Consider the following 57,095-nt stretch of genomic DNA (forward strand, 5'->3'; position numbering starts at 1 on the left):
CTTCAACCAGGCGCGCGTGCTGCAGCATGCCGAGCTGGCATGGATCTTCAATTGCGTGGCGCGCATCGGCTGGATGAACCGGATGACGCAGTTCAAGGACAAGGCCGGCAAGGACCGCGAGAACGCCTCGCTGGGCCTGCTTGCCTATCCGAGCCTGATGGCTGCCGACATCCTGCTCTACCGCGCCACCCACGTGCCCGTCGGCGAGGACCAGAAACAGCATCTGGAGCTGACCCGCGACATCGCCCAGAAGTTCAACAACGATTTCTCGACCCGCATCGCCGATCTCGGCATCGGCGTCGAGATGCAGGTGGGCGAAGAGACGGTCAACGGCTACTTCCCGATCACCGAGCCGATCATCGGCGGGCCGGCGGCGCGTATCATGAGCCTGCGCGACGGCTCGAAGAAGATGTCGAAGTCGGACCCGTCGGATCTTTCGCGCATCAACCTGACCGACGATGCCGACACCATCTCGAAGAAGATCCGCAAGGCCAAGACCGACCCGGCGCCGCTGCCGAGCGAGCTCGACGAACTGAAGGAACGCCCCGAGGCGGAAAACCTGGTCGGCATCTATGCCGGCCTGGCCGACATGACCAAGGAAGAGGTGCTCAGCCAGTTTGCCGGCCAGCAGTTCTCGGTGTTCAAGCCCGCCCTTGCCGACCTCGCTGTCGAGAAGCTGTCGCCGATCGCCAGCGAGATGCGCCGCCTGATGGCCGACCCCGGCCATATCGACGCCGTGCTGCGTGACGGCGGCGACCGCGCCCGCGCCATCGCCGAAACGACGATGAAGGACGTGCGCAACATCATCGGCCTGCTCGGCGACTGACAGCATCATCGGCGCTGGCTGCTTGCGGGCAGCCGGCGCCGGTGGCAGATTGGAGCCGGTTCCATTCCGAAAAGTTCGAAATGGGGCTTATTTGTCTGAGCATGATCTTGTCCGAAAATGGGCTTCCACTTTTCGGGGTCGTGCTCTGGGACGCGGCGCAACACGGGTAGCACATGGTCTCCAAACGCCTCAGCAAGGAAGCCGGCCACCGGCGCAAATTCCTGGCGATCATCGACGACACGCCGGAATGCGAGCGCGCCGTGGCCTACGCCTCCAAGCGCGCCAGAAGCACCAGCGGCGTGCTGGTCTTGCTCTACGTCATTGAGCCCGATGACTTCCAGCACTGGCTGGGCGTCGAGAAGATCATGCGCGAGGAGGCAACCGCTGCCGCCAACGCGGCCCTCGACAGCCACGCCGCGAAGGTGCGCGAGACACTCGGCATCGAGCCGGAGCTCGTCGTGCGTGAAGGCCGGCCGGCGGAAGAGATCCACAAGCTGATTGAAGACGACCAGGATATCGCTATCCTGGTCCTGGCGGCAGGTGCCGGCAAGGAAGGCCCCGGCCCGCTTGTCGCCTCGATCGCCGGCAAGGGTGCTGCCTTCCCCATCCCGGTGACGGTGGTGCCGCAGAACCTGTCGGACGAGGATATCGACAGCCTGGCCTAAGCGTCTGGCCCGATAGCTGCCTGGCCTCATGGACTTGTGGCCCAATAGTCTGGGCGCAACATATTGGCGCGGAGGCGCGCCAGCGGCTTGAATGTCGGCCGTGCAAAGCTTAATTAGAACTATTCCAAACTGAGACATCCCGCGCGCGCGGGCACGGAGACACGTCCATGTTCATCCAGACCGAAGCGACCCCCAATCCGGCGACGCTGAAGTTCCTGCCGGGCAAGGAAGTTTTGCTCGAAGGCACGGCCGATTTCCGCGACGCCGACAGCGCGCGTGCGGCGTCGCCGCTGGCCGGCCGGCTGTTCGAAATCCCCGGCGTCACCGGCGTGTTCTTCGGCTACGACTTCATTACCGTTACCAAGGACGGCCCCGACTGGCAGCACCTCAAGCCGGCGATCCTCGGCTCGATCATGGAACATTTCATGTCGGGCGTGCCTGTCATGGCCGGTCAGGCAGCCGGCGGCGGCGGCCATCATGACGACGAGAACGAGTTCTTCGACCAGGCCGACGCCGAGATCGTTGTGACGATCAAGGAACTGCTCGATACGCGCGTGCGCCCGGCTGTTGCCCAGGACGGCGGCGACATCACCTTCCGCGGCTACGAGAACGGCACCGTGTTCCTGCACATGAAGGGCGCCTGCGCTGGCTGCCCGTCGTCGACGGCGACGCTGAAGCACGGGATCCAGAACCTGCTTCGCCATTTCGTACCCGAAGTGCAGCAGGTCGAGCAGGTTTCCTGATCGAGGCCAGCCAGCCCGGCCGGTTGACGCAACCGGTACTCAAGACAACAAAAAACCGGGCCAAAGTGCCCGGTTTTTCGTTTGCGTCGTCCGTGTTGCCTGGACGGCCCGCAGTTATTTCACGATGACCTTGGCGCCGACTTCGACGCGGTTGTAGAGGTCGATGATGTCCTGGTTTATCAGGCGGATGCAGCCCGACGACATAGCCTTGCCGATGGAGCTCCATTCCGGCGTGCCGTGCAGGCGGTAACCGGAGTCGCCCCCCTTGTTGAACAGGTAGAGGGCGCGGGCGCCGAGCGCGTTCTTGGGGCCGCCGGGCATGCCGCCCGACCACTTGGCGAGCTCGGGCTGGCGCTTGATCATCGCCGGCGGCGGGGTCCACACCGGCCATTCGCGTTTGACCGCAATGCGGGCCGTGCCCTGCCACTCGAAACCCTCGCGGCCGACGCCGATGCCATAACGCACGGCCTTGCCTTCGGGCTGGACGAGGTAGAGGAACTTCTGCGCGGTATCGACAACGATGGTGCCGGGCTGCTCGTCGGTCTCGTAGCGCACGATCTGGCGATGGAACTGGCGCGGGACCTTGCTGATCGGAATCGTCGGCAGCTGGTAGCCGGCATCGACGCGACCGCCATAGTCGTTGGAGAACATGCGCGACACGCCGTCTGTCGAACAGCCGGCGAGTGCGGTGGTCAGCGCCAGGGCGGCGACAATGGCAAGAGACTTCAATCGCATCTAGGGGTTCCCAAGCAAGAGCGGATCCGGACCGATTCGGCCTCATTTTTGCCACCATTCTTAGCGGTCAGGCATTTTGCTTGCCAAGCCTTGCGTGCACCCAAAGCCCCGCGGAACCCAACGTAAGGCACAGGTTATGGCATTTCGGCAACACGCATCGCGGGAAAATCCAACAGATTCAACGACAGGCCGCAATGATGCAACCTGAAGCTACGTATGGCTGCGCGGCATCAGCCTGCCTGGAATAATCCAGCAAGTGGGTTCAAAACGTGAACAAATGATGCGATGATCGGTCCATGCCGATCATTTCGCCTCTTGCTTCCAACCCTCTCGTCGATGGTCGCCAGTCCGAGCGAGCCATGCTGGTGCGCCGCGGCGTGCAGCGTCTTCTGATGCAGATGGGTGCACATGTGCTGCCGGAACTGTCGCTGGCGACGGGCAGGCGCGCCGACCTCGTGGCGCTGACGCGCCAGGGCGACATCTGGATCATCGAGATCAAGTCGTCGATCGAGGATTTTCGCGTCGACCGCAAATGGCCCGACTACCGGTTGCATTCCGACCGATTCTTCTTCGCCACCCATCCCGAGGTACCGGCCGAGATCTTCCCCGAGGAGTGCGGCTTCATTCTCTCCGACGGTTATGGCGCCGAAATCATGCGCGACGCACCCGAGCACCGTATGGTGGCGGCGACACGCAAGGCGCTGATGCTGCGCATCGCCCGTGCCGGCGCTGCCCGCCTGCTGGCGGCGGAACTGGCCGGCGTTTCGGTGCCGGCGCTGGAGGGGGAAAGCGAGTGATAGGTGAGCAGGGAGATCGGTTTCGGGCCTTACTATTCCTTACTCCCTTACTCCCCTATTCCCTTATCTGCTTACCGCGGCGCCCGCTTGGCGAGGATTCGCTGGAGCGTGCGACGGTGCATGTTGAGACGGCGCGCGGTTTCCGAGACGTTGCGCTCGCACATCTCGTAGACGCGCTGGATGTGTTCCCAGCGGACGCGATCCGCCGACATCGGATTTTCCGGCGGTGCTGCGCGCTCTCCCGACGAGTTGGTCAGCGCGGCATAGACGTCGTCGGCATCGGCCGGCTTGGAGAGATAGTCGATGGCGCCGAGCTTCACGGCGGTGACGGCGGTGGCGATGTTGCCGTAGCCGGTGAGAATGACGGTGCGGGTGTCTTCGCGGCGCTCCTGGATGGCCGAGACGACGTCGAGGCCATTGCCATCACCCAGCCGCATGTCGACCACCGCATAGGCCGGCGGGTTGCTGCGCACCTTGGCGACGGCTTCCTCGACGCTTTCGGCGGTGTCGACGGCAAAGCCGCGGCTTTCCATGGCGCGGGCCAGGCGGGTCAGGAATGGCTTATCGTCATCGACGAGCAGCAGGGAATGGTCTTCGCCTGGCAACCCGGATGCAATGTCCTGGGTGGTCATCGCCTTTGATCCTTTTTGTCGTTGATCCCAGTCGTTCTTATGGTTTTTCCATGCAGATATAGGTGCAAAGCGCCGATGTCCAATGCCGGCGCCATCCCCGTGACGATCAAAACCAGCTGCCGCAAGGTTTCCGGCTGTCCGGAGCACCCTTGGCAGTCCCCGTTCAGGCAGTGTCGAACATTGTCGTGCCGACCGGCAGCCGGCTCAGGAAGGCGGCGCGCGGCCAGGAGATCTCGACAACAGCGCCCTCGCCCGGGCCGCTCGAATTGGTGAAGCTGATCTCGGCGCCGGAGCGCTCAAGCAGCGTCTTGGCGATGAACAGCCCGAGCCCCAGGCCGCCGCCCGGCTCGGCGCCCTGGCGGGTCGACATGTAGGGTTCGCCGATGCGGTCGATGATCTCCGGCGGGAAGCCGGGACCGTCATCCATGATAACGAAGCTGACGTCCTCGTCGTCCCAGCTCCAGCGGATGGTGACGCGGCTGCGGGCGAAATCGACGGCGTTCTCGACCAGATTGCCGAGGCCGTAGATGACGCCCGGATTGCGGTGGCCGACCGGCTCGGGACCGATGCGATCACCGGGGTCGAGCTTGATCGAAATGCCGAAATCGCGATGCGGGGCAATGACCTCCTCGACCAGCGAGGTCAAAGGCAGCCGGGCAAGATGCTCCTCGCCCTCCGACGACAGGCTGGTGAGGCGTTTCAGGATTTCGCGGCAGCGCTCGCTCTGGCTGCGCAGCAGCGTGACGTCCTCGCCGAATTTCGGATCGTTGCCGAGGGCACGCTCCATCTCCTTGGCGACGAGCGTGATCGTGGCAAGCGGCGTGCCGAGCTCATGGGCGGCGGCGGCGGCGAGGCCGTCGAGCGCCGACAGATGCTGCTCGCGCTGCAGCACCAGCTCGGTGGCAGCAAGGGCATTGGCGAGCAGTCGCGCCTCGTCGGCGACGCGGAAGGCATACATGGCGGTGAAGGCGATCGAGCAGACGACGGCGATCCAGATGCCTGCTGTGTAGATGAAGGGCATGGCCAGCACGATGCCGTCATACCAGGGCAGCGGCAGGTGGAAGAAGGCGAGCAGGCTGACCATGACGATGACCACGACCGCCAGCATGGCGGTCAACCGCAGCGGCAGCGACGTCGCCGAAATGACGACCGGCACCGTCATCAACAGCGAGAAGGGATTGGTCAGTCCGCCGGTCATGAACAGCAGCCCGGCCAGTTGCAGGCTGTCGAAGGTGAGGATGCCGAAAGCGGCGAAGGGGTTGAGCCGGTGCGCCGCCGGATAGCGGAAGGCGAGGAACAGGTTGAGCCAGGCGGAGCTGGCGATGAGCGCGAAACACAGGCTGACCGGCAGCGGAAATTCGAGCCAGTAGGCGACGACGACGACGGTAAAGCTCTGGCCGACGATGGCGAGCCAACGCAGGCGGATCAGCGTGTTGAGCCGGAGCCGGTGGCTCTGCTGGAGGTCGGGGGCGCGCATCAGTGAGTTCATGCCAGCTATATGCGCTGCAAGGCGCGCCCGCGCCAAGCCCTGGCTTGTCGTTCGAGCATGATCTTGTCCGAAAACCGGTATCCACTTTTCGGGATCATGCTCAGTTGTTTGAGCCTGATCCTGGCCGAAAACCGGCATCCGCTTTTCGCTACGCCGACCTTCGGTTCGGGATCATGTTTCAGGTACCGCGCGGCTTGGCGCGGGCGGTCGCCTGCGCCTCCAGCGGGTTGTCGGGCCAGACATGCCGGGGGTAGCGGCCGCGCATGTCGGAGCGCACATCGGCCCAGGAGCCGCGCCAGAACCCGGGCAGGTCGCGCGTGGTCTGGATCGGCCGGTGCGCCGGCGACAGCAGTTCGAGCGTCAGCGGCACCGTGCCACCGGCAATCGAGGGGTGCTTGTCCATGCCGAACAGCTCCTGCACGCGCACCGCAAGCACCGGCCATTCGCCATCGTAACGGATCGGCACATGGCTGCCGGACGGAGCGCTGAAATGCGTCGGCGCGAGCGTTCCGATCTTGCGCTGGAGGTCGTGCGGGACGAACGACAACAGGGCATCGTGGAGCACGCCGGCGCCGATGCGGGCAAAGGACGCCTCGCCGCGCAGGAAAGGCAGCAACCAATCCTCCAGGCGATCGAGCAGCGCCTCGTCGGACATGTCGGGCCAGGGCTCGCCGAGACCGCGATGCAGCCAGGTCAGACGCTGGCGCAGCGTCTCCGCCTCCTTGCCCCAGTCGAGCAGCCCAAGCCCATGGGTGCGCAGGGCCTGCAGAATGGCGCCGTCGGCTTCCTCGCCCTTGGGTGCCGGCAGCATGCGTTCGGACAAGGTGACTGCGCCGATGCGGACGGTTTCGCGGACACGGACTGAACGCTTTTCCCTATCGAAACTGGCCTCTGTCTTCCGCTCCAGATGCGCGGCAAGGACGGTGCGGATGTCGACCTCGGAGACGGCAGCGGCGGACGAGATGCGGGCGTTCTGGGCCTTGCCCTGCAGGTCGGCGACGACGAGATATTGCTCGCCGGCGAGCGGATCGGCGGCGTCGACGGCTGCACCGCTGCCATTGGCCAGCACGAAGCGCCCACGCTCGCCGCGCGCTTTGGCGACACGGTCGGGCCAGGCAAGCAGCAGGAGAGCGCCAGGGGTGAGCGCATCACCTGACGGCTGCCCAGCAGCGCCTGCCTGCCGCGCCAGCCGCTCCGCCAGTTGCCGCGCCGCATTGGCGCGGGGCGAGCGCTCGTTGCGGAAGCGCTGCAGGCGGCGTTCGAGGTCTGCGCTGTCGCCGCCGAGACCGCGCTCGGTCATCAGCACGGCAAGCTGCGCCGCCTCAAGCGCCGCCCCTTGACGCGCCGCTTCGGCGACCATGTGGGCGAGACGGACCGGCAGCGCCAGCTTGCGCATCGCCTGGCCGGACGCCGTCAGCCGGCCGTCGGCGTCGATGGCTTCGAGCTCGACGAGAAGCGCCTTCGCCTCGGCCAAAGCAGGCGCCGGCGGCGGGTCGAGAAAGGCGAGCGTCGTCGGGTCGGCAACGCCGAAGGCGGCGCAATCGAGCAGGAAGCCGGAGAGGTCGGCCTCGAGAATCTCGGGCGGCGAGAAGGCAGGCAATGCTGCGGTCTGCTCGGCGCGCCACAGGCGCATGGCGACACCCGGGCTGGTGCGGCCGGCACGGCCGGCGCGCTGGTCGGCGGCGGCGCGCGAGGCGCGCACCGTCTCAAGCCGGGTCAGGCCGCTCGCCGGCTCGTATTTCGGCAGCCGCGACAGGCCGGAATCGATGACGACACGGACGCCGTCGATGGTGATCGAGGTCTCGGCGATTGCGGTCGCCAGCACCACCTTGCGGCGGCCTGCCGGCGCTGGCTTGATCGCCGCGTCCTGGGCCTTGCCGTCGAGCATGCCATAGAGCGGCACGATGTCGACATCCGCGCCGACACGGCCATCGAGGCGCTCGGCGGTGCGCTCGATCTCGCGCTGGCCAGGCAGGAAGGCAAGCACGCTGCCCGGTTCGTCGGCGAGCGCGTCACGGATCGCCTTGGCCATGGCGTCCTCGATGGCAACGCCCGCCGGGCGCTCGTCATAACGGATGTCGACAGGGAAACTGCGGCCCTGGCTTTCGATCACCTCGGCGCCGTCGAGCAGCTTCGAGACGCGGGCGCCGTCGAGCGTCGCCGACATAACGATCAGCCGGAGATCGGGTCGCAGCGCGCCCTGCACGTCGAGCGCCAGCGCGAGGCCGAAATCGCCGTCGAGCGAACGCTCGTGGAACTCGTCGAACAAGACGGCGGCGACACCCGGCAGCTCGGGATCGTCGAGGATCATGCGGGCGAGCACGCCCTCGGTGACGACGAGGATTCTCGTCTTCGCGCTGACTTTGTTTTCCATGCGCATGGCGTAGCCGACTGTGCCACCCGGCTCCTCACCGAGCAGCGAAGCCATGCGGCGTGCGGCGGCGCGGGCAGCTAGCCGCCGCGGCTCGAGCAGCACGACCTTACCATCACCACGCCAGGGCGCAGCGAGCAGCGCCAGCGGCACCAGCGTGGTCTTGCCGGCGCCGGGAGGTGCTACCAGCACGGCGCTATTGCCAGCCGCAAGTGCCTCGGCAAGTTGCGGCAGGACCGCCGCCACCGGCAGGTCGGGGAGCTTGATCATCAGTTACGTTCCGGCCTTTTACGCCGCATGGACGGCAAGCCGGGCAATATCAGGCACGAGCGGGGCGAGGCAACATCGCAACACCCCGACAAGGTGGCGCAAGACCTGGCCGACACTTGCGCGAAATGAAGCCGGCTCGTCACAGACGGTCGCCAAGAGTGATCGGCCCCGCCCTTGCTTCGCCGGAATGAAGCGTAGCGTGACGCTTTGGTGACAGTCTTACAACAGGGGGGCCGGTGGCAGAATTTGCGCATCCGATACTTGCCGGCGCAACGCCGGATCCGCGGCGGAGCGACCAGATCCGGTTTCTCATGGTGGCGCTGGCGCTCGTCGGCGCCGTCACCACCGCTGCGGCACTTGCGGCGATCGTTGCGCCCGGTATCCGTCACCTGTTGCTCAAGGAAGACGGTATCGTCGAGACGGGGACGGTGCTCTTCCTGGCTGCCGCCGTGTTTGGCGCCGCGGCTTCGACGCTGCGACGTGGTCCCAGGGTTACGGTCGTGCTTGCCGGCCTGATCGGGTTTGCCGAGCTGCTCGACGAGACCAGCTTCGGCGCCCGCCTGTTCGGCTTCCAGCCACCGGGGCTTTATGGCGGCGGACAACTCGACGGTTTCCACGACCTCGTGATCCTTGCTTACCGCATGTTGCGCGATGTCAGCCACGGCCTCGCCTGGCTTCTGGTCGCGCTGATACTCGCGCTGTCAGCAGGGCTGGTGTTGCTCGCCTTGCGCCACATCAGGCAAGGCATGGCGGGGACAACGACATGGCTGTCGGGCCATGCGCTGCTCCTTCTGCATGGCGGCTTCATCGGGCTGGCGCAGGCGATCGACATCGCAGCCTCATCACGCGCGCTCGCCGCCGTCGAGGAAGTGCTGGAGATGAACGCCGCGATGTTGCTGGCGGCTTATGTCGTGCAGGTGGGATGGCCGAACGCCGCTCGGCGAAGTGGCGTGCGCTGAAAAAGGCCCCTCTCCGTCACGGCTTTGCCGTGAGACCTCTTCCACGGTGTGGGGGCGAGGAACCCAAGTCTTGAGAGACTTGCCTACCTTACCTTCACCCACTTCTGCTCGGCAAAGGACTGCGCCATGGCGTGCACCGTGCGCTCGATCTCAAGGCCCTCGTTGAAGTCGATGACACGCGCCGGCTGACCGGCGATGCGGGCGAGCAGTTCGCGGCATTCGATGGTCTTGAGGTCGTTGAAACCGAGGCCATGGCCGGGGGCTGGGATGAACTTGCCGTAGGGCTCATGGACGGGGGCGGCGAGGATGGTGCGGTAACCTTGCTCGGTCGGGCGGTCCGAGGTGACATAAAGCTGGATTTCGTTGAAGCGCTCCTGATCGAAGACGATGGAACCCTTGGAACCGAAGATCTGGACCTGGATGCGGCCCTTGCGCCCCCAGGCGGAACGGTTGACCAGCAGCGTGCCGGGGACGCCGTTTTCGAGATGGATCAGGCTGGAGGCGATGTCATAGGTCTCGACCGCTCGGCGGCCGCCGCCGGCGACCTGGCGATCTGCATAGGGCTTGGCCATGTCGCACATGACGCGGCCGACGCGGCCGAACAGGGCTGATATCAGCGACAGCGGGTGGACGGCGAAATCGTCGAGCGCGCCGTAGCCTGACTTGGCCTCGTGTTTCCAGAAGAACGGCGCTTCGGGATCGGCCATGAAGTCCTCGTCCATCTCGACGCGGAGATGGTTGACGTCACCGATGATCTTTTCGTCGAGCAGCTGCCTGATGTGGCGGATGGCCGGGCTCTGGACGTAGTTGTAGCCGAGCACGGCCACCTTGCCCGATTTGCGGGCAGCCGCGGCCATGGCTTCAGCCTCTGCCAATGTCGGCGCCATCGGCTTTTCGCACCACAGATGCTTGCCGGCTTCGAGGATGGCGATGGCCATCTCCGGATGGAACTGGTTGGGCGTGGTCAGCGAGACGATGTCGACCTCCGGATCGGCGACGACGGCGCGCCAGTCGCCCGACGACTTTTCGAAACCGAGTTCGGAAGCGCGCTGGGCGGCGAGGTCGGCATTGGCCTCGCCGAGATGGACGAGCCTGACCTTGTCGACGTCGCCGAACACCGTGCGCACCGAATTCCACGCCAGCGCATGGCACTTGCCCATGAAGCCGGTTCCGATAAGACCTACGCCTGTCACTTCACGCTCTCCCGGTTTATAGAGCTCGCATCCCGCCGGAATGGCGCTCAGCATCTTGACGGAGCATGATCCCCTCCCCCTTTGGGATCATGCTCACAACGGACTGAATAGTCGAATTCTGGCGAAAATGGAACATACAGTTCATTTTATTTGGACAGCCCGCGGCGGCAGCGTTATGGTGGAATAGGCGGAGGCGGAATGGACGACATGGCGGACACGATTTCGGAGGCACTGCCGCGCGATTTCGAGGCGCTGAGGGCATTGATCCTCGATCGCCGCGAGAGCCTGCCCAAGCGCATCGCCCAGGTGGCGGCCTATGCCCTCGACAATCCCGACGAGATCGCCTTCGGCACCGCCGCCAGCATCGCCAGTTCGGCCGGCGTGCAGCCCTCGACCTTGATCCGCTTTGCCCAGCATCTCGGCTATGACGGCTTCACCAGCCTGCAGCAGGTTTTCCGCGAGCGGCTGAGGGAGCGTACGACGTCCTATGAGGAGCGGCTGACCGTGGTGCGCGGCGATGCCGACGACGGCACCAGCAATCGTCGCATCGTCGACGGCTTCCTGGCGGCGGCCAGCAAGTCGATCGACGTGATGTCGCGCAACATCGACGACGAGACGTTGGACCGCGCCGTTGACCTGCTCAACGGCGCCGAGACGATCTACATCCTGGCCCGCCGCCGTTCCTATCCTGTCGCCAGCTACATCGCTTATGCGCTGGGCAAGCTCGGCGTGCGCAGCCAGTTGATCGAATCCGCCTCGGGGTTGAGCCCGGAGATCATTTCCTTCGCCACGCCAAGGGACGCCGTCATCGCCATCAGCTTCTCGCCCTATGCCTCGGCAACCGTCGACGAGGCGCGGGTGCTGTCGGCCAACGGCGTGCCTGTCGTTGCCATCACCGACAGCGCGTTCTCGCCGCTGGCGCAGTTCGCCAGGGTGTGGTTCGAGGTGGCCGAGGCCGACTTCGGCGGCTTCCGCTCGCTTGCCGCCACCATGGCGCTGGCGATGGGCCTGACCGTCGGCGTGGCCGAGCTGCGGCGCGGCCGCAAGGGCCGGAAATCGGCCAACTCCAAGGCTTGAAACCGCGCCTGCACTGCACGAAATGCATGGCAGCTGCCCGCTGTCGTCATGCCAGAGGCCTGCTCAGGCGAAAAATGGTTGACGCAAGGGCGATAGTGGCTCAATCCCACTGTTAGCCATCTATTGTATGAGAGAGCCCCCATGCCTGCTTATCGTTCGCGCACCACCACCCACGGCCGCAACATGGCGGGTGCCCGTGGCCTTTGGCGCGCCACCGGCATGAAAGACACCGATTTCGGCAAGCCGATCATTGCTGTCGTAAACTCCTTCACTCAGTTCGTGCCGGGTCACGTGCACCTGAAGGACCTCGGCCAGTTGGTCGCCCGCGAGATCGAGGCCGCCGGGGGCGTGGCCAAGGAGTTCAACACCATCGCCGTCGACGACGGCATCGCCATGGGCCACGACGGCATGCTCTATTCGCTGCCGAGCCGCGAGATCATCGCCGACAGCGTCGAATACATGGTCAACGCGCATTGTGCCGACGCCATGGTCTGCATCTCGAACTGCGACAAGATCACGCCCGGCATGCTGATGGCCGCGATGCGCCTCAACATCCCGGCGGTGTTCGTCTCGGGCGGCCCGATGGAAGCCGGCAAGGTGGTGCTCGGCGGCAAGAACGTCGCGCTCGACCTGGTCGACGCCATGGTCGCCGCCGCCGACGACAAGGTTTCGGACGAAGACGTCAAGATCATCGAACGTTCGGCCTGCCCGACCTGCGGCTCCTGCTCTGGCATGTTCACCGCCAATTCGATGAACTGCCTGACCGAAGCGCTTGGCCTGTCGTTGCCCGGCAACGGCTCGACGCTGGCAACGCATGCCGACCGCAAGCGGCTGTTCGTCGAGGCCGGTCACCTGATCGTCGACCTCGCCCAGCGCTATTACGAGCAGGACGACGAGAGCGTGCTGCCGCGCTCCATCGCCTCGAAGGGGGCATTCGAAAACGCCATGGCGCTCGACATCGCCATGGGCGGGTCGACCAACACAGTGCTGCATATCCTGGCCACGGCCCATGAGGGCGAGATCGACTTCGACCAGGACGACATCGACGCGCTGTCGCGCAAGGTTCCGGTGCTGTGCAAGGTGGCGCCCGCCAAGGCCGATGTGCACATGGAAGACGTGCATCGCGCCGGCGGCATTTTTGCCATCCTCGGCCAGCTCGACAAAGCCGGCCTGCTCAACCGCGACCTGCCGACCGTGCACACGGCGACGATCGGCGAAGCCATCGATCATTGGGACACCTCGCGGACCAAGAGCCAGGCGGTGCGCGACTTCTACCTCGCCGCCCCGGGCGGCGTACCAACGCAGACAGCCTTCAGCCAGGACCGGCGCTGGGACGATCTCGACCTCGACCGCGAAAAAGGCGTCATCCGCTCGGCCGAACATGCCTTCTCCAAGGACGGCGGCCTCGCCATACTCAAGGGCAACATCGCGCGCGACGGCTGCGTGGTGAAGACAGCCGGCGTCGACGAGTCGATCCTGAAATTCTCGGGACCCGCTCGCGTGTTCGAGAGCCAGGACGCCTCGGTCAAGGCGATCCTCGCCAATGAGGTTGTGGCCGGCGACGTGGTGGTGATCCGCTACGAGGGCCCGAAGGGCGGCCCCGGCATGCAGGAAATGCTCTACCCGACCAGCTACCTCAAGTCGAAGGGCCTCGGCAAAGCCTGCGCGCTCCTGACCGACGGTCGCTTCTCGGGCGGCACGTCAGGCCTGTCGATCGGCCACGTCTCGCCTGAAGCGGCAAATGGCGGCACGATCGGGCTGGTGCGCGAGGGCGACATGATCGACATCGACATCCCCAACCGCACGATCAGCCTGCGCGTCGACGAAGCGACGCTCGCCGCCCGCCGCGCCGAACAGGACGCCAAGGGCTGGAAGCCGGTGGAAGTGCGCAAGCGCAAGGTGACCAAGGCGCTGAAGGCCTATGCCGCCTTTGCCACCTCGGCCGACCGCGGTGCCGTCCGCGACCTCGGCGAGTTTGAATAAGTCCTGAAAGAAAGATCAATGCAAAGGGCCCGCATCGCGGGCCCTTTGTTGTTTGGCAGCTCCCGCAAACCAGCATGGCCGCCAGGCTACAGCGCCCCGGCCATGGCGGCGTTGATCCAGCTCCATTCCTCGCTGATCGTGTCGGGCTGGCGGTCGCCCCTGAGGATGCGCAGCAGTTCGTAATAGCGCGCCGACCGCGAATGGTACTTGCGGTACTGGTTGTCGTGCCAGTCGAGGAAGGCCTTGTCGGGTGTCCTGTTCATCGCCTTGGCGGAACTGGCCAGCCAGTCTCGGGCGATCGCCTTGCCGGTTTCGGACCCCGGTGTCTCGCCCTTGTCGATGGCTTGGCGGACGCGGGCGAAGATGGCAGTGGAAGCCTCGGCATAGGCCGCGGGATCGAACGCGCCGTCCCACATCGACGACATGCTGTTGCGCAGCTCCATGGCGTATTCCTTGTCCGAAACGAAGGCCATGATCTCGGTCCAGGCGTCGACCTGCTCGGGCGTGGGGTCGTCGGGCAGGTCGGGTGTCGAAGCGTCGATCATCTGCCTCTTCCATTCCGGCGAGACATTGGCTTCGGAGGCCACGTCTTCGAAGAAGCGCTCGATGGCGGCGCGAAATTCAGTCTGGGAGAGCTTTGTCACGGTCCATATTCTCCTGAGGTCGTCTGTTGTCGGGTCGGGAACCCGGATGGCCGCCCTGAGGGCGGCGGCGACACGGCGCTTGGACTTGATTTCCGCCTCGAGCGCCTTGAGCCTGAGCTCCAGCACGGCCGAGATGGCGAGGCGGTTGGACAGGATCTTGCCGATGTCGGCAAGACTTACGCCGGCATCGCGCAGGGCAAGGATGAGCCCGAGCCGTTCGAGATCGACGCCCGAATACATGCGGTAGCCGCTCTCCGCCCTGACCGTCGGGGGCAAAAGCCCCCTGTCGGAGTAGAAACGGAGCTTGCGAACGGTGATGCCGCTCAGCCTGGAAAGCTCACCGATGGTGTAGATCCTGTCGTCCATGACAGCCCTTCTAGGTGCTCCACCAAGTGGAGAGTCAACAACAGCCGGAAAGAGAAATGTATTGCCCGCAAACGGAACCAAAGCTGGCGCGTGAGAATTTCCTTCTCAAGCTTTCGCACGAAACGAAAAGCCCTGCCTTTGTTCGTTTGGGGCAGCGCCGGTAAATGCGGCCAGGATGGCCAAACGGCCGCAACACGCTTCCGGGCGGCTGGTGTCCGCCCGCCCGACATGGGATATTCCGATGAACCTGCCTGCCGAGGGAGACGCCGCCATGAGCCGCTTGAACCCGCCCTTCAGGTCCGTGCTCGATTTGATCGGCGAAACGCCCGTCGTCGAATTGACGCGTTTCGACACCGGCCTGTGCCGGCTGTTCATCAAGCTCGAAAGCCAGAACCCCGGCGGTTCGATCAAGGACCGCATCGCACTTTCGATGATTGCCGCGGCCGAGCGCCAGGGCAAGCTCAAGCGCGGTGGCACCATTGTCGAGGCGACCGCTGGCAATACCGGGCTCGGACTGGCGCAAGTGGGTATTCCCAAGGGCTACCGCATCATCCTCGTCGTGCCCGACAAGATGAGCCGGGAGAAGATCCAGCACCTGCGCGCGCTCGGCGCCGAGGTCAGGCTGACGCGCTCCGACGTCGGCAAGGGCCATCCCGAATATTACCAGGACATGGCGGAAAAGATCGCCGCCGAGATCCCTGGTTCGTTCTATGTCAACCAGTTCGCCAATCCGGCCAACCCGCTTGCACATGAGACGACGACCGGCCCCGAGATCTGGGAACAGCTGGAAGGCGATGTCGATGCGGTGGTGGTGGGTGTCGGCTCGGGCGGCACTCTGACCGGGCTCGGGCGGTTCTTCGCCAAAGTGTCGCCCAAGACCGAGATGGTGCTGGCCGATCCGCTGGGCTCGGTGCTGGCGCCGCTGGTCAAGACCGGCAAGATGGAAGAGGCAGGCAGCTGGACCGTCGAAGGCATCGGCGAGGACTTCGTACCGCCGAACTGCGACCTGTCGCTGGTCAGACGCGCCTACACGGTCAACGACAAGGCAAGCATGCTGGCGGTGCGCGACCTGCTTGCCAAGGAAGGCATCCTGGCCGGCTCGTCGTCGGGCACGCTGCTTTCGGCGGCCCTGCGCTACTGCCGCGAGCAGAAGACGCCAAAGCGCGTGGTGACCTTCGTCTGCGACAGCGGCAACAAGTATCTATCCAAGGTGTTCGACGACTTCTGGCTGGCCGAACAGGGGCTGGACGAGCGCGAACATCATGGCGATCTCAGCGACCTGGTGGCGCGCTCGCATCGCGAGGGCGGCACGGTGTTCGTCGGACCTGGCGACAGCCTGCTGACGGCCTATGGCCGGATGCGGCGTGGGGACGTGTCGCAGCTGCCGGTGCTGGAAGACGGCAAGCTCGTCGGTATCGTCGACGAGAGCGACATACTGGCTGTTGTCGAAGGACCCTATGACAGCCGCTGGAACCGCTTCAACGCACCCGTCTCGACGGCGATGGCGAAGGACCTGCACACGCTGCAGGCGAACCAGACGCTCGATGCGCTGCTGCCGATCTTCGACCGCAACGAAGTGGCGATCATCTTCGACGGCGAGGAATTTGTCGGGCTGATCACTCGGGTCGACCTCATCAACCATCTCAGGCGAGCAAAATGACGACGCAGAAGAACCGGCTGGCATTTTCGACGCGCACAATCCACGGCGGCCAGAGCCACGACCCGACGACGGGCGCCGTCATGGTGCCGATCTACGCCACCTCGACCTATGGCCAGCAGAGCCCGGGCGTGCACAAGGGTTTTGAGTACGCCCGCAGCCAGAACCCGACACGCTTTGCCTTCGAGCGGGCGATTGCCGACCTCGAAAGCGGCTCCGCCGGCTTCGCCTTCGCCTCCGGGCTGGCGGCGATCGGCACTGTGCTCGAGCTGCTCGACGCAGGCGCGCATATCGTTGCCACCGACGACATCTATGGCGGCACGTTCCGGCTGCTCGAGCGGGTGCGCAAGCGTACCGCCGGGCTGCAGGTGAGCTTCGTCGACTTCACCGACCTCGCCGCCGTCGAGGCGGTGATCCGGCCGGAGACCAGGATGCTGTGGGTCGAGACCCCGACCAACCCGCTGCTGCGTGTCGTCGATCTCGAAGGGGTCGCCGCAATCGCCAAGCGCAAGGGCGTGCTTTCGGTCGCCGACAACACCTTCTGCAGCCCTTACCTCCAACGCCCTCTGGAGCTCGGCATCGACATCGTCGTGCATTCGACGACAAAGTATCTCAACGGCCATTCCGACATGGTCGGCGGCTGCGTGGTGGTGGGCGACAACAAGGAACTGCGCGACCAGCTGAAGTTCCTGCAGAACGCCATCGGCGCGATCTCCGGACCATTCGACAGCTTCCTGGCGCTGCGCGGCATCAAGACCCTGGCATTGCGCATGGAGCGGCATTCGCAGAACGGCGCCCAGATCGCGCGCTGGCTGGAAGCGCGCAAGGATGTGCGCAGGGTGATCTATCCCGGCCTCGACAGCCATCCGCAGCATGCCATCGCCAAGGCGCAGATGCATCATTTCGGCGGCATGATTTCGGTCGACCTCGACCGTGACCTCGCCGGCACCAAGCGCTTCCTCGAACGCACGCAGCTGTTCACGCTGGCAGAAAGCCTCGGTGGCGTCGAAAGCCTGATCGAGCACCCGGCGCTGATGACGCACGGCTCTATCCCGGCCGAGAAGCGCGCCGCGATCGGCATCTCGGATTCGCTGGTGCGGCTGTCGGCGGGCATCGAGGATGGCGATGACCTGATCGCCGACCTGGAGCAGGCGCTGGCGGGGTGAACCGCCAAATCCTGCCCGAGACGGCGAGATGTCGTGGCGGCACGCTGGTCTCCCACCCCCTTGTGGGGAGGGGGTAATTCCCAGCTGGCCGTAGCCAAAGTCACACGCTCTCGAATCCGACCAAAAACTTGCTGAGGAGCGCGTCGAGCGCCACCCGCTCCTCCTTGGTCAGCATCGAAACGATGCGCGTCTGCGTCGCGACATGGTCGGTGACGGCGGCGTCGATGGTGGCGAAGCCCTTGTCGGTCAGGGAGACGATGAAACTGCGGCGGTCGTCGGGGTTGAGCCGACGCTCGACGAGGCCTGCCTTTTCCAGCTGGTCGACGCGGTTGGTCATGGTGCCCGAGGTGATCATCATCGTCGCCGAGAGATCGCCAGGTGACAGCGCATAAGGCGGCCCCGAACGACGCAGCGTCGCCAGCACGTCGAAGCTGGCGAAGTTCAGCCCATGCGCTGCAAAGGTCTTCTCCATCTCGCGGCCGAGATGCTGCGACACCCTGTTGGCGCGGCCGATAAGCCCCATCGGCGCGACGTCGAGGTCGGGCCGTTCGCGGTTCCACTGGGCAAGAATGTCGTCAACCTGATCCATGGCCCACCATTCCGATTATTTCTCTTGACGTCAAGAGAATATGGATTATCTTGAGATCAAGATACTCGATGTAAAGAGAGATGCAGCCATGACGACGCGCAACACCGACCTGCTGCTGACTGCAATCGCCCCCGCGATCTGGGGCAGCACCTATATCGTGACGACTGAGTTCCTGCCCGCCGGCTACCCGCTGACGGTTGCCATGCTGAGGGCGCTTCCAGCCGGCCTGCTGCTACTGCTGCTCGTCCGGCAGTTCCCGCAGGGCATCTGGTGGGCCCGCGTGCTGGTGCTCGGCGCGCTCAACTTCTCGGTCTTCTGGTGGCTGCTGTTCGTTGCCGCTTACCGGCTGCCGGGCGGCGTCGCGGCAACCGTCGGCGCGATCCAGCCGCTGATCGTCATCCTGCTCGCACGCGCCTTGCTCGGCTCGCCGATCCGCCCGCTGTCGATCGTGGCTGCCCTTGCCGGCATGGCCGGCGTGGCGCTGCTGATCCTGACGCCGCACGCGGCACTCGACCCCATCGGCATCGCTGCCGGCCTCGCCGGTGCCGTGTCGATGGCCGCCGGCACGGTGCTCAGCCGGCGCTGGCAGCCGCCAGTCACACCGCTGACCTTCACTGCATGGCAACTGACGGCTGGCGGTCTGCTGCTCCTCCCGGTGGCGCTGCTGCAGGAGCCGTCGCTGCCGTCGCTGACGATGCCCAACCTGCTCGGCCTCGCCTGGCTAGGCCTGATCGGCGCGGCACTGACCTACATCCTGTGGTTCCGTGGCATCGCCAGGCTGGAACCATCAGTCGTCTCACCGCTCGGCTTTCTCAGCCCGATGACCGCCGTGATCCTCGGCTGGTCGGTGCTCGGCCAGTCGCTCAGCGCAGCGCAGATCCTCGGCATGGTCGTGGTGCTCGGCAGCGTCCGGCTCAGCCAGCGCGCCCAGCAGGCAAAGCCGGCTCCAGCCAGGCTCGCCACTGCCTGAACAAATGCGCCGCCTTCGGGCGGCGTCTCCCTCGAGACAATCAGCAACCTTTTCACTTCCGGCGGCGGCCGGCAGAAGGAGATCCCCACGGCCAAGATCCTGGTGCTGCCGCGTTCCCTAGCTGATGGACGAAGCAACGATGCTGCTCAAGGCGGGCATCCGGCACGACGACACGCCCCTGGCCATACCAAGCGAACTTGCCACCTATGACGCCATCGTCTTCGGCACGCAGACGGCTTGTTGCGACGCCGCCGACACTGCCGGCGATCGCCGACTAGGCCGGCAGTGGCTGCGCCGTCCTCAGCGGACGCGGCTTGAGATGGCCCAAAAGCGCATCGAGGAAGACCCGCGTCTTGCGCGGCATCAGTTGCCTGCTCGGAAAGACGGCGCGCACCATGGCCGGGGCAAGACTCCATGCCGGCAGGATGCGGACGAGTTCGCCGCTTGCCAGGTAAGGCCGCGCGAAAAGATCGGGCATCGCCGTAATGCCGGCGCCGGAACGCGCCATGCGGAACAGCAGCTCGTAAGAATTCGCGCAGACCCGCCGCCCCGACATGTCGGCGGCAACCGACTGGGCGTCCTTGTTCAGCACCCAGTTGACCGGAACGCCATCGGCGAGCAGCACCAGCACGTCATGATGTGCGAGGGCCTCGGGCGCATCGGGCTGGCCGGCGCGATCCCTGTACTGCGGCGAGGCATAAAGACCGATGCCGAGGTCGACCAGATGCCGGGTGGTCAACCTCAGGTCCTGCGCTTCGCCACCGATCCGTATGGCGAGATCGAAACCGTCGGCAATGACGTCGACATAACGAGGCGACAGATCCAGTTCGAGCTGGATTTCGCCATATGCCTTGCTGAATTCAGCCAGCATCGGTGCGAGCGAGATTGCGGCAAGGTCGCCGGGGACGGAGACACGCAGCCGTCCCGACGGGGTCACCTGCCGGTGTTCGGCGACGGCCATGACGGCATCCACCTCGTGGATGATCTGTTCGGCGGGAATGAGAATGCGCTGGCCCATCTCGGTCAGGAAATTGCGCCGCGTGCTGCGCTGGAGCAGGCGCTCGCCCAACTGCGCTTCGAGGACGGTGATGCGCCGCGACACCGTCGACTTCGGCAGACCAAGCCGTTCGGCCGCGGCGCTGAAGCTGCCCGTTTCCGCAACGCGCGCAAAGATCATCAGGTCGAACGGATCGGGCGTTGTCGGCATGACGGAGCCTTGATTGGTTCAAGTATGAAACAATCAAACCCATTCCGGGCAATAGCGCAACGACGAGATTGCCGATTAGCTGACCGCTTGGATTTCATTGCTCAGCGGGTGCAGACGACGTGACTGTTTCAGCCAACAACCTCATCGCCAAGGCTGTCGTCTGGGAAAGTGCCGTGGGCTGGACTCCCGAATGTCTCGATGAAGGACCCGACATGCTGGTCCGCTATCGCGACGCGGGGTTCTCCTTCCTCTCGCTCACAATCGGCGCCGACTGGGACCGACCGGAGCCGACGTTCCGGCATCTTTCCCAACAAAGGCGCTGGTTCGAGCAACGCGCTCACGATTACCAGCTCATCGAAACCGTGGCCGACATCCGCGCGGCCAAGCAGTCAGGCAAGATGGCGATCGGCCTGCATCTGCAAGGGGCCGGCCCGGCCGCGCACGAGCCCGCGATGATCGACAGCTGGTACCGGCTTGGAATCCGCTGGATGATCGTCGCCTACAACACCCGCAACCCGCTTGGCGACGGCTGCCATGAGCCCTCGGATGCCGGGCTTTCCATGCTGGGCCGTGCCTTCGTGACGGAGGCCAACCGCGTCGGCATGATGCTCGACGCAAGCCATGCCGGCATCAACACATCGCTCGACATCATCGAGCTATCGGAAAAGCCGGTGGTGTTCTCGCATTCGAGCGTACGTGCGCTGAAGAACCACGAGCGCAACATCGACGACGTCCAGATCAAGGCGCTCGCCCGCCGAGGCGGCGTGGTCGGCATCAACTCCATCGGCGCCTTCCTGACCGACGACAACCGTTCCGACGTTCCGGCGCTGATGCGCCATATCGATTACGTCGCCCAGCTCGTCGGGCCCGAACATGTCGGCCTCGGCCTCGACACCGTTTTCTACCAGCCCTTCATGACCAAGCTCTACGACTCCGGTCCGATGATGGCGTTGCGCGGCTATCCGCGCCCGCCGTGGGCCGATGTCAAACCCGAAGTCCTGCCCGAACTGGTCGAAGCGCTGGAACGCCATGGTTATTCGGAGACGGCCATACTTGGCGTGCTGGGCGAGAATTTCCTGCGGGTCGCCGAACAGAACTGGCGCCCCTCCATCGTGTAATCCCAACCTTAGGAGCGTGTCGTGAAATTGATGAAGTGGCTGCTCGCTGCAGCCTTGCTCACCGCCGCGAATGGCGCAGCCCTGGCTGACCCGAAACTGGTCGAGATCGCCAGCTTCGGCGAGCACCCGGCGCTCAACCAGGTCGCCGAAGGCTTCAAGGCCCGGATGAGCGAATTGGGCTACGTCGAAGGCAAGGACGTCACCTACGGCTTCCAGCACGCCAATTTCGACCGCAGCCTCGTTCCCCAGATCCTGCAGCAGGTGGAAGCCAAGCATCCGGCGCTGATCCTCGCCATCACCACCGGCCTCAACCAGGCGGCGGTGCGCGGCATTACCGACAAGTCGATACCGGTCGTGTTCGGCGCGGTCGTCGACCCGGTCGTGGCGGGCATCGTGCCGGATTGGCAGCACGGCTCGGGCTGGAGCACCGGCGCGTCGATGCTGCCCGACTTCGATGCTTCCTTCGACTACCTCAAGAAGGTGTTGCCCGAGGTCAAGAAGGTCGGGACCCTGTTCAATCCGGGCGAAGACAACGACACCTCCAATATGGAGCTGATCCACAAGGCGGCCGCAAAGGCCGGGATCGAAATCGTCGGCGTGCCGGTCGACAACCCCAACGACCTGCCCCAGCGTGTCCAGACCTTCGCCGGACAGGTGGACGCCATCTTCCTCATCCAGTCCAATGTGGTGCAGACCTCGGTACCTGTCGTTGCCCAGGTGGCGCAGAGGATCAAGCTGCCGCTGTTCAACTCGGTCTACGCCCCTGACCTCAAGGACCAGCTCGCCGGTTTCCACGCCATCTCCTATCGCAAGAATGGCGAGCATGCCGCCGACATCGCCGACCGGATCCTCAAGGGCGAGAAGCCGGCCGACATCGCGCCCTATGTTCCCAAGGGCGAAGACTTCGACGCTTATGTCAGCCCCAAGGGTCTCGCAGCCGTCGGCCTGACGGTTCCGGAAGCACTCAAGGACAGTCCATGGCTGCTCAAGTGACAGCGGTGAGCATGCCCCTGCTTGTTTGCGCGGAATTGCGCAAAACCTTCAACGCCGGCCTTGCCGGAGCGCGACCGGCGTTGAACGGGGTGGACCTTGCGCTCAATCGCAGCGACTTCGTCGTGATCATCGGTTCCAACGGCGCCGGCAAATCGACGCTGCTCAACACCATCGCCGGCGCAATCGAGCCGGATGGCGGCTCGATTGCCCTGGACGGCCGGGACATCACCCGCCTTGCAGCACATCGCCGGGCCAGCATGATCGCGCGGGTGTTCCAGGACCCGATGATTGGCACTGCAGCGGCCATGACCATCGAGGAGAACCTGGCGCTCGCCGAACAGCGCGGGCAGCGCAGAGGCTTCGCGCGCCATCTCGACGGCGCCAAGCGTGACCGCTATCGGGCGCTGCTCGCCGGCCTGGCGCTCGGCATGGAAGACCGGTTGTCGACGCCGGTGGCCCAGCTCTCCGGCGGGCAACGCCAGGCCTTGTCCCTGATCATGGCATCGTTGTCGCGCCCCTCGCTGCTGTTGCTCGACGAGCATACGGCAGCATTGGATCCGCGCACCGCCGAGCTGATCATGGCGACGACCTTGCGGATCGTCGCCGAGCAGTCGCTGACCACGCTGATGGTCACCCACAACATGCGCCAGGCGATCGAGACCGGTAACCGGCTCGTCATGATGGACGCCGGCCGCATCCGCGACGACATCGGCGGCACCGAGAAGGCAAGACTCACACCTGCCGATCTCGTCGAGAAGTTCAGAATCGAAAACGATCGCATGCTGCTCGGAACCTGACCAATGGACGTGATCCACGCCTATCTCAATCTCGTGCCGGTGACGCTGTCGCAAAGCCTCATCTATTCGTTCCTGGTGCTCGGCATCATGATCCCGTTCCGGTTGCTGAGCTTTCCTGATCTGACCAGCGAAGGCGCGTTTCCGCTTGGCGGCTGCGTCTGCGCCACACTTTTGCTGGCCGGATATCCGCCGCTCTTGGCAACCGTTGTCGCGATGCTCGCTGGTGTCGTAGCCGGCGCGGCGACCGCGCTGGTGCATCTGCGCTTTCGCATCAATTCGCTGCTGGCCGGCATCCTGGTCTTCACGGCACTCTACAGCGTCAACATGCGCGTTCTCGGCCGCTCGAACATCGCCTTGTTCAACACCGACAACATCTTTACCCAGATCAACCCGGCCATACTGACCGACGTTCGGCTGCAGGTCGCCACATTCGCCGTGCTGATCGTCGTGGCCCTGGTCGCATTGCGCTGGTACCTGGCGACGCAGGCAGGAGCGGCGTTGCGCGTCATCGGCATCAATCCGGAGCTGGCGCCATCGCTCGGCATCAGCATCTGGACATACACGATCGTCGGCCTGGGTGTCGCCTCTGGCCTGACCGCGCTTGGCGGCGCGCTCATCGTGCAATTGCAGGGCTATGCCGATGTCGGCATGGGCACCGGCATCCTGATCAACGGTCTTGCCTCGCTGGTCATCGGCGAAACGATCACCGGACGGCAGACCGTCACCCGGCAATTGCTGGCGCCTGTCGTCGGTGCAATGGTCTATTATCAGCTCGTGTCGCTGGCATTGTCGATCGGGCTGCAGCCAAGCGACCTCAAGGTCGTGACAGCCGGCTTCGTGCTGGTGACGCTGGGACTACCCATGCTGCGCGGACGCAGCGCCATGCGCGAAACCATGCGGGCATAAGTGCCGGGCCGTAGCCTCGGCCGACCGCTACTCGCGGCCGGCCCAGGGCACAAGCCTGCGTTCGACAAAACGCAGGCCGAATTCGAGCACGAAGGTGACCGCGGCGATGACCAGAATTCCCATCACGACGACGTCGGTGACGAGGAACTGAGCCGCCGACTGGATCATGAAACCGAGGCCGCGCGTCGCAGCCACCAGTTCTGCGGCGACCAAAGTGGTCCAGCCGGCGCCCAGCGCGATGCGCAGGCCGGTGAGGATCGACGGCAGCGCGCTGGGCAAGACGACGAAACGGATGACTTGCCGGCGCGTGGCGCCAAGCGAGCGCGCGGCGTTGAGGCGATCCTCCTGCACACCGCGCACGCCGGAGGCCGTCGACAGCGCGATCGGCGCCACCATGGCAATTGCGATGACCAGCACCTTGGCCTGTTCGCCGATGCCGAACCAGATGATCACTGGCGGCAGATAGGCGAGCAGCGGGATCGGTGGCAGAAATTCCAGTACGGGATTGAAGATGCCGCGGCCGGGGTTGAATGACGATGCCCATTCAGAATGTTAATTCTATAACTTCTGTAGAGTTAATTTATTCCGGCAAACCGTGCGTGACTGAGATGTCCTGCCCATTTTCGCCGGCAATAGAGTCTTGCGCCGTTCGCCGCCCGGCGAACGGCCGCCCCTCCGCCCGATGGCCAACAAGCTCAGATCCTGATGCCGATTTCGTCGGCAGCGGCGATAAAGGCCCGTTTGGCAGCCTCGCGCGTGCGGGTGCCGGCAAGGGCTGCGGATACGGTTTCGACCGCCTCGCGGTAGAGCGGACCGCTGCGCTTGGCATGCGGCCAGTCGACGAGCGCTTCGTAGGCGCCCTTGACGGTCGTCACCTCGCGCTGGGTGCTTTCCGTCCCGATGCGGATCTGTACAGGGCTGTCGAAGAGCATACGATCCATGGCGATCCTCCGAGTTGATTGCGTCCAACAACGCTCCGGAATAGCTCGGGTTCCGTGGCAACGTGTGCTGTGCGCCACGTACTCGCCCTGTCGCATCACGATACCGGCAGGTTTGCTGGGCGTTGCCCGATTGCCAGTTGCATCGTAGCTTGTTGACGAAGCGATTTGGGGGGGCAGATGCGATCCACGAACCCGATCACCGCAGGCATGCCGGGCAAGATATCGGCATGCGCGCCACCCAGACGACACCTCACCGCCCTCGCGCTTTGCCTTCTGTTGCCGCTTCCGGCCTGCCAGAAACAGGAAACGGCGGAACGGCAGCCGATCGTGGTGCGCTCCGTCGAGGTCAAACTGACCGACTATGCACCATCGACATCGCTGACCGGCGTCATTGCCGCGCGGACGCTGAACAACCTGTCATTCCAGGTCGGCGGCCGGGTCGCCGAGCGCAGTGTCGACATCGGCCAGCGCGTGACCAAGGGCCAGGTGCTGGCGAAGCTCGACCCGCAGGAGCAGCAGTCGGACGTGCGGGCGGCGCAGGCCAGCCTCTATGCCGCGCAGGCGCAGCTCAAGCAGGCCGCCGCCGCATTCGAACGGCAGAAGACGCTGCTTGCCCAGGGCTTCACGACGCGGCGCGATTACGACCAGGCAGACCAGGCGCAACGCGTCGCCCAAAGCGGTGTGGAATCGGCACAGAGCCAGATGAGCAATGCCGAAGACCGGCTGACCTATACCGAACTGAAGGCCAGCGCCGACGGCGTGGTGACGGCACGGACGATCGAGGTTGGCCAGGTCGTGCAGGCGGCACAGACGGTGTTCACCGTTGCCGAGGACGGAGACCGCGACGCCGTGTTCAATGTCGACGAGGCGCTGGTGGCGCGCAACCCGGTGGCACCCGACGTGATGATCGCGCTGATTTCTGACCCGCGCATCAAAGCCCCGGGACAGGTGCGCGAGGTGTCGCCGGCGGTCGATCCGGCATCGGGCTCGATCCGGGTCAAGGTGATGGTGCCAAACACGCCCACCGAGATGCCGCTGGGTGCCGCGATAACAGGCACAATCGTGTCGAAGCCCCAGCCGGCCATCGTGCTGCCATGGCAGGCGCTGATGTCGGATGCGGGAAGGCCGGCGGCCTGGACCATCGACCCCGCGACCAAGGCTGTGGCGCTGGCGGCGATCGAAGTGCAGTCCTTTGCCTCGGGTGTCGTCGTCGTGGCCAATGGACTGGAGGTCGGACAATCGGTTGTCGCCCAGGGCGGACAATTGCTCAGTCCCGGCCAGGTGGTGGAGGTGGCGCCATGATCTCCAGGACAAGCTTGCTTGCTTTCGTGCCGTTGCTCGCGCTTGCGGCCTGCAGCGAGGAAAAAGCGCCCCCTCCCGAAGTCATCCGCCCGGTGCTGTCGACTGTCGTCGAGCCGCACGGCCCGACCGCGCAGGGCTTTGCCGGAACGATACAGCCTGAATTCTCCGCCGACCTCGCCTTCCGCCTGCTCGGGCGGCTTGTGACGCGCGATGTCGGCGTCGGTGACATGGTGACCAAGGGCGAGACGCTTGCCGCGATCGACCCGCTGGCGCTGGAGCTCGCATCGCAGGCAGCGCGCGCCGACCTGACGACGGCGGAGGCGCAGTTCGCCAATGCCGCCGCCAGCGAGGAACGGCAGCGCAGCCTGCTGGCCGAATCCAACACCTCGCAGGCAGTCTATGATTCCGCGAAACAGGCGCTGGATTCCGCTGCGGCCAATGTCGAGCGCACGCGCGCGGCACTGGCCAAGTCGGAGGAGCAACTCGGTTATGCCCGACTGTTTTCCGACTTCGATGGCATCGTCACCGCGGTCGGCGCCGAGGTCGGCCAGACAGTCTCTCCGGGACAGATGGTGGTGACGGTGGCACGCTCGGATGCGCGCGAGGCCGTCGTCGACGTTCCCGACCAGATGGCGATCAGCCTGCGCGACGGCGACGAGTTCGAGGTGGCGTTGCAGATGCTGCCGTCGCTGCGGGCCAAGGCACATGTCCGCGAAATCGCGCCGCAGGCCGATGCTGCGACGCGAACGCGGCGGGTGCGGCTGGCGTTGAGCGCTCCGCCGACGGCCTTTCGGCTCGGCTCGACGGTGACGGCGACACAGCCGTCGAAGGCAGACGCTGCGATCGACCTGCCGCTGACGGCCTTGCTGGAAAAGGACGGCAAGAGCTTCGTCTGGGTCGTCGACCCCAATGCTTCGACCGTCAGCCTGCAGCCTGTCGAGGTCAAGGCAAAGGACGGTGCGAGCTTTACCGCCGGCGGCATCGGCGCCGGCACGCGCGTGGTGACTGCCGGCGTGCGCAGCCTCGCCGAGGGCCAGAAGGTCAGAATTCCAGAGGGGGCGTAGGTGAAGGGTTTCAATCTTTCCGACTGGGCGCTGAACCACCGCTCCCTGGTCTGGTACTTCATGCTGATCTTCACCGTGGCGGGCGTCTTCGCCTATCTCAATCTCGGCCGCGAGGAAGACCCGAGCTTCACCATCAAGACGATGCTGATCCAGGCCAACTGGCCGGGAGCCTCGGTCGACGAAACGACGCGGCAGGTGACCGACAGGATCGAAAAGAAGCTCGAGGAACTGGAGAGCCTCGATTTCAGCCGCAGCGTGACGACCGCCGGCCAGACGATCATCTTCGTCAATCTCAAGCCGACCACCAAGGCGCGCGACGTGGCCCCGACCTGGGTGCAGGTCCGCAACATGGTCAACGACCTCCGGCCCAATTTCCCGCAAGGGGTGCAAGGACCGTTCTTCAACGACCGCTTCGGCGACGTGTTCGGCAACATCTATGCCTTCACCTCGGACGGGCTGTCGATGCGCCAGCTGCGCGACTATGTCGAGATGGTGCGCACGCGCATCCTGACCATTCCCAATGCCGGCAAGGTCGAGCTCATCGGCGCGCAGGACGAGGTCATCTATCTCGAATTCTCGACGCGCCAGATCGCGGCTCTGGGCCTCAACCAGCAGGCCGTCGTCGCCAGCCTGCAGGCGCAGAACGCGGTGTCGCCGTCGGGTGTCATCCAGGCCGGACCGGAGCGCATCGCGGTGCGCGTCGGCGGCCAGTTTACCTCGGAGGAAAGCCTCAGGGCGATCAACCTCAGGGTCAATGATCGCTTCTTCCGGCTGAGCGACGTCGCCACCATCAGCCGCGGCTACGTCGATCCGCCGACGGCCCTGTTCCGCGTCAATGGCGAACCGGCGATCGGTCTCGCCATCGGCATGAAGCCGAACGGCAACCTGCTTGAGTTCGGCGACGCGTTGAAGGCGCTGATGGGGCAGGTCACCGGTGAGTTGCCGGTCGGCGTCGGCGTGCACCAGGTCGCCGACCAGCCGGTCATCGTCGAGCATGCCGTGTCGGGCTTCACCCGCGCGCTGTTCGAGGCGGTGGCCATCGTGCTCGCCGTGTCCTTCATCAGCCTGGGCATGCGTGCCGGCTTCGTGGTGGCGCTGTCGATCCCGCTGGTGCTGGCCATCACCTTCCTGGTCATGGCCTATATGGGCATCTCGCTGCAGCGCATTTCGCTCGGAGCGCTGATCATCGCGCTCGGCCTGCTCGTCGACGACGCGATGATTGCCGTCGAGATGATGGTGGCCCGGCTGGAGGTCGGCGACTCGCTCCGCAAAGCCGCGACCTATGTCTACACGTCAACTGCGTTTCCGATGCTGACCGGCACGCTGGTGACGGTCGCCGGCTTCATCCCCATCGGCCTCAACAGCAGCCAGGCCGGCGAATACACCTACACGCTGTTCGTCGTCATCGCCGTTTCGCTGCTGCTGTCTTGGATCGTGGCGGTGCTGTTTGCGCCCCTGCTCGGCGTCACGCTCTTGCCGGCGACGATGAAAAAACACGACGAGCGGCCGGGCCGCTTTGCGGCGGGCTTCTCGCGCCTGTTGCGGCTTGCCGTGCGCCGCCACTGGCTGACCATCATCGCCACCGTCGTCGCCTTCGTGCTGTCGGTGGTGGGGCTGACTTTCGTGCAGCAACAGTTCTTCCCGCCGTCGGACCGGCCCGAACTGATCGTCGACTGGAACCTGCCGCAGAACAGCTCGATTGCCGAGACACGTGCCCAGATCGAGCGCTTCGAGGAGATCGCGCTGAAGGGCAATGCCGACATCGACCACTGGAGCTCCTATATCGGACAGGGCGCGGTGCGCTTCGTGCTGGCCTATGACGTGCAGCCGGCCAATCCCTATTTCGGCCAGACGGTGATCGTAACCAAGGACCTCGAAGCACGGCACCGGGTGCAGCCGGCGATCGAAAAGATCCTGCGCGAGCAGTTCGTCGGAACCGACACCTACGTCAAGACGCTGGAGCTCGGCCCGCCTGTGGGCCGGCCGGTGCAGTATCGCATCAGCGGCCCGGAGGTGCAGACGGTGCGGGCGCTGTCACAGCAGCTGGCGGGCGTCATTTCGGCCAATCCCAAGCTGCAGGCGCCAAGCTTCGACTGGAACGAGCCGGAGCGCGTGCTGAAGGTCGAGGTGCTACAGGACAAGGCACGGCAGCTCGGCATCACCTCCGAGGACATCGCCAGCGCCATGAACAGCGTTGTCGGCGGCGTGGCAATCACCCAGGTGCGCGACGCCACATATCTGATCAATGTCGTGGTGCGGGCGCAGGATGCCGAACGCGGCTCGATCGAAACGCTGCGCAACCTGCAGATACCCACCGGAGGCGGCGAATCCATCCCGCTCGCGACGGTGGCCGACTTCCGCTACGAGATCGAGCAGCCGACGGTCTGGCGCCGCAGCCGCCTGCCCACCATCACCGTCAAGGCGGGCATGGTCGGCAGCGCCCTGCCCGACACCGTCGTCGCCGAACTCAAGCCAGCGATCGACGACTTCGCTGCCAAGTTGCCCGACGGCTACACTGTCGTAACCGGCGGTTCGGTCGAGGAAAGCGCCAACAGCCAAGGGCCGATCATCGCCGTGGTGCCGCTTATGCTGTTCATCATGGCAACCGTGCTGATGCTGCAGCTGCAAAGCTTCCAGCGGCTGTTCCTGGTGGTGGCTGTCGCGCCGCTCGGCTTGATCGGCGTGGTCGCGGCACTCGTGCCGACGGGCCAGCCGCTCGGCTTCGTCGCCATCCTCGGCGTGCTGGCGCTGGTCGGCATCCTGATCCGCAATTCGGTGATCCTGATCGTCCAGATCGAGGAGCTGATCGCCACGGGTACCGACCGGTGGCATGCGGTGATCGAGGCCTCCGAGCACCGCATGCGGCCGATTGCGTTGACGGCGGCGGCAGCATCGCTGGCGCTGATCCCGATCGCCCGCGAGGTGTTCTGGGCGCCCATGGCCTATGCGATGATGGGCGGCATTCTGGCCGGCACGGCAATTACCCTGCTGTTTTTGCCGGCACTCTATGTCGCCTGGTTCAGGCTCAAGGAGCCGGACGAGGCCGGCAGCGCCACGACCGAAGCGATGGAACCACCGGCGGCGTAGGCGCCACCGGTGGCAGCCAGCCTATTGCGGCGGCAGCTGGGCGACGAAGTTCTTGATGAGAGCGGTCAGTTCTTCCGGCTTCTCGACGCAAGGGATGTGGCCGGCGCCGTCGATGATCTTGAAGCGAGAGCCGGGGATGAGATCGGCCAGCGCGCGCACCAGCGCCGGCGGCGTCGAGCCGTCATGATCGCCGACGACGCAGAGCGTCGGCACAGCAATCGCCTTGGCCGCCTCGGTGTAGTCGGCATCGCGCAGGGCAGCACAGGTGCCGGCATAGCCGACGACAGGCTGGCGCGTCAGCATGTTGCGGTATCCGGTGAGGTCGGCTTTGCGCTGCGCGTGGAAGTCGGGCGTGAACCAGCGCTGCAGAATGTCGCCCGTGACCGCCGCGATGCCATCCTTTTCGACGGCGGCGATGCGGCTGTTCCACAGCTCTGCCGTGCCGATCTTGTGGGCGGTGTCGCAGAGCACGAGCGCCCGCACCAGGTCGGGCCGCCTGGCGTAAAGGCCCTGCGCGATCATGCCGCCGACCGACAGCCCGCAGATGATGGCGTCCTTGACGTTGAGATGATCGAGCAGGCCCTCGAGGTCGCCGATGTGATCGTCCATCCGATATGGCGACGTACCGGCATCGGAGAGGCCGTGGCCGCGCTTGTCGTAGGTGACGATCGGGAAGTCGCCGGCAAAGCGGATGATGACGTCACGCCAGATGCGGAAGTCGGTGCCGAGCGAATTGACGAAGACGAAGACCGGCTTGTTGGCAGGCCCGCCGATCAGCTGGTGATGCAGCGTGATGCCGCCGATTTCAGTAAATTGCACGGATAGTCTCCTCGTCGCGAGGTCATGGACATGGGGCCTAGAAGTCGCCCGTCAGGCCGGCGCGGTCAAGCCGCGAGGCCTCTGCCGAGCGCGGCCGAGAGCCGCGCCCCCTCGCAATGGCAAGGTGCATCCGCTACATAAGCTATAAGCTTAAAATGAGGATGTGATGGCCGAGAAGACCGAAGGGCGAAAGACGATCGTTTTGACCGGAGCCAGCCGCGGCATCGGCCATGCGACGGTGAAGCGCTTTTCGCGCGAGGGCTGGCGCGTCATCACCTGTTCGCGCCAGGCATTTTCAGACGATTGCCCGTGGCCGGCCGGTCCGGACGATCACATCAAGGTCGACCTCGCCGACCAGGGTGATGTCGGCAGCGCCGTTTCCGAAATCCGCCAGCGGCTGGAGAAGGAAGGCGGACTGCTGCATGCGCTTGTCAACAACGCCGGCATCTCGCCCAAGCACAAGGGCGGCGGTCGGATGAACTCGATCGACACGCCGATGCACGTCTGGCGCGACGTGTTCCAGGTCAATTTCCTGGCGCCGATCATGCTGGCGCGCGGCCTGTTCAAGGAACTGGCGGCGGCCAAGGGCTCGGTGGTCAACGTGACCTCAATCGCCGGCACCCGCGTCCATCCCTTTGCCGGCACGGCCTATGCCACGTCCAAGGCAGCACTTGGCGCGCTGACCCGCGAGATGGCCGCCGACTTTGGCCCGCACGGCATCCGTGTCAACGCCATTGCGCCCGGCGAGATCGACACTGCCATCCTGTCGCCGGGGACCGACAAGATCGTCGAGACGATCCCGATGCGCCGGCTCGGCCTGACGTCGGAAGTCGCCGACATCATCTATTTCCTGTGCTCGGGCCAGGCCTCCTATGTCACGGGCTCTGAAATCCATATCAACGGCGGTCAGCACGTTTGAGAGTTTTTGCCTGCTCTCCGTGTGCGGGAGAATACCTGCCGCGCGCCCAAACAAAAAAGCCCGCCGGATGGCGGGCTCAGACTGCTGACAAACCCCGTCGAATTTCGGCGGGGTTTTGTTTTGTGGGTTGATTGAGCTTTTTTGGATTGATGTCGGGGGGCAGATGCCAAGGCCGTTGCGAGCCGGCTTTGGCCTCATGCGAGGCTTGGTTTTGGCTTTGGCCAGAGGCTGATTGCGATCTTTTTCATGTTCTGGGCGGCGGCTGCGATCAGGCACTGGCAGGCGACGCGTGTTCGCCCTCGGAAGCGGGCATAGCGATGGCCGAAGAGCTGCTTGGCATCGGCGAAGGATCGCTCGACCGTCTCCTTGCGGCGTCGATAGATCGCCTTGCCCCATGCGGTTAAGCGGTTGGCATCGACCCGCTCGCGGACATCCTGCCAGACATGGCGCGTGATGGTGCGCTCGGCCTTGGCGTTTGATGTGCAAGACGCCAGCAGCGGACAGTTGCGGCAGATCGTCGGGTCGCTCCTGTAGTGGCGATAACCGCCGCGATCGGTGGTGGCGTAAGTGAGCAACTGGCCCTGCGGGCAACGATAGCCGTCAAGGTCCGGCTCATGGACGAAAGCGCCCTTCCTCATCTTGCCAGGCTTTGGCCGGGTCGGGTTGCGATAGCCGACGACACCGTGGATGTTCCTGTCCTCCAGGCCCTTGGCGATGCCTGGCGTGGCATAGCCGGCATCCAGCCCCGCCGCCGTGACGTCGAAGCCGAAACGCTCCACCTGGCGGTCGAGCCGGTCGAGATAGACGATCGAGTCATGCACGTTGGCCGGCGTGGCAAACGTGTCGGTGATGATGCCGAAGCCGCCATCCACCGTGCGGTGATCGAGATAAAAGAAGCCCTTCGGCTTGCCCTCGCGCACCATATAGCCAGCCTCAGGATCGGTGCGCGAGACCTTCGTCTCTTTCACCGCAGGCTGCCGCTCCTGCTCCTTCAGCGCCTTCTGGCCGTGCAACGCCCGTTCGGCATCGATCGCCCGGTCGAGCTCGCCCCAGTAGTCGGCACGCGACTTGGCGACCATGGCAAGGTCGTACTTGCCCTTGTTGGCATTGGCCTTCAGGTGCGTGCTGTCGGTGTAGAGCACCGTGCCGTCGACCAAGCCTGCCCCGATCGCCTGCTCGACAATGCGGTCGAAGATCGCCTGCGCGATCGTCTCGTCCTGGTAGCGCCGGCGTCGGTTCTGCGACAATGTCGAGGCGTCGAACACCTTGTCCGTCAGCTTCAGCCGCAGGAACCACCGGTAGGCGACATTGACCTCGATCTCTCGCACCAATTGCCGCTCCGAGCGCACCCCGAACAGGTAGCCGATGAACAGCGCCTTGAACATCAAGGTCGGATCAAGTGGCGGGCGACCATTGTCGGCGCAGTAAAGCGGCGCTGTCAGATCGTGGATGAACGAGAAATCGATAACACCATCGATCTTGCGCAGAAGGTGATCAACTGGAACCAGTTGATCGAGCGTGACGATCTCAAGTGCGGTTTGTTCAGGGCCGGCTCGCTTCAACATCACCCACTGAATCACAAACCCCCAACTCTCGCCAGGGGTTTGTCAGCAGTCTGAACGCGCCGGATGGCGGGCTTTTTGCTGTTGCCTGGTTGAATCGACGATCAGGCCTTGACGTGCTTCGCTGCCTCGTCGAGCGACCTCTCGACGGCGTCGAAGATGTCGTCGACCTGCTTGTCGTTGATGATCAGCGGCGGGCAGAAGGCAAGCGCGTCACCCATGTTGCGGGAGATGATGCCATTCTGCTGCAGCAGGCCGTTGACCAGGCCGCCAAGTGCGCCGGCGGAGCCCCATGGCGCCTTGGTTGCCTTGTCGGCGACCAACTCCATGGCGCCGATGAGGGCGACACCGCGGACCTCGCCGACGAGATCGTGCGCGGCGATTTTCGCCAGGCGCTCCTGCATGTGGGCGCCGACCTCGCGGGCGTTGGCGACCAGATTGCGTTCTTCGATGATCTTGAGATTTTCGAGCGCAACGGCGGCGGCGACCGGATGACCGCCGGCGGTGAAGCCGTGACCGAAGGTGCCGATGCGGTTGCTTTCGTCGGCGATCGGCTCGAACACCTTGTCGTTGATCATCAGGGCCGAGATCGGCAGATAGGACGACGAGATCTGCTTCGACATGACCATGATGTCGGGCTGCATGGCGTAGGTCTCCGAGCCAAACATGTTGCCGGTGCGGCCGAAGCCGCAGATGACTTCGTCGGCGACGAGCAGGATGTCGTACTTCTTGAGAACGGCCTGGATCTTCTCCCAATAGCCGGCCGGCGGGACGACGACGCCGCCGGCACCCATGACCGGCTCGCCGAACATGGCGGCGATGGTTTCGGGCCCCTCGGCAAGGATCAGCTTTTCCAGATCGTCGGCGAGACGGGTCGAGAACTGCTGCTCGGTCTCGCCAGGCAGCGCCTCACGCCAGTGGTGTGGCGACGATGTGTGCAGCACATTGGCGATCGGCAGGTCGAAGGACAGATGGTTGTTGGGCAGGCCGGTGAGGCTGGCGGAAGCGATGGTGACGCCGTGATATGCACGCTTGCGCGAGATGATCTTCTTGCGCTCGGGCTGGCCGAGCGCATTGGAGCGAAACCAGATCATCTTCATGGCCGTGTCATTGGCCTCGGATCCGGAATTGGTGAAGAACGCCTTGCTCATCGGCACCGGCGCCATCGTCACCAGTTTCTCGGCGAGGTCGATCAGCGGCGAGTGCCCTTTATGGGTGAAGCTGTGGTAGTAGGGCAGCTTGGCCATCTGCTTCGTTGCGGCATCGACGAGGCGCTTCTCGGAGAAGCCGACGCCGACGCTCCACAGTCCCGACATCGCCTCGATGTAGCGCTTGCCCGAGATGTCCTCGACATAGATGCCGTCGCCCTTTTCGATGATCAGCGGCCCGACCTCCTGGTGGCGGCGGGCATTGGTGTAGGCGTGCATGTGGAATTTCTTGTCGCGCGCCTCGGGCGAATTCGGCTGGCTGTCCATTGTCGTTCCTCACTGGATGGAGCGTCGCCGGCAGGGCGACGATGTCGATGATCTTGCGTTCGCGGTCAGCGACCGCTTGCAAAATCCGTAAATTGTTGTTTGATGCATCATGTTTTTCATGTGGACCAATGTCAAGGGCCAGAGAAGCGGCACGGGCAGGCCAGATAAGGCCAGGGTGCCGCAGCTGCCCAGTACCGACAAAGGGGCACGCGACCTGAACCCGGCGCCATGCGAGGCCGGACAATGAGCAGATGAGCGAAGGAAACTGATGACCGAAGGCTTCGCCTTGCAGATGGTTGAGCACGACAATCTCGGCGAGATTGTCTACGGCCAGTTGTCCGACGCGCTGATCAAGGGACGCTTCGCGCCCGACGCGCGGCTGACCATCCGCGACCTGGCGCAATCGCTGGGTACGTCGGTGACACCGGTGCGCGATGCCATACTGCGCCTGATCCAGGACGAGGCGCTGGTGCAGAAGTCGGCGCGCGAAGTACGCGTGCCTGTCATGACGCTGGAGCGTTATCTCGAAATCCGTCAGATCAGGATGAAGCTGGAGGGGCTTGCCGCGCGCGAGACAGCGCTGAAGGCCGAGGCCAGGGACATCGAGCGGCTGCGCGAACTCGTCACGCGCAACGAGCAGGCCATTGCCGCGGCGGACTGGCCGGCGGCGCTGGAACTGAACCAGACCTTCCATTTTGCGCTTGCCGAGATCGCCGGCATGACCGTGCTGCGCGGCATCCTCAACCGGCTGTGGCTGCAGATGGGGCCGATGATCGCGGCGTCCTACCAGCATGGCGGGCGGGCAATGATCGGCTATCACCACATGATCCTGTTAGCCATCGAGGCCCGAGACGCCGACCGGGCCGAGCGCGCCATCGTCGACGACATCCGCGGCGCAAGCTCGGCCATCATCGAGCAGCTCGCGGCGCTGAAGCCGACCGGGAGTGCCGGCTGACCATGGAGACGGTCGACTGCATCATCGCCGGCGCCGGCGTCATTGGTCTCGCCGTGGCGCGGGAACTCAGCCGGCGCGGCATGGAGACGATCGTCGTCGAAGCGGCTGATGCCATCGGCACCGAGACCAGTTCGCGCAACTCGGAAGTGATCCACGCCGGCATCTACTATCCCGAGGGCAGCCTGAAGGCCGAGCTGTGCGTCAAAGGCCGCGACATGCTCTACGCCTATGCCGCAGAGCGCGGCGTTCCGCACAAGCGCTGCGGCAAGCTGATCGTGGCAACGCTGCCGGAGCAGGTGCCGACGCTGAAAGGCATCATCGACAAGGCTCGGGCCAACGGCGTCGACGACCTCGTGCTGCTCGACGCCACCGAAGCGCAAGCGATGGAGCCGTCTCTTGCCTGCCACGCCGCCGTGCTGTCGCCATCGACCGGCATCGTCGACAGCCATGCACTGATGCTGTCACTGCTCGGTGAGTCCGAGGAGCATGGCGCCTTACTCAGCCTCAACACCGAGATCGTTTCCGGCCGGATCGAAGCGGGCCGTTTCGTGCTGCAGACACTGGACAGCTCGAGCGGCGCAGGTTTCGAGATCGCAGCACGGCATGTCGTCAACGCCGCCGGCCTTGGCGCGAACAGGCTCGCCGCATCGCTGGCGGGGCTCGCCCCGAAATTCGTGCCTGCGCTGCTTTATGCCCGGGGCAATTATTTCTCGGTGTCAGGCAAGCCGGCGTTTTCACGGCTGATCTATCCGGTGCCTGAACCGGGCGGGCTCGGCGTGCATCTGACGCTCGACCTCAATGGCGGCATGCGCTTCGGCCCCGATGTCGAGTGGATCGAGACCAAGGACTACGCGGTCGATCCGCGACGGGCCGACCACTTCTATGGCGAGATCCGCAAATATTGGCCCAGCCTCGCCGACGACAGCCTGGGTGCGACCTACTGCGGCATCCGCCCCAAACTTGTCGGGCCCGGCGAGCCGGCTGCCGATTTCGTCATCCAAGGCCCGGAGGTCCACGGCGTCAGTGGACTGGTCAATCTGTTCGGCATCGAAAGCCCGGGGCTGACCTCGTCGCTGGCAATCGCAGAACTGGTGGCACGGAAGCTGAAGCGAACCTATGTCTAGCGCACCATTCGAGGCGTGACCGGCCGCCCGGCGACGCCTGCCCCATCTTCACCCGCTCACGAACGACCCAGCAAGGACACAGCATGTACCCCGAAGTGAAATTGTTCATCGATGGCAAATGGACGGCGGCCGAAGGCGGCAGGACCATCGACGTCTACAACCCCGCCACCAACGAGGTGATCGGCAAGGTCGCCTCGGCCGGCAAGGGCGACCTCGACCGGGCACTCGCCGCCGCCGAGCGCGGCTTCAAGATCTGGCGTAAGGTGTCGCCCTACGACCGATCCAAGGTGCTGCGCCGCGCCGCCGACATCTTACGCGAACGCGCCGATGCGATCGCGACACTGCTGACGCAGGAACAGGGCAAGCCGGTCGGCGAAGCCAAGATGGAAGTGCTCTCCTCAGCCGACCTGTTCGACTGGTTCGCCGAGGAAGGCCGCCGCACCTATGGCCGCGTCATTCCGGCCCGTGGGCCCGGCATCCAGCAGATCGTCGTCAAGGAGCCGGTCGGTCCGGTGGCAGCGTTCACGCCTTGGAACTTCCCGATTTCGCAGGCGGCGCGCAAGATCGGCGCAGCCCTTGCCACCGGCTGCTCGATCATCGTCAAGCCGCCGGAAGAGACGCCCGCGTCGCCGGCCTGCCTTGCCGACGTGTTCAGGGATGCCGGCCTGCCCGACGGCGTGCTCAACCTCGTCTATGGCAACCCGCCCGAAATCTCCGGCTACCTCGTGCCGCATCCGGTCATCCGCAAGGTGTCGTTCACCGGCTCTGTACCGGTCGGCAAGCATCTGGCGGCGCTGGCCGGCACCCACATGAAGCGCGCGACGATGGAGCTTGGCGGCCATGCACCGGCGATGGTGTTCGACGACGCCGATGTCGACGCAGCCGCAGCGACGCTCGCCGCGTCGAAGTTCCGAAATGGCGGCCAGGTCTGCGTGTCGCCGACGCGCTTCCTGATCCAGGAAGGCGCCTACGACCGCTTCCTCGGCAAGTTCGTCGAGCATGCCAAGGGCGTGAAGGTCGGCGACGGCCTGGAGGCCAGCAGCCGCATGGGCCCGCTGGTCAATGAACGCCGGCTGGAAGCGGTCGAAAAGCTGATCACCGAGGCGGTGGCCGACGGCGCCAGACTCGAGACTGGCGGCAAGCGCATCGGCAACAAGGGCTCCTATTTCGAGCCGACGGTGCTGTCGGGCGTGCGCACCGACATGCGCATCATGAACGAGGAGCCCTTCGGCCCGGTGGCGCTGGTGATGCCGTTCAGGACCTTCGAGGACGTCGTCACCGAGGCCAACCGCCTGCCCTACGGCCTCGCGGCCTATGCCTTCACCAAGTCGAACAAGACGGTCACCGACCTCGGCGCCGAGATCGAAACCGGCATGCTGACGATCAACCATCTCGGCCTGGCATTGCCCGAAACGCCGTTCGGCGGCGTCAAGGACAGCGGTTACGGTTCGGAAGGCGGCACCGAAGCGCTCGAAGCCTATCTGGTCACCAAATTCGTGACCCAGTCAGCCGTCTGACACTGACAAAAAAGCCGGCGTACCACCAGGGCGCCGGCTTTTCTTCAAGACGTCTTCGGCCGTTTCGACTGCAGGATGTTGCGGATCGAGAAGCTCGAATGGATCCGGGCGAGGCCCGGCAGCGCTGACAGGATCTCCTTGTGCACGCGCTCGAAATCGCCGGCACTGGCCACTTCGACACGCAGGAAATAGTCGGAATCGCCGGTCATCAGGTAGCACTCCTTGATCTCGGGGTAGCGCCGCACCGCGAGCTCGAAGCGGTTGAAATACTCCTCGGTCTGCCGCTCCAGCGTGATCTGGACGATGACGGCGATGCCCTCGTCGGCCGCGGCATTGCCGATGATCGCGGTGTAGCCCCTGATGACCCCTTCCTGCTCCAGCAACTGCACCCGTCTGAGACAGGCTGATGGCGACAGGCCAACCTCGGCCGCGAGGCTGGCATTGCTGACGCGCGCATTGGCGCGCAATGCCCGGATGATGCCGCGGTCGATGGCGTCCAGAGAGGGCATCGCTGTTCCTTTCAAAAACGCTTCGAAAATTGCACAGATTACGCACAGTTCGCATGATCATCATCACATTGGCAAGATTTTCGCCGATCATTGCGATATTCTTTGGCGAAGGTGAGGACAATTTCCTGATATGACAATGGGCGTGCAAAGCGACATTGAGAGCCGTGCGGCATGCGGCGTGCTGACCATCGATCTCGACGCTCTGGTCGAGAACTATCGGCAGCTGAGCCAGCGCAACGCGCCTGAAAGGACCGCGGCGGTGGTCAAGGCCGATGCCTATGGGCTCGGCGTGGCCGAGGTCGCCCCGGTTCTATACGCCGCAGGGTGCCGCGACTTCTTCGTCGCCCATTTCATCGAAGCGGTCAGGCTGAAGCCGCATCTCACTGCTGACGCACGCATCCTGGTGCTCAACGGTCTGATGCCGGGCAGCGAGGCCGATTGCGCCGACCTCGGCGTGGTGCCGGTGCTGAACTCGCTCGAACAGGTCGCCAACTGGTCGGCCACATCAAGGGCGCGCAACGTGACGTTGCCGGCAGCACTCCAGGCCGACACCGGCATGTCGCGGCTCGGGCTCGAGCCGCAGGAGCTGGAAACGCTGATCGCCGAACCACACCGGCTCGACGGCATCCACATCGACATCGTGATGAGCCATCTCGCCTGCGGCGACGAGCCGGCGCATGATGCCAACGCCCGCCAGCTCGGACGCATGCGGGACGTGCGCGCACGCTTCCCCGATGCCAAGCTGTCCTTTGCCAATTCCGCCGGCATCTTCCTGGGCGACGATTTTCATGGCGATCTCGCCCGCCCGGGCATAGCGCTCTATGGCGGCGCGCCGCTCGGCGAGGGCGTCAATCCGATGCAGCAGGTGGTCCGCCTCGACGTCGGCGTCGTCCAGACCCGCACCGTGACGGCGGGTGCCGAGGTGGGCTATGGGGCAAGCTTCGTCGCCAGGTCCGAAATGCGGCTCGCCACCATCGCCGCAGGTTATGCCGACGGCCTGCCGCGCCATCTCAGCAATTCAGGCGCTGCCTGGTTCGGTGACGTGCGCCTGCCGATCGTCGGGCGCGTGTCGATGGACAGCATCATTCTCGACGTCACCGGCTTGCCGACCGGAACATTGAAGCTTGGCGACATGGTCGAACTGATCGGCCCGCACCAGACGCTCGAAATGATCGCGTCGGATGCCGGCACCATTTCCTACGAAATCCTGACCAGCCTGGGCCGGCGCTACAGACGCCGCTACCTCAGCCCGGCAGCGCGCTAAACCACAGGGGCAATCATGCGCATAGTCATTCTCGGTGCCGGTGTCATCGGCGTCACCTCCGCCTACTACCTGGCCAAGCAGGGTCACAAGGTGACCGTGCTCGACCGCCAGGCCGGTCCGGCGCTGGAAACCAGCTTTGCCAATGCCGGCGAAATCTCGCCCGGCTATGCCTCGCCCTGGGCCGCTCCCGGCATTCCGCAAAAGGCGATGAAGTGGCTGTTCATGAAGCACGCGCCGCTGATCATCCAGCCGATGCTCGACGTCTCGACCTGGCGCTGGGTGACGGCAATGCTGCGCAACTGCACCTCGGCCCGCTACGCGCTCAACAAGAGCCGCATGGTCCGCCTCGCCGAATACAGCCGCGACCAGCTGATTGCGCTGCGCGACGATACCGGCATCCAGTATGACCACCGCACGCAGGGCACGCTGCAGCTGTTCCGCTACCAGAAGCAGCTCGACGGCATGGCCAAGGACATCGAGGTGCTGCAGAGCGACGGCGTGCCTTACGAAGTGCTCGATCCCGCCGGCTGCGTCGGTGCCGAACCGGGCCTGGCGCCGGTGCGCGAGAAGATCGCCGGCGGCCTGCGCCTGCCGAATGACGAGACCGGCGACTGCTTCAAGTTCACCAACGAGCTGGCCAAACTCGCGGAACAGCTCGGCGTCGAGTTCCGCTACAATGTGAAGCTGGAAAGCCTGCGCCAGGAAGGCAAGCGCATCGTCGCCGTCCGCACCTCGGAAGGCGATGTCGAGGCCGACATGTTCGTCGGCGCACTCGGCAGCTTCACGCCGTCCTTCGTCAAGCCGCTGGGCCTCCGGGTCCCGGTCTATCCGGTCAAGGGCTATTCGATCACCGTGCCTATCGTCGACGAGAGCAAGGCGCCGGTGTCGACGATCATGGACGATACCTACAAGATCGCCATTACCCGCCTCGGCGACCGTATCCGCGTCGGCGGCATGGCCGAGATCGCCGGCTTCAACACCGACCTGTCGCCGTCGCGCAAGGCAACGCTGCAGTTCTCGGTCGAGGACCTGTTCGGCGGCGCCACCGACCAGAGCCGCGCCACCTTCTGGAGCGGGCTGAGGCCGATGACGCCGGATGGCACGCCGGTCATCGGACGCACCAAGTTCGACAACTTCTACCTCAACACCGGCCACGGCACGCTGGGCTGGACCATGGCCTGCGGTTCGGGCCGGGTGCTGGCCGACATGATCGGCGGCGTCCGTCCCGAGATCGACGTCTCCGACCTCGCTCTGTCGCGCTACGCCTGAAAACATCAGCTGTCGCGCGGGCGCCAGGCCGTGCCTGCGTTTTCCGATGCTACGACCCTCGTCGCCCAGCTGACTGTCTTGTCGCAATAGGTCGCCCTCCGACCTCGGAGGCGGCCTATTGTGCATCGCATTGTCCGCAAGGCTTTGAAACCATTGCAAAGATGACCCTGCCGACCAGTTGACCACGACCGTCAACAACACTCATCTCGACGCGGCATCCAGCATCGCCAGACGCCTCGTATCAGTTGCCCACGACCGGTGCCCGGTCAGTCGCTCCTGAACTGTCCTGACATTCGCGATTGACAGCCGCAACTGGCCATGCACAAATTGGTCTGACCATTGTACCATTTGAAGGCCGCGACGTGCTCGACCTGCCTCCCCTCCAAGCCACTGCGCGCGATGATGCAGTCCTCAACGTGCTGGCAGACTTCGTCATCCACGAAGAGCTCAAGCCCGGCGACCGGTTGCCGACCGAGCGCGTCCTGTCGGAGCGGCTGAAGGTCAGCCGCACCACCGTGCGCGAGGCGCTGACGCGCTGGGAAGGACTTGGCTTGGTGGAACGCCGCCAGGGCAGCGGCACCTATCTCAAGGCGGCGGTATCGCGCGACATGCTGCATCTGCCGCTGACATTTGCCTCGGGCAACGACTTCGAAAGCCTGATGCACACGCTGGAAATCCGCCGTGGCCTCGAGGCCGAAGCCGCCGCCCTGTGCGCCCTGCGCGCCGGTCCGGCCGAAGTCGAGATCATCCGGCAGAAGCTCGAGGTCATGGAAGAAGCCTTCCACAGCCGTGCCGGCATGTCCTCGGACGAAGACTGGGATTTCCACCAGGCGATCTACCGCGTGTCGGGCAATCCGCTGTTCGAACAGATCATCTCGGCAATGCATGAGCTGTTCCACCGTTTCTGGGAGCATCCGCTGGGCGTCCGCGATTTCGGCCACGCCAGCTTTCCCTATCACCGCACGGTCTACGAGCGGATTGCGGCTGGCGACGCCGAAGGAGCGCGCGGCGAAGCGCTGAAACTGATCGCCACCGTCGAGGCCGACCTTCGCCGCGGCGACGCCAATCTCAAACGTGCGGGATACAAATGAACAGCGAGTTCGAGCGCGATTTCATAGCCGAGGCGGCGACCTTGCTGGCCCATGACGAGCCGTTCCCCGGCGGCGCTGTGGTTCCGCCGATCTACCAGACATCGCTGTTCACTTTCGACAGCTATGCCGAGATGGCGGACGTGTTTGCCGGGCGCAGCACCAAGCCGATCTATTCGCGCGGCAACAACCCGACGGTCATGGAATTCGAGAGCAAGATCGCCGCCCTTGAAGGGGCCGAGGCGGCGCGCGGATTTTCCAGCGGCATGGCGGCAATCAGCTCGACCGTGCTCGCCTTTGTCGGCGCGGGTCAGCGCATCGTCGCCATCCGCAACTGCTACGGCGACGCCTACCGCCTGTTCGAGCGGCTGTTGCCGCATCTCGGCATCAAGGTCGATTATGTCGACGGCTCCGACCCGGACGCGGTGAAGGCAGCACTGCCGGGCGCGGCGATGCTCTATCTCGAAAGCCCGACCTCGATGATGTTCGAGCTGCAGGATCTCGAGGTGTTGACGGCACTCGCCAAGGCGCAAGGCATCGTCACCGTCATCGACAATTCGTGGGCGACGCCGCTGTTCCAGAAGCCGATCCTGCACGGCGTCGACGTGGTCATGCATTCGGCATCGAAATATCTCGGCGGCCACAGCGACACGGTTGCCGGCGTCGTCGCCGGCTCGGCCGAGCACATTCGCCGCATCAACGAGCGCACCTATCCCTATCTCGGCGCCAAGCTGTCGCCTTTCGAGGCGTGGCTCTTGCTGCGCGGACTGCGCACGCTGCCTTTGCGCCTGCCGCACCACATGAAGAGCGCGCTGACGATTGCCGAACGGCTGAAGGGCCACGGCCATGTCGAGCGCGTCAACCACCCCGCCTTCTCCAACCATCCGGGCAAGAAGACGCTCACTGGCTATTCCGGCCTGTTCTCCTTCGAGGTGACCGACGACATCGACGTGCCTGCCTTCACCGACGCGCTGAAACTGTTCCGCATCGGCGTCAGCTGGGGCGGTCACGAAAGCCTCGTGGTGCCGGCGCTCGCCTCGCTGCAGCAGACGCCGGATGCCAATTCGATCGGCCGGTTCGGGGTCAGCCCGCGAACCATCAGGCTGAATATCGGGCTGGAAAACGTGGAGGATCTCTGGGCCGACGTCAGTCGGGCCTTCGAGAGTGCAACAAGAAAATAACTTCAAGATCCAAGAATGGGAGTGACTGGAATGAAGAAGTACGGAGTGTTGTTCGCGGCGGCCATGGGCCTCGCATTGTCGGCGGGGTCGGCGCTCGCCGACTCGACAATCAAGATGGTGGAGGTCATCACCAGCCCGCCCCGCACCGAATTCCTGAAAAAGCAGATCGCCGAATTCGAGACCGCCAATCCGGGCATCAAGGTCGAGCTCGTCTCGCTGCCCTGGGGTCAGGCCTTCGAAAAATTCCTGACCATGGTCCAGGCCGGCGACACGCCCGACATCGTCGAGATGCCCGAGCGCTGGCTCGGCCTCTACGGCACCAACGGCCAGCTCGAGGATCTCACGCCCTACATGGCCAAGTGGGGTGACGCCGCAACGCTCGGCGACCGCGCCAAGCAGTTCGGTTCCGTCGTCGACGGCAAGCAGTACATGCTTCCCTACGGCTACTACCTGCGCGCCATGTTCTGGAACAAGAAGCTGTTCAAGGAAGCCGGCCTCGACCATGCGCCGACGACGCTCGACGAGTTCATGGACGCCAACAAGAAGATCTCAGCCATTCCAGGCAAGTATGGCTACTGCATGCGCGGCGGCCCCGGCGGCTTCAACGGCGTGCAGATGTTCATGAACATCGCCAACGGCAAGGGCGGCTACTTCAACGAGGACGGCACCTCGACCATCAACGAGGAAGGCTCGGTCAAGGGCCTGCAGATGCTGGCCGACATCTACAAGGAAGGCTACGCGCCCAAGGACAGCGTCAGCTGGGGCTTCAACGAGATCGTCACCGGCTTCTACTCCGGCACATGCGCCATGCTCGACCAGGACCCGGACGCGCTGATCGGCATCGCCGAAAAGATGAAGGCGGAAGACTTCGCCGTGGCCCCGATGCCGGCCGGTCCGTCTGGAAAATCCTATCCGACGCTCGGCTATGCCGGGTGGTCGATGTTCGCCAGTTCCAAGGTCAAGGACGACGCCTGGAAGCTGATGTCGACGCTGCTTTCGCCGGCAAACAATATCGGCTGGGCCAAGGAAGTCGGCGTGCTGCCGATCCACAACAGCGCCGCCGACGATCCGCATTTCAAGACCGAGCAGTTCAAGGGCTGGTTCGAGGAGCTGAACAATCCCGACAAGTTCGAGTTCGTGACGCCGCCGGTGCATCTCGAAAACCTCGGCAACTTCTATGACCAGGTCTCGGTCAAGAATGTCCAGGAGGTGCTCCTCGGCCAGCGCACGGCCAAGGACATCGCCGACGAGTGGGCTGCGTTCCTGACCAAGGAACAGCAGGACTGGATGGCCAAAAACAAGAAGTAACGGCCATGGCGGGGCAGCGATGTCCCGCCAACCCTGCCCTGTCGCCAGGGCTCCTTTGCTGCCCCCTCGCGACCGCGTTTCGCGGTCATGCCGGCATCGCCGCCAAGCCCTTTCTCCCCTTGGAGACGAGGTCGCGCGCGAGGGGGCGATCTTTTCGCCATGCCGAAAGCATCGCCCGAAAGCGTCGCCCATGACCACTGCAGTCGCCGAATCGAATTCGCCCCGCAAGGCGGGGCGCAGGGGTTCCGTCCTGCCCGGCTTCGAGCCGTGGCTTTATCTCAGCCCAGCCCTGATCCTGCTGGTCACGGTGCTGCTCGTGCCGCTGATCATCGGCATCAGCTATTCGTTTCGTAAATTCTCGGCCTTCAAGTCCGAATATGTCGGCCTCGGCCAGTACCAGGCACTGTTTTCCGATCCGCTGCTTGCCCAAGCGCTGGTCAACACGCTGTGGTGGACCGTCGGCAGCCTGTTCTTCCAGTTCTTCCTCGGACTCGGCCTGGCGCTCCTGCTCGACCGGCCGTTCTGGGGCCGCAAGATGGTGCAGGCGGTGGTGTTCCTGCCCTGGGCCGTACCATCCTTCCTGTCCGGCCTCACCTGGGCCTGGCTGTTCAACCCGATCGTCGGGCCGCTGCCGCATTGGCTCTACGCCATGGGCATCATGGCCGAGCCGAGCAACATCCTGGCCGACCCCAAGATCGCCATGTGGGGGCCGATCATCGCCAATGTCTGGTTCGGCATCCCGTTCTTCGCCATCACGCTTCTGGCGGCACTGAAGTCGATCCCGTCCGAGCTGCACGAGGCAGCGGCCATCGACGGCGCCTCGCCATGGCAGCGCTTTTCCAAAGTGACGCTGCCGTTCCTGGCGCCGACAATCGCCATCACCGTCATGCTGCGCACGATCTGGATCGCGACCTTCGCCGACCTGATCTTCGTCATGACCTCGGGCGGACCGGCCGGCTCGACCAACACGGTCGCCACCTACATCTATGTCAGCGCCTTCAAGTCGCTCGACAAGGGTTACGCCTCGGCGGTGGCAGTGCTGCTGCTGATCCTTCTCATCGCCTATGCGGTGGTGCTGATCGGCATCCGCCGCTCGCTCGCGAGGTACTCGTGATGATTGCCGGACGCTCCAATTCCGCGCGCCTGCTCGGCGGTATCGGGCTCTACGGCGCCATTGCCGCCTACGTCATCTTCGCGCTGTTTCCGATCTACTGGACGCTGAAGATCTCGGTGACGCCGCAGTCGCTGCTCTATTCCGAAGGCATCACGCTGTGGCCGTCGGCGACGACCTTCGAGAACTATGCCACGGTGCTGAAGGCCAGCGATTTTCCACTCTACTTCTTCAACAGCGTGCTGGTCTCCGTGACCACGGCCATCCTGGTGACCGTCATCGCCTCGGGCGCCGGCTACGCCATGTCGCGCTTCTCCTTCCGTGGCAAGACGACGGTGGCGATAGCCCTTTTGCTGACGCAGACCTTCCCGCTGGTGATGGTCATCCCGCCGATCTACCGCATCATGGGTGAGATCGGCCTGACCAACAGCCTGACCGGGCTGATCATCATCTACACCGCCTTCAACACCGCCTTCGCGACCTTCCTGATGCAATCCTTCTTCGACGGCATACCGAAAGACCTGGAGGAAGCGGCGATGATCGACGGCTGCACCCGCTTCGAGGCTTTGCGCCGCATCATCATCCCGCTGACGCTGCCCGGCATGGGGGCGACGCTCGGCTTCGTCTTCACCGCGGCGTGGAGCGAACTTCTGTTCGCGCTGATGCTGATCTCCAGCGAGGGCCAGAAGACCTTCGCCGTTGGACTGCTCACCTTCATCGGCAAATTCGCCGTCGACTGGGGACAGATGATGGCGGCGTCGATCCTGGCGCTCATCCCGGTCTGCATCTTCTTCGCATTCCTGCAACGCTATCTTGTGACCGGCCTGACCGCCGGCGCCGTCAAAGGGTAGGACCATGGCTTCGGTTACACTCAACAAGGTCCAGAAGGATTACGGTTCGCTCAACGTGCTCCAGGCCGTTGACCTCGAGATTTCAGACGGCGAGTTCGTGGTGCTCGTCGGCCCCTCCGGTTGCGGCAAGTCGACCTTGCTGAGGATGATCGCCGGTCTGGAAGAGGTTTCGGCGGGCGAGATCCGCATTGGCGAGCGCGTCGTCAACGACGTCGCGCCCAAGGACCGCGACATCGCCATGGTGTTCCAGTCCTATGCGCTCTATCCGCACATGAACGTCGCTTCGAACATGGGCTTCAGCCTGGCGCTTCGGAAGGCCGAGAAGGGCTCGATCGACACCAGGGTCAATGGCGCGGCGAACCGGCTCGGGCTCGACAAGCTGTTGGCGCGTCTGCCGCGCCAGCTCTCCGGCGGCCAGCGCCAGCGCGTCGCCATGGGCCGCGCCATCGTGCGCGACCCTAAGGTGTTCCTGTTCGACGAGCCGCTCAGCAACCTGGATGCCAAGCTGCGCGTGCATATGCGCACCGAGATCAAGGCACTGCACCAGCAGCTCAAGACGACATCGGTCTATGTCACCCACGACCAGGTCGAGGCAATGACGATGGCCGACCGTATCGTCGTCATGCATGATGGCGTCGTCCAGCAGGTCGGCGCGCCGCTCGACCTCTACGACCGGCCCGCCAACGCTTTCGTTGCCGGCTTCATCGGCTCGCCGGGCATGAACTTCCTGCCGGCGACTGTCAGGCGGACGGGCGATGATGCAGCGGCCGTCCTGAGCGACGGCCAGCGCCTGCCCGTACTGGCCAGCCTGCCGGTTGCCGACGGTGACGAGGTGACGATAGGGTTGCGGCCCGAGCATATGCGCGTCGCCGGCGATGGCGGCATCGCCGTGCGGGTCGAGGTGGTCGAGCCTCTCGGCCTGTCGACGCAATTTTATGCCAGGCTTGCCGGCCAGCAGGCGTGTGTCTTTGCCATGGGGCGGGTCGCGGTGAAGCCTGACGACACCGTCCGGCTGTCGGTAAGTGCTGCCGACTTGCATGTATTCAATCCGAAGAGCGGCCAGCGCATCGGATAAGCTAGCCGCGAGCTGGTACCACCAGCATCCATCTTGTGAAGGCGTCGGCCAAAGTCGGCGCCTTTTTCGTTTGTGTACAAACTTTCAACGTGGGAACGGTCCAGGCGGCATTTTCATTTGTGCACAAAGCGTCCTCGGCGGCCAGCGACGATGCGTTCTGCAACTAGACAGGAAGTAAAACGCGCGCGGATTCAACTAAGGGAAGCAGCCCGCGCGCGACCGAAGTCAAGTGCAGCAAGCGATGATTCCCCTTGTTCGGCGAATTGCAAAACTGGCTCACAACCGGCGCGCGCAGACACCAACGCCGATCGCGTGACTCAAGGTCAACTTCGGCGTCAAACCGCAAAAAAATTTGCACGACTCAGCGGAATTTCGCAGCGCATCGACCTCTGAACTCCAACAAGTCGACCGCCACCTGTGGCAAGAATGAGGCAGATCGATAGCCGCCTTTCCCTTGAGTCACCGGGCAGCAACCGTGCGAAAAAGCCGAAAATGCAGCGGATTCGACTGTCAGCGGCGGCTTACATGGATCGGTGCCGACTAGGATCGAGTCGGATTCAACTGACCAGTGTTCTTGCAAGAGTACTGGTTTATCTTAAGCGGATCATTCTCAATACCGACGACTTATCTTTCACACATTGCTTGCGCAGCGCGAATGACTCTTGCCGTACAAGTACTGATGACTCGGATCCTTGGCAGTGCTGCCGGCATTTACACTTGGGTAATTTCTTCTGAATACGTCGAGTCAACGAGATAGCTAAATTTTTAAGTACAGGGAGGGGTTCCTGTCGGCGCTCTCGGGGAATGAAGTAGCAGGCAAGACATGAGCATTTTCTAATAAGCGACGTTTGAGAAACCTCTCTTAGATCTCCTCCTTTTCGAAGCAAAACACGCGCTGGCGACGCCGCCGGCGCCATCCCCTACTCACATTCCTGCATGTCTTCAGGCGGTGCGAAGCGAAACGCTTCCCAGCGATCGGCAATACTTTGCCGGCGAAGAAGACGTGTCGGGGCCAGGCAACCACGTTCTACCTCTACGGCAAGGAAACGCCCAATGAGTTCCACCTTCGATCCAACAGCCACCCATTACGGCGCTCCGCCTCAGAGAGGGGGCTTCTCCACAACCAATCTCAGCATCACGCGCAAGCTGGTGCTTGCCTTCTCGGCGATCGTCATCGTGAGCCTCGTCGTCGGCGGGATGATGATGCGCGCCCTCAGCCAGCTTGAAGCTGCCAGTGCGGAACTCGAGGTGGCCAGCCGCGTGCTTTCCACCGTCGGCAAGGCGGAAGCGCTCCACCTCGATCGATCCAACATTGCTCGAACCTACTTGCTCAATCTCAGGGAAGACGTAGCCAAGCGCTATCACGAGACCTCGAAGAACGTCGACAAGACGATCACCGAAGCTGTGAACCTGCCAATCGACGACAAGGCTGTCATCGCCGCCGTCGAGAACTTTAGGGCAATGACCGAGAATTGGCGCAATGAGGTCGGCGACCCGATGGTCCAGCTGGCCGGCAATCAAGCTACCTACGCAGAGGGTCGCGAGCGCGGGTCCTCGGTTCGGGCATCTGAGGTGCAGGCCACCGTTCGCAAGGCGGTTGCAGAGATGCAGGCCGAGATCACCCGGTGGGAGACCGAAACCGCCGTTCTCAAGAACGACGCCATCGCCACTGCACAGTATCTGCAGCTCGGCAGCGCCGGCCTGACTATCGCCATCCTCGTCGTGATCGCGCTGTGGCTCTCCAGCCAGATCGCAACGCCGGTCAACAACATGACGCAGGCGATGCGCAGCCTGGCTTCCGGTGACCTCAAGGTCGTCGTTCCGGCCATCGGCCGCCGCGACGAAGTCGGCCAGATGGCGTCCGCCGTGCAGACTTTCAAGGAAGCCGCGATCGAGAAGGTTCGTCTCGAGGCAGAAGCCGCCGAGACGCGCCGCCGCGCCGAGGACGAGGCCGCACTGCGCGCCGCGCAGAAGGCCGAGGAAGACCGCCAGGACATGGTTGCGATCTCGGCACTGGGCCACGGCCTCGACGCGCTGTCGAAGGGCGACCTGATGCACCGCATCGACGCGCCGTTCCCCGACAAGCTGGTCAAGCTGCGCCAGGACTTCAACGAATCCGTTGAGAAGCTGCAGCAGACGATGCTCAGCATCACCTCCTCGGTGAAGGCGATCCACGCCGGCACCGGCGAGATCTACACCGCCGCCGACGACCTATCGCGCCGCACCGAACAGCAGGCCGCAAGCCTCGAAGAGACCGCAGCCGCGCTCGACGAGATCACCGCGACCGTCAAGAAGACGGCCGAAGGTGCAGTGCATGCCCGTGATGTCGTCTCGACGGCCAAGACCGATGCCGAGACCAGCGGCGTGGTGGTGCGCAAGGCCATCGATGCCATGGGCACGATCGAGAAGTCGTCCGAGCAGATCAGCCGCATCATCGGCGTGATCGACGAGATCGCCTTCCAGACCAACCTCCTGGCGCTCAACGCCGGTGTCGAAGCGGCTCGCGCCGGCGACGCTGGACGCGGCTTCGCCGTGGTTGCCTCGGAGGTGCGCGCGCTGGCCCAGCGTTCGGCGGAAGCCGCCCGCGAGATCAAGAGCCTGATCTCCGCTTCGACGACCCAGGTCGGCGAAGGCGTCAAGCTGGTCGCCGAGACCGGCAAGGCACTGGAGCGCATCGTTCTCCAGGTGGCCGAGATCAATGCCGTCGTCACCAACATCGCGGCCAGCGCGCATGAGCAGTCCACCGGTCTCGACCAGGTCAACTCGGCGGTCAACCAGATGGACCAGGTGACCCAGCAGAACGCCGCGATGGTCGAGGAATCGACTGCCGCAAGCCACTCACTGTCGCAGGAAACCGAAGAGCTGTCGCGCCAGATCAGCACGTTCCGGCTGGGCAAACTCTCGGTCGTCGAAGGCAGCCGCCCAGCAAGCCCCAAGGCTCCGGCGCGCGCGCCACGGCCGGAACTGAAGGTCGCATCGTCGAGCTTCGGTTCTTCCGCAGCCCGTGCGGTCGCTCCGGCGGCCGACGACTGGCAGGAGTTCTGATCGAGCCATGACCACCGTGTCCGATCCTTCACAACGGATACTCGAGCTTGCGGCAGCGCTGGACTTCAGGGCGGCAGCGCCTCTGACCGAAAGCCTGCTTGCAATGCGCGGAACCGCGCTGACCATCGATGCCTCGCGCGTGGAGCGGATCGGCGGTCAATGCCTTCAGGTTCTCCTGTCGGCGCAACAAACCTGGAGCGCGGATGACACCGCGCTCTCCTTCACCAACCTGACGCCCGGCTTCGTCGAAGGCCTGCGGCTCCTGGGCTTCTCGGAAGCGGATTTCACCAGGGAGGAGATGCCGGAATGAGCGCGACCATTTTGACCGTCGATGATTCTCGCACCATGCGCGAGATGCTGAAACTGGCGCTGACGCAAGCCGGCTACAGGGTCATTCAAGCCGAGGACGGCGTCCATGGCCTCGAGGTGCTGAAGACAGAGACCCCGCGGGTCATCGTCACCGACATCAACATGCCCCGCATGGATGGCTTCGGCTTCATCGAGCATGTGCGTGCAGACGACTCCTATCGCGGCATTCCGATCCTGGTGCTGACCACCGAGAGCGATGCCGAGAAGAAGGATCGCGCCCGCCGTGCAGGTGCGACCGGCTGGATCATCAAGCCATTCGATCCTGCCAAGCTGATCGACGCCATCCGCCGCGTGTCGGCCTGAACCGGGAGACATGTCCGTGGACGCAATGGCAGCGGTCAAGCAGACCTTCTTCCAGGAGTGCGAGGAACAACTCGCCGAACTGGAAACCGGCCTTCTCGCGATGGAACGCGGGGAAGCCGAATCCGACACCGTGAACGCGGTTTTCCGCGCGGTGCATTCGATCAAGGGCGGCGCTGGCGCCTTCAGCCTAGAAGGCCTTGTGCAGTTCGCCCATGTCTTCGAAACCACGCTCGACCACGTCCGCAACGGCGCGCTGGAACCGACGGCCGACGTCATGGCAGTCATGCTGCGCGCCGCCGACCTTCTGGCAGATCTCGTGGCGGCGGCACGCGATGGCCACACGGTCGACAGCGGCCGCAGCGAAGTGCTTGTCGGCGAGCTCACCGCACTGAGCCCCGGCGGGGCAGAGGCGGAAGCCGAAGAAGAAGACGACATGAGCGACTTCTCCTTCACGCCCGTCACCGTGGCGTTCGATTTCTCGGACGCACCCGTCGATATCGGGCGCAGCTACACGATCACTTTCAAGCCCAGGCCCGAACTCTATGCCAAGGGCAACGAGACGGTGCTGGTGCTGCGCGAACTGGAACGGCTCGGCGAGCTGGAAATCAACTGCGACGCAAGCGGCTTGCCGTCTCTCGCCGCACTCGATCCGGAAGGCGCCTATCTTGAATGGACCATCAAGCTCACCACCGAAAAGGGTGAGGACGCGATCCGCGAAGTCTTCGAATTCGTGGAATGGGATTCCAGCCTGACCATCCAGGCAGCCGACGCCGGTTCCTCCGATGCCGAACCCGGCGCCGACTCGACCGAAGACGCATTCGCTGCCCTGCTCCGCTCCATCCAGGGCGACGAGGCGGCTCAGCCGGCAACGACGGCGGAGATCATCCCGCTGCCATCAGCCGAGGAACGCGAGGCTGTTGCCGAAGTCGAGGCCCAGCCGACCAAGGCTGCCGCGGCGCGCAACAGCGAAAGCGGCGCCAATGCCAATGCGGGTGCCCCGCAGACCATCCGCGCCGATCTCGAGCGTGTCGACCGACTTATCGACCTCGTCGGCGAGCTCGTCATCAACCAGGCGATGCTGTCGCAGCGCGTCATGGAAGCCGGACACGTACCTGGATCCGCCGTGGCCCTTGGCCTCGACGAGCTCGAGCACCTGACGCGCGAGATCCAGGACTGCGTCATGGCGATCCGCGCCCAGGCGGTGAAGTCGGTGTTCCAGCGCATTCCGCGCCTGGTGCGCGAAGTCGCCAGCATGACCGGCAAGCAGGTCCGCTTGATCACTGACGGCGAAGGCACCGAAGTCGACAAGACGGTGATCGACCGCCTGAACGACCCATTGACGCACATGATCCGCAACGCCATCGACCATGGGCTGGAAAAGCCCGAGGTGCGTATCGCCGCCGGCAAGCCGGCCGAAGGCGTTGTGCGTCTTTCGGCGATGCACCGCTCGGGCCGCATCGTCATTGAGGTTGCCGACGACGGCGCCGGCATCAACCGCTCGCGGGTCAAGGCGATCGCTGTGGAGAAGGGACTGATCGCAGCCGACGCCGTGCTGTCCGACGAGGAGATCGACAATCTGATCTTCCTGCCTGGCTTCTCCACGGCATCGGAAGTGTCGAACATCTCCGGCCGCGGCGTCGGCATGGACGTGGTCAAGCGCTCGATCCAGGGTCTTGGCGGTCGGTTGTCGATCACCTCGCGCCCCGGCAAGGGCTCGACCTTCACCATGAGCCTGCCACTCACGCTCGCCGTGCTCGACGGCATGGTGGTGACGGTGGCCGACCAGACGCTGGTCGTGCCGCTGACGGCGATCATCGAGACCTTGCAGCCCAAGGCAGCCGACGTGCACGGCCTCGGCGGCGGCTCCAGGGTCATTGCGATCCGCGATGCGTTTACGCCGCTGATCGACGTCGGCCGCGAGCTCGGCTTCCGCAACACCGCCACCGATCCGCTGGCAGGCGTGGCAATCCTCGTCGAGACCGAAGGCGGCCGCCGCAGCGCCCTGCTCGTCGACACGATCCAGGGCCAGCGCCAGGTCGTCATCAAGAGCCTGGAGTCCAACTACAGGCATGTGCCGGGCATCGCCGCCGCAACCATCCTCGGCGATGGCCGCGTCGCCCTCATCATCGATGTCGACACCGTGATCGCCAATTCGCAGTCCGACGCGACCATTCTTGAACCCGTTCTTGCAGCAGCAGGGTGATGCCATGATCGAGACCACCAAACACGACAACAGCAGCCGCGAACTCATCGCGTTCCGTATCGGCGAGCAGGAATTCTGCGTCGACATCATGTCGGTGCGCGAGATCAGAGGCTGGGCACCGGCGACTGTGCTGCCGAAGTCACCGCCCTACGTCCGCGGTGTCATCAACCTGCGCGGCGCGATCCTGCCGATCGTCGATCTCGCTGCCCGCCTCGGCTTCCAGCCGCCGGAGCCTACGGTTCGCCATGTCATCATGGTGGCTCAGGTCGGCACCCAGGTGGTGGGCCTACTGGTCGACGCCGTGTCCGACATATTGTCGGTCACCGACGACGCCATCAAGCCGACGCCCGACGTCGCCTCGGACATGGCCAAGACCTTCGTACGCGGCGTTCTGGCCATCGAAGGCCGCATGATCAGCCTGATCGCACTGGACAACGTCCTGCCGGCGCTTGAGCCGATCGCGGCATGACCACTCTGCAAAACATCGACAAGCCGCGCAATCAGCGCCAGAGCCTGGTCGCCGGTGAGTTCGTGCTCACCGGCGAGGACATGCGGCAGATCGCGGCGATGCTCCATGCCGACGCCGGCATCCATCTGACCGAGGCGAAGGCAGCACTCGTCTACTCCCGGCTGTCCAAGCGCCTGCGGGCGCTCGGACTGGAAAGCTTCCGCGACTACTGCGCGCTCATCGCCTCGCGCGAGGGTCTCGACGAGCGCCAGAGGATGCTGGCGGCGTTGACCACAAACGTCACCAATTTCTACCGTGAGCCGCATCACTTCGAACATCTGGCCAAGCAGGTCCTGCCGCCGCTGCTCGAAGCGGCGAGGCGCGGCGGCCGCGTCAGGATCTGGTCTGCGGCATGCTCCAATGGCGCCGAACCCTATTCGATCGCCCTGACGATCCTGTCGCTGATGCCGGAAGCCGCCAACCACGACATCCGGGTTCTGGCGACCGACATCGACCCCAACATGGTCGCGTTCGGTCGCGAGGGAATCTACAGCGAGGCAGCCCTTCGCCCGGTGCCGCCTGATTTGCGCCGGCGCTGGTTCACGCCAGTCCGCTCAGGCGACGGCAACTCGTTCAGTGCTGCCGACGAAATGCGTACGATCGTGGCTTTCCGCGAGCTCAACCTGATCGGCGCATGGCCGATGAAGGGTCAGTTCCAGGCGATCTACTGCCGCAACGTCGTCATCTATTTCGAGGAAGCGACGCAGTCGCGGATCTGGAGCCGCTTCGTTCCGCTGCTGACGGCGGGCGGCACGCTCTATATCGGCCATTCCGAGCGCGTCTCAGGGCCTGCGACGGCGGATTTCCAGCCCGAAGGGATCACCACCTACAAGCTGCGCGAGGGCGCCGCATGAAGCCGGTTCGCGTTCTCATCGTCGACGATTCCGCCACCATGCGCACACTGCTTTCCGCAGTGCTGCGCCTCGACCCGGCCATCGAGGTCGTCGGCCATGCCGCCGACCCGCTGGAGGCCCGCGCCAAGATCAAGGAACTCAATCCCGACGTCATCACGCTCGACGTCGAGATGCCGAACATGAACGGGCTCGAATTCCTCGAGAAGATCATGCGGCTGAGGCCGATGCCCGTCATCATGGTGTCGAGCCTGACATCAAGGGATGCTACGGCCACGATCACGGCCCTCGAGATCGGCGCCTTCGACTGCATTTCCAAGGCGTCGTTCAGCGACGACCGCGCCTTCGGCACGCTGCAAGCGACGGTGAAGGCAGCAGCACGTGCCCAGATCCGCCCGCTGGCGACGAACCAGCCGAGCGACGCGCGCGAGCAGCCTGCTGCCAACGCTGACTATGTGCCCAACGGTAAGGTCGTGGCGATCGGCTCGTCGACGGGCGGCGTCGAGGCGCTGATCACCGTGCTGTCGCAGTTTCCGGAGAACTGCCCGCCCACCGTGATCACCCAGCATATGCCGGCAGCCTTTACCAAGAGCTTCGCCGAGCGCCTCAACCGCATGTCGCGGCCACGTGTCAGCGAGGCCGTCGATGGCGCGCCGCTGACGACCGGGCACATCTATCTCGCCCCCGGTGGTGCCACGCATCTCGAGATTTCTGGGCCCGGCCAGTTGCGCTGCCGGCTGCGCAGCACCGATCCGGTCAATGGCCATCGGCCGTCGGTCGACGTGCTGTTTGCCTCGGTCGCCAAGGCGACAGGGTCGAAATCAGTCGGCGCGATCCTGACCGGCATGGGTCGCGACGGTGCCGCCGGACTGCTGCACATGCGCCAGGCCGGCGCCGGCACGATCGGTCAGGACGAGGCCACCAGCCTTGTCTACGGCATGCCCAGGGTCGCTTTCGAAGTCGGCGCGGTCGAGCGGCAGGCGCCGCTGGACAAGATCGCCTCCCATATCCTCGCGCTGACGCGCTCGAATTCCAACGGAGCTAAAAATGTCCTTCCTCGAACACTTTAAGGTCCTCGTGGTCGACGATACGACGACCAGCCGCATGCTCATCACCGATGCGCTGCAGGAGATGGGCATCCGCAAGATCGCCATCGCCAAGGACGGCGAGCAGGCGCTGCGCATGATGATGGAGCAGCCCTCGCACATGGTCATCTCCGACTTCAACATGCCGAAACTCGAC

At 64.5% G+C, this 57,095-nt stretch carries 50 protein-coding genes and 1 pseudogene (2 of these 51 cut by a window edge); 37 read left to right on the plus strand and 14 right to left on the minus strand.

Annotation, left to right across the window (positions count from 1 at the left end; all coding sequences use genetic code 11):
- From trpS to N7E70_RS02510, 3 genes are all read left to right on the plus strand, one after another.
- On the plus strand, positions 1-826 hold the 3' portion of the coding sequence (gene trpS, locus N7E70_RS02500; protein ID WP_263005451.1) for a tryptophan--tRNA ligase. Its footprint begins 242 nt before the window's first position; 826 of the gene's 1,068 nt are visible here — the last part of the coding sequence; the start codon falls outside the window, past its left edge; it ends in the stop codon at positions 824-826.
- A gap of 173 nt (positions 827-999) precedes the next feature.
- On the plus strand, positions 1,000-1,491 hold the full coding sequence (locus N7E70_RS02505; RefSeq protein WP_192319442.1) for a universal stress protein: 492 nt from the start codon (positions 1,000-1,002) through the stop codon (positions 1,489-1,491).
- A 167-nt stretch (positions 1,492-1,658) separates the two neighbouring features.
- A complete protein-coding gene (locus N7E70_RS02510) occupies positions 1,659-2,234 on the plus strand; it encodes a NifU family protein (protein WP_067955404.1) in 576 nt (191 codons plus the stop codon).
- 114 nt (positions 2,235-2,348) lie between these two features.
- Here the strand turns inward: N7E70_RS02510 and N7E70_RS02515 are convergent, their stop codons facing one another.
- Positions 2,349-2,969, minus strand: coding sequence for a L,D-transpeptidase (locus tag N7E70_RS02515; protein ID WP_192319444.1), 621 nt, complete (start codon positions 2,967-2,969; stop codon positions 2,349-2,351).
- 296 nt (positions 2,970-3,265) lie between these two features.
- On the opposite strand from N7E70_RS02515, the gene N7E70_RS02520 reads away from it, so the two are divergent.
- On the plus strand, positions 3,266-3,766 hold the full coding sequence (locus tag N7E70_RS02520; protein WP_067955407.1) for an MmcB family DNA repair protein: 501 nt from the start codon (positions 3,266-3,268) through the stop codon (positions 3,764-3,766).
- Positions 3,767-3,837: 71 nt separating this feature from the next.
- Here the strand turns inward: N7E70_RS02520 and N7E70_RS02525 are convergent, their stop codons facing one another.
- From N7E70_RS02525 to hrpB, 3 genes are all read right to left on the minus strand, one after another.
- Entirely contained in the window at positions 3,838-4,398 is a 561-nt protein-coding gene (locus N7E70_RS02525) for an ActR/PrrA/RegA family redox response regulator transcription factor (protein WP_067955409.1), read from the minus strand.
- Between the two features lie 163 nt (positions 4,399-4,561).
- Positions 4,562-5,887, minus strand: a complete 1,326-nt coding sequence (locus N7E70_RS02530) for an ActS/PrrB/RegB family redox-sensitive histidine kinase (RefSeq protein WP_067955412.1) — start codon at positions 5,885-5,887, stop codon at positions 4,562-4,564.
- Positions 5,888-6,065: 178 nt separating this feature from the next.
- Entirely contained in the window at positions 6,066-8,528 is a 2,463-nt protein-coding gene (gene hrpB, locus N7E70_RS02535; protein ID WP_263005452.1) for an ATP-dependent helicase HrpB, read from the minus strand.
- A 236-nt stretch (positions 8,529-8,764) separates the two neighbouring features.
- Here hrpB and N7E70_RS02540 point away from each other — a divergent pair, with 236 nt between their 5' ends.
- Positions 8,765-9,487 carry a hypothetical protein gene (locus N7E70_RS02540; protein WP_263005453.1) on the plus strand — a complete coding sequence of 241 codons (723 nt, stop codon included), beginning with the start codon at positions 8,765-8,767 and terminating at the stop codon, positions 9,485-9,487.
- A gap of 83 nt (positions 9,488-9,570) precedes the next feature.
- On the opposite strand, the gene N7E70_RS02545 is transcribed toward N7E70_RS02540, so the two are convergent.
- Positions 9,571-10,734, minus strand: a complete 1,164-nt coding sequence (locus tag N7E70_RS02545) for a Gfo/Idh/MocA family protein (protein WP_442866489.1) — start codon at positions 10,732-10,734, stop codon at positions 9,571-9,573.
- A 144-nt stretch (positions 10,735-10,878) separates the two neighbouring features.
- Between N7E70_RS02545 and N7E70_RS02550 the strand changes: the two genes are divergently transcribed.
- Positions 10,879-11,757 carry a MurR/RpiR family transcriptional regulator gene (locus N7E70_RS02550; protein ID WP_192319456.1) on the plus strand — a complete coding sequence of 293 codons (879 nt, stop codon included), beginning with the start codon at positions 10,879-10,881 and terminating at the stop codon, positions 11,755-11,757.
- A 141-nt stretch (positions 11,758-11,898) separates the two neighbouring features.
- Positions 11,899-13,740 (plus strand): dihydroxy-acid dehydratase, encoded by a 1,842-nt coding sequence (gene ilvD / locus N7E70_RS02555; RefSeq protein WP_269441439.1) that lies wholly within the window; start codon positions 11,899-11,901, stop codon positions 13,738-13,740.
- A gap of 86 nt (positions 13,741-13,826) precedes the next feature.
- Here the strand turns inward: ilvD and N7E70_RS02560 are convergent, their stop codons facing one another.
- Positions 13,827-14,750 carry a MerR family transcriptional regulator gene (locus tag N7E70_RS02560; RefSeq protein ID WP_263005465.1) on the minus strand — a complete coding sequence of 308 codons (924 nt, stop codon included), beginning with the start codon at positions 14,748-14,750 and terminating at the stop codon, positions 13,827-13,829.
- A 271-nt stretch (positions 14,751-15,021) separates the two neighbouring features.
- On the opposite strand from N7E70_RS02560, the gene N7E70_RS02565 reads away from it, so the two are divergent.
- On the plus strand, positions 15,022-16,410 hold the full coding sequence (locus N7E70_RS02565; protein WP_263005466.1) for a pyridoxal-phosphate dependent enzyme: 1,389 nt from the start codon (positions 15,022-15,024) through the stop codon (positions 16,408-16,410).
- Positions 16,407-17,573: a cystathionine gamma-synthase gene (locus tag N7E70_RS02570; protein ID WP_263005467.1), complete on the plus strand. Its 1,167-nt coding sequence runs from the start codon at positions 16,407-16,409 to the stop codon at positions 17,571-17,573. The genes N7E70_RS02565 and N7E70_RS02570 overlap by 4 nt, the downstream gene beginning before the upstream one ends.
- A gap of 100 nt (positions 17,574-17,673) precedes the next feature.
- Here the strand turns inward: N7E70_RS02570 and N7E70_RS02575 are convergent, their stop codons facing one another.
- Positions 17,674-18,162, minus strand: coding sequence for a MarR family winged helix-turn-helix transcriptional regulator (locus N7E70_RS02575; protein ID WP_067955430.1), 489 nt, complete (start codon positions 18,160-18,162; stop codon positions 17,674-17,676).
- Positions 18,163-18,250: 88 nt separating this feature from the next.
- On the opposite strand from N7E70_RS02575, the gene N7E70_RS02580 reads away from it, so the two are divergent.
- Entirely contained in the window at positions 18,251-19,132 is an 882-nt protein-coding gene (locus N7E70_RS02580) for a DMT family transporter (protein ID WP_263005468.1), read from the plus strand.
- Between the two features lie 274 nt (positions 19,133-19,406).
- Here N7E70_RS02580 and N7E70_RS02585 read toward each other — a convergent pair whose 3' ends face one another.
- On the minus strand, positions 19,407-20,339 hold the full coding sequence (locus tag N7E70_RS02585) for a LysR family transcriptional regulator (protein WP_067955433.1): 933 nt from the start codon (positions 20,337-20,339) through the stop codon (positions 19,407-19,409).
- 119 nt (positions 20,340-20,458) lie between these two features.
- Between N7E70_RS02585 and N7E70_RS02590 the strand changes: the two genes are divergently transcribed.
- Genes N7E70_RS02590 through N7E70_RS02605 form a run of 4 tightly spaced genes read left to right on the plus strand, consistent with a single transcriptional unit; the run spans position 20,459 to position 24,153 of the window.
- Positions 20,459-21,457, plus strand: a complete 999-nt coding sequence (locus tag N7E70_RS02590) for a dipeptidase (protein ID WP_184770175.1) — start codon at positions 20,459-20,461, stop codon at positions 21,455-21,457.
- 30 nt (positions 21,458-21,487) lie between these two features.
- Entirely contained in the window at positions 21,488-22,450 is a 963-nt protein-coding gene (locus tag N7E70_RS02595; RefSeq protein ID WP_246341065.1) for an ABC transporter substrate-binding protein, read from the plus strand.
- Entirely contained in the window at positions 22,435-23,247 is an 813-nt protein-coding gene (locus N7E70_RS02600) for an ABC transporter ATP-binding protein (RefSeq protein WP_442866490.1), read from the plus strand. The genes N7E70_RS02595 and N7E70_RS02600 overlap by 16 nt, the downstream gene beginning before the upstream one ends.
- Positions 23,248-23,250: 3 nt before the next feature.
- Positions 23,251-24,153, plus strand: coding sequence for an ABC transporter permease (locus tag N7E70_RS02605; protein ID WP_263005469.1), 903 nt, complete (start codon positions 23,251-23,253; stop codon positions 24,151-24,153).
- Positions 24,154-24,180: 27 nt separating this feature from the next.
- Here the strand turns inward: N7E70_RS02605 and N7E70_RS02610 are convergent.
- Together N7E70_RS02610 and N7E70_RS02615 are read right to left on the minus strand one after the other, a co-directional pair.
- Positions 24,181-24,675 (minus strand): annotated as a pseudogene (locus N7E70_RS02610) (ABC transporter permease subunit); the annotation flags it as partial.
- 173 nt (positions 24,676-24,848) lie between these two features.
- Positions 24,849-25,094 carry a DUF982 domain-containing protein gene (locus N7E70_RS02615; protein ID WP_067955441.1) on the minus strand — a complete coding sequence of 82 codons (246 nt, stop codon included), beginning with the start codon at positions 25,092-25,094 and terminating at the stop codon, positions 24,849-24,851.
- A gap of 177 nt (positions 25,095-25,271) precedes the next feature.
- On the opposite strand from N7E70_RS02615, the gene N7E70_RS02620 reads away from it, so the two are divergent.
- Genes N7E70_RS02620 through N7E70_RS02630 form a run of 3 tightly spaced genes read left to right on the plus strand, consistent with a single transcriptional unit; the run spans position 25,272 to position 30,547 of the window.
- A complete protein-coding gene (locus N7E70_RS02620; protein WP_263005470.1) occupies positions 25,272-26,396 on the plus strand; it encodes an efflux RND transporter periplasmic adaptor subunit in 1,125 nt (374 codons plus the stop codon).
- Positions 26,393-27,460, plus strand: coding sequence for an efflux RND transporter periplasmic adaptor subunit (locus N7E70_RS02625; RefSeq protein ID WP_154385852.1), 1,068 nt, complete (start codon positions 26,393-26,395; stop codon positions 27,458-27,460). Before N7E70_RS02620 ends, N7E70_RS02625 begins: the two co-directional genes overlap by 4 nt.
- A complete protein-coding gene (locus N7E70_RS02630) occupies positions 27,461-30,547 on the plus strand; it encodes an efflux RND transporter permease subunit (RefSeq protein ID WP_263005471.1) in 3,087 nt (1,028 codons plus the stop codon).
- 21 nt (positions 30,548-30,568) lie between these two features.
- On the opposite strand, the gene pcaD is transcribed toward N7E70_RS02630, so the two are convergent.
- The gene (gene pcaD / locus N7E70_RS02635) at positions 30,569-31,366 is read right to left on the minus strand and encodes a 3-oxoadipate enol-lactonase (protein ID WP_263005472.1); all 798 of its coding nucleotides are present in this window, start codon (positions 31,364-31,366) and stop codon (positions 30,569-30,571) included.
- 166 nt (positions 31,367-31,532) lie between these two features.
- Here pcaD and N7E70_RS02640 point away from each other — a divergent pair, with 166 nt between their 5' ends.
- Positions 31,533-32,285, plus strand: coding sequence for an SDR family NAD(P)-dependent oxidoreductase (locus tag N7E70_RS02640; RefSeq protein ID WP_067955447.1), 753 nt, complete (start codon positions 31,533-31,535; stop codon positions 32,283-32,285).
- Positions 32,286-32,479: 194 nt separating this feature from the next.
- Here N7E70_RS02640 and N7E70_RS02645 read toward each other — a convergent pair whose 3' ends face one another.
- Positions 32,480-33,850 (minus strand): IS1182 family transposase, encoded by a 1,371-nt coding sequence (locus N7E70_RS02645; protein ID WP_192316544.1) that lies wholly within the window; start codon positions 33,848-33,850, stop codon positions 32,480-32,482.
- Between the two features lie 101 nt (positions 33,851-33,951).
- Positions 33,952-35,322, minus strand: a complete 1,371-nt coding sequence (locus tag N7E70_RS02650; protein WP_263005473.1) for an aspartate aminotransferase family protein — start codon at positions 35,320-35,322, stop codon at positions 33,952-33,954.
- Positions 35,323-35,590: 268 nt separating this feature from the next.
- Here N7E70_RS02650 and N7E70_RS02655 point away from each other — a divergent pair, with 268 nt between their 5' ends.
- From N7E70_RS02655 to N7E70_RS02665, 3 genes are all read left to right on the plus strand, one after another.
- Positions 35,591-36,277, plus strand: coding sequence for a GntR family transcriptional regulator (locus tag N7E70_RS02655; RefSeq protein ID WP_154387170.1), 687 nt, complete (start codon positions 35,591-35,593; stop codon positions 36,275-36,277).
- A 2-nt stretch (positions 36,278-36,279) separates the two neighbouring features.
- On the plus strand, positions 36,280-37,401 hold the full coding sequence (locus tag N7E70_RS02660) for an NAD(P)/FAD-dependent oxidoreductase (RefSeq protein ID WP_263005474.1): 1,122 nt from the start codon (positions 36,280-36,282) through the stop codon (positions 37,399-37,401).
- 83 nt (positions 37,402-37,484) lie between these two features.
- Entirely contained in the window at positions 37,485-38,918 is a 1,434-nt protein-coding gene (locus N7E70_RS02665; RefSeq protein WP_154387172.1) for an NAD-dependent succinate-semialdehyde dehydrogenase, read from the plus strand.
- Between the two features lie 44 nt (positions 38,919-38,962).
- Here N7E70_RS02665 and N7E70_RS02670 read toward each other — a convergent pair whose 3' ends face one another.
- A complete protein-coding gene (locus tag N7E70_RS02670; RefSeq protein ID WP_067955455.1) occupies positions 38,963-39,427 on the minus strand; it encodes an Lrp/AsnC family transcriptional regulator in 465 nt (154 codons plus the stop codon).
- A 130-nt stretch (positions 39,428-39,557) separates the two neighbouring features.
- Between N7E70_RS02670 and alr the strand changes: the two genes are divergently transcribed.
- From alr to N7E70_RS02750, 16 genes are all read left to right on the plus strand, one after another.
- Positions 39,558-40,691: an alanine racemase gene (gene alr / locus N7E70_RS02675; RefSeq protein WP_067955456.1), complete on the plus strand. Its 1,134-nt coding sequence runs from the start codon at positions 39,558-39,560 to the stop codon at positions 40,689-40,691.
- Positions 40,692-40,706: 15 nt separating this feature from the next.
- Positions 40,707-41,960 (plus strand): D-amino acid dehydrogenase, encoded by a 1,254-nt coding sequence (locus N7E70_RS02680; protein ID WP_263005475.1) that lies wholly within the window; start codon positions 40,707-40,709, stop codon positions 41,958-41,960.
- A 362-nt stretch (positions 41,961-42,322) separates the two neighbouring features.
- Complete coding sequence (locus N7E70_RS02685) at positions 42,323-43,051, plus strand: FadR/GntR family transcriptional regulator (protein WP_182576061.1); 729 nt, start codon at positions 42,323-42,325, stop codon at positions 43,049-43,051.
- The gene (locus N7E70_RS02690) at positions 43,048-44,229 is read left to right on the plus strand and encodes a PLP-dependent transferase (protein WP_154387174.1); all 1,182 of its coding nucleotides are present in this window, start codon (positions 43,048-43,050) and stop codon (positions 44,227-44,229) included. Before N7E70_RS02685 ends, N7E70_RS02690 begins: the two co-directional genes overlap by 4 nt.
- 30 nt (positions 44,230-44,259) lie before the next feature.
- On the plus strand, positions 44,260-45,537 hold the full coding sequence (locus N7E70_RS02695; RefSeq protein WP_067955461.1) for an ABC transporter substrate-binding protein: 1,278 nt from the start codon (positions 44,260-44,262) through the stop codon (positions 45,535-45,537).
- Positions 45,538-45,727: 190 nt separating this feature from the next.
- A complete protein-coding gene (locus N7E70_RS02700; RefSeq protein WP_182576068.1) occupies positions 45,728-46,651 on the plus strand; it encodes a carbohydrate ABC transporter permease in 924 nt (307 codons plus the stop codon).
- Positions 46,651-47,499: a carbohydrate ABC transporter permease gene (locus N7E70_RS02705; protein WP_182576069.1), complete on the plus strand. Its 849-nt coding sequence runs from the start codon at positions 46,651-46,653 to the stop codon at positions 47,497-47,499. The genes N7E70_RS02700 and N7E70_RS02705 overlap by 1 nt, the downstream gene beginning before the upstream one ends.
- Before the next feature lie 4 nt (positions 47,500-47,503).
- On the plus strand, positions 47,504-48,574 hold the full coding sequence (locus N7E70_RS02710) for an ABC transporter ATP-binding protein (protein ID WP_067955465.1): 1,071 nt from the start codon (positions 47,504-47,506) through the stop codon (positions 48,572-48,574).
- 1,053 nt (positions 48,575-49,627) lie between these two features.
- A complete protein-coding gene (locus N7E70_RS02715) occupies positions 49,628-51,619 on the plus strand; it encodes a methyl-accepting chemotaxis protein (RefSeq protein ID WP_210252536.1) in 1,992 nt (663 codons plus the stop codon).
- A gap of 7 nt (positions 51,620-51,626) precedes the next feature.
- On the plus strand, positions 51,627-51,929 hold the full coding sequence (locus tag N7E70_RS02720) for an STAS domain-containing protein (RefSeq protein ID WP_154387177.1): 303 nt from the start codon (positions 51,627-51,629) through the stop codon (positions 51,927-51,929).
- Positions 51,926-52,291, plus strand: coding sequence for a response regulator (locus N7E70_RS02725; protein WP_182576065.1), 366 nt, complete (start codon positions 51,926-51,928; stop codon positions 52,289-52,291). Before N7E70_RS02720 ends, N7E70_RS02725 begins: the two co-directional genes overlap by 4 nt.
- A 10-nt stretch (positions 52,292-52,301) precedes the next feature.
- Positions 52,302-54,494, plus strand: coding sequence for a chemotaxis protein CheA (locus tag N7E70_RS02730; RefSeq protein WP_246341070.1), 2,193 nt, complete (start codon positions 52,302-52,304; stop codon positions 54,492-54,494).
- 4 nt (positions 54,495-54,498) lie between these two features.
- The gene (locus N7E70_RS02735; RefSeq protein ID WP_154387179.1) at positions 54,499-54,963 is read left to right on the plus strand and encodes a chemotaxis protein CheW; all 465 of its coding nucleotides are present in this window, start codon (positions 54,499-54,501) and stop codon (positions 54,961-54,963) included.
- A complete protein-coding gene (locus tag N7E70_RS02740; protein ID WP_192319484.1) occupies positions 54,960-55,856 on the plus strand; it encodes a CheR family methyltransferase in 897 nt (298 codons plus the stop codon). Before N7E70_RS02735 ends, N7E70_RS02740 begins: the two co-directional genes overlap by 4 nt.
- On the plus strand, positions 55,853-56,923 hold the full coding sequence (locus N7E70_RS02745; protein WP_067955471.1) for a protein-glutamate methylesterase/protein-glutamine glutaminase: 1,071 nt from the start codon (positions 55,853-55,855) through the stop codon (positions 56,921-56,923). Before N7E70_RS02740 ends, N7E70_RS02745 begins: the two co-directional genes overlap by 4 nt.
- Positions 56,901-57,095, plus strand: the start of a protein-coding gene (locus N7E70_RS02750; protein ID WP_067955473.1) for a response regulator. It continues 195 nt past the right edge of the window; 195 of the gene's 390 nt are visible here — the first part of the coding sequence; its start codon is at positions 56,901-56,903; the stop codon falls past the right edge of the window. The genes N7E70_RS02745 and N7E70_RS02750 overlap by 23 nt, the downstream gene beginning before the upstream one ends.

Source organism: Aminobacter sp. NyZ550 (assembly GCF_025628925.2).
Classification (GTDB): domain Bacteria; phylum Pseudomonadota; class Alphaproteobacteria; order Rhizobiales; family Rhizobiaceae; genus Aminobacter; species Aminobacter ciceronei.

What these genes read in the sequence shown, in the direction of transcription:
- N7E70_RS02580 (WP_263005468.1), top strand. Translation starts at nt 18,251, where the DNA reads ATGACGACGCGCAACACCGACCTGCTGCTGACTGCAATCGCCCCCGCG.
- N7E70_RS02600 (WP_442866490.1), top strand. Translation starts at nt 22,435, where the DNA reads ATGGCTGCTCAAGTGACAGCGGTGAGCATGCCCCTGCTTGTTTGCGCG.
- N7E70_RS02735 (WP_154387179.1), top strand. Translation starts at nt 54,499, where the DNA reads ATGATCGAGACCACCAAACACGACAACAGCAGCCGCGAACTCATCGCG.
- N7E70_RS02740 (WP_192319484.1), top strand. Translation starts at nt 54,960, where the DNA reads ATGACCACTCTGCAAAACATCGACAAGCCGCGCAATCAGCGCCAGAGC.
- N7E70_RS02670 (WP_067955455.1), bottom strand. Translation starts at nt 39,427, where the DNA reads ATGCCCTCTCTGGACGCCATCGACCGCGGCATCATCCGGGCATTGCGC.
- N7E70_RS02615 (WP_067955441.1), bottom strand. Translation starts at nt 25,094, where the DNA reads ATGGATCGTATGCTCTTCGACAGCCCTGTACAGATCCGCATCGGGACG.
- N7E70_RS02705 (WP_182576069.1), top strand. Translation starts at nt 46,651, where the DNA reads ATGATTGCCGGACGCTCCAATTCCGCGCGCCTGCTCGGCGGTATCGGG.
- ilvD (WP_269441439.1), top strand. Translation starts at nt 11,899, where the DNA reads ATGCCTGCTTATCGTTCGCGCACCACCACCCACGGCCGCAACATGGCG.
- N7E70_RS02515 (WP_192319444.1), bottom strand. Translation starts at nt 2,969, where the DNA reads ATGCGATTGAAGTCTCTTGCCATTGTCGCCGCCCTGGCGCTGACCACC.
- N7E70_RS02565 (WP_263005466.1), top strand. Translation starts at nt 15,022, where the DNA reads ATGAGCCGCTTGAACCCGCCCTTCAGGTCCGTGCTCGATTTGATCGGC.
- N7E70_RS02525 (WP_067955409.1), bottom strand. Translation starts at nt 4,398, where the DNA reads ATGACCACCCAGGACATTGCATCCGGGTTGCCAGGCGAAGACCATTCC.
- N7E70_RS02625 (WP_154385852.1), top strand. Translation starts at nt 26,393, where the DNA reads ATGATCTCCAGGACAAGCTTGCTTGCTTTCGTGCCGTTGCTCGCGCTT.
- N7E70_RS02650 (WP_263005473.1), bottom strand. Translation starts at nt 35,322, where the DNA reads ATGGACAGCCAGCCGAATTCGCCCGAGGCGCGCGACAAGAAATTCCAC.
- N7E70_RS02725 (WP_182576065.1), top strand. Translation starts at nt 51,926, where the DNA reads ATGAGCGCGACCATTTTGACCGTCGATGATTCTCGCACCATGCGCGAG.
- N7E70_RS02560 (WP_263005465.1), bottom strand. Translation starts at nt 14,750, where the DNA reads ATGGACGACAGGATCTACACCATCGGTGAGCTTTCCAGGCTGAGCGGC.
- N7E70_RS02520 (WP_067955407.1), top strand. Translation starts at nt 3,266, where the DNA reads ATGCCGATCATTTCGCCTCTTGCTTCCAACCCTCTCGTCGATGGTCGC.
- N7E70_RS02695 (WP_067955461.1), top strand. Translation starts at nt 44,260, where the DNA reads ATGAAGAAGTACGGAGTGTTGTTCGCGGCGGCCATGGGCCTCGCATTG.
- N7E70_RS02645 (WP_192316544.1), bottom strand. Translation starts at nt 33,850, where the DNA reads ATGTTGAAGCGAGCCGGCCCTGAACAAACCGCACTTGAGATCGTCACG.
- N7E70_RS02570 (WP_263005467.1), top strand. Translation starts at nt 16,407, where the DNA reads ATGACGACGCAGAAGAACCGGCTGGCATTTTCGACGCGCACAATCCAC.
- alr (WP_067955456.1), top strand. Translation starts at nt 39,558, where the DNA reads ATGACAATGGGCGTGCAAAGCGACATTGAGAGCCGTGCGGCATGCGGC.
- N7E70_RS02680 (WP_263005475.1), top strand. Translation starts at nt 40,707, where the DNA reads ATGCGCATAGTCATTCTCGGTGCCGGTGTCATCGGCGTCACCTCCGCC.
- N7E70_RS02690 (WP_154387174.1), top strand. Translation starts at nt 43,048, where the DNA reads ATGAACAGCGAGTTCGAGCGCGATTTCATAGCCGAGGCGGCGACCTTG.
- N7E70_RS02620 (WP_263005470.1), top strand. Translation starts at nt 25,272, where the DNA reads ATGCGATCCACGAACCCGATCACCGCAGGCATGCCGGGCAAGATATCG.
- N7E70_RS02745 (WP_067955471.1), top strand. Translation starts at nt 55,853, where the DNA reads ATGAAGCCGGTTCGCGTTCTCATCGTCGACGATTCCGCCACCATGCGC.
- N7E70_RS02710 (WP_067955465.1), top strand. Translation starts at nt 47,504, where the DNA reads ATGGCTTCGGTTACACTCAACAAGGTCCAGAAGGATTACGGTTCGCTC.
- N7E70_RS02660 (WP_263005474.1), top strand. Translation starts at nt 36,280, where the DNA reads ATGGAGACGGTCGACTGCATCATCGCCGGCGCCGGCGTCATTGGTCTC.
- N7E70_RS02505 (WP_192319442.1), top strand. Translation starts at nt 1,000, where the DNA reads ATGGTCTCCAAACGCCTCAGCAAGGAAGCCGGCCACCGGCGCAAATTC.
- N7E70_RS02585 (WP_067955433.1), bottom strand. Translation starts at nt 20,339, where the DNA reads ATGCCGACAACGCCCGATCCGTTCGACCTGATGATCTTTGCGCGCGTT.
- N7E70_RS02700 (WP_182576068.1), top strand. Translation starts at nt 45,728, where the DNA reads ATGACCACTGCAGTCGCCGAATCGAATTCGCCCCGCAAGGCGGGGCGC.
- N7E70_RS02510 (WP_067955404.1), top strand. Translation starts at nt 1,659, where the DNA reads ATGTTCATCCAGACCGAAGCGACCCCCAATCCGGCGACGCTGAAGTTC.
- N7E70_RS02640 (WP_067955447.1), top strand. Translation starts at nt 31,533, where the DNA reads ATGGCCGAGAAGACCGAAGGGCGAAAGACGATCGTTTTGACCGGAGCC.
- N7E70_RS02720 (WP_154387177.1), top strand. Translation starts at nt 51,627, where the DNA reads ATGACCACCGTGTCCGATCCTTCACAACGGATACTCGAGCTTGCGGCA.
- N7E70_RS02595 (WP_246341065.1), top strand. Translation starts at nt 21,488, where the DNA reads ATGAAGTGGCTGCTCGCTGCAGCCTTGCTCACCGCCGCGAATGGCGCA.
- N7E70_RS02715 (WP_210252536.1), top strand. Translation starts at nt 49,628, where the DNA reads ATGAGTTCCACCTTCGATCCAACAGCCACCCATTACGGCGCTCCGCCT.
- N7E70_RS02730 (WP_246341070.1), top strand. Translation starts at nt 52,302, where the DNA reads ATGTCCGTGGACGCAATGGCAGCGGTCAAGCAGACCTTCTTCCAGGAG.
- N7E70_RS02530 (WP_067955412.1), bottom strand. Translation starts at nt 5,887, where the DNA reads ATGAACTCACTGATGCGCGCCCCCGACCTCCAGCAGAGCCACCGGCTC.
- N7E70_RS02605 (WP_263005469.1), top strand. Translation starts at nt 23,251, where the DNA reads ATGGACGTGATCCACGCCTATCTCAATCTCGTGCCGGTGACGCTGTCG.
- N7E70_RS02550 (WP_192319456.1), top strand. Translation starts at nt 10,879, where the DNA reads ATGGACGACATGGCGGACACGATTTCGGAGGCACTGCCGCGCGATTTC.
- hrpB (WP_263005452.1), bottom strand. Translation starts at nt 8,528, where the DNA reads ATGATCAAGCTCCCCGACCTGCCGGTGGCGGCGGTCCTGCCGCAACTT.
- N7E70_RS02665 (WP_154387172.1), top strand. Translation starts at nt 37,485, where the DNA reads ATGTACCCCGAAGTGAAATTGTTCATCGATGGCAAATGGACGGCGGCC.
- N7E70_RS02575 (WP_067955430.1), bottom strand. Translation starts at nt 18,162, where the DNA reads ATGGATCAGGTTGACGACATTCTTGCCCAGTGGAACCGCGAACGGCCC.
- N7E70_RS02655 (WP_154387170.1), top strand. Translation starts at nt 35,591, where the DNA reads ATGACCGAAGGCTTCGCCTTGCAGATGGTTGAGCACGACAATCTCGGC.
- N7E70_RS02545 (WP_442866489.1), bottom strand. Translation starts at nt 10,734, where the DNA reads ATGCTGAGCGCCATTCCGGCGGGATGCGAGCTCTATAAACCGGGAGAG.